The sequence below is a fragment of the Ensifer sp. Root142 genome (assembly GCF_001426785.1).
In the GTDB taxonomy this organism is placed as follows: Bacteria; Pseudomonadota; Alphaproteobacteria; order Rhizobiales; family Rhizobiaceae; genus Ensifer; species Ensifer canadensis.
In genome coordinates this window covers 1-54,507 of record NZ_LMFK01000018.1, presented here as the reverse complement: position 1 = coordinate 54,507, position 54,507 = coordinate 1, and the positions used below count along the sequence as shown (strand labels likewise).

63 protein-coding genes and 2 pseudogenes (1 of these 65 only partly in view) are annotated in these 54,507 nt (G+C 60.8%); 29 read left to right on the top strand and 36 right to left on the bottom strand.

The features are described from left to right. Positions 1-29, top strand: partial view of a glutathione S-transferase gene (locus ASD52_RS19460; protein WP_057225293.1) — the 3' portion only. Its footprint begins 697 nt before the window's first position; only the last 29 of its 726 coding nucleotides appear in the window; its start codon lies off the left edge, out of view; the stop codon is at positions 27-29. 40 nt (positions 30-69) lie between these two features. Here ASD52_RS19460 and ASD52_RS19455 read toward each other — a convergent pair whose 3' ends face one another. From ASD52_RS19455 to ASD52_RS19420, 7 genes are all read right to left on the bottom strand, one after another. Next, positions 70-957 carry an aldo/keto reductase gene (locus ASD52_RS19455; RefSeq protein WP_057207991.1) on the bottom strand — a complete coding sequence of 296 codons (888 nt, stop codon included), beginning with the start codon at positions 955-957 and terminating at the stop codon, positions 70-72. Between the two features lie 135 nt (positions 958-1,092). Continuing rightward, the gene (locus tag ASD52_RS19450; protein ID WP_057207993.1) at positions 1,093-1,347 is read right to left on the bottom strand and encodes a helix-turn-helix domain-containing protein; all 255 of its coding nucleotides are present in this window, start codon (positions 1,345-1,347) and stop codon (positions 1,093-1,095) included. An 84-nt stretch (positions 1,348-1,431) separates the two neighbouring features. After that, positions 1,432-2,298 (bottom strand): glycine betaine ABC transporter substrate-binding protein, encoded by an 867-nt coding sequence (locus tag ASD52_RS19445; RefSeq protein WP_057207995.1) that lies wholly within the window; start codon positions 2,296-2,298, stop codon positions 1,432-1,434. 65 nt (positions 2,299-2,363) lie between these two features. Continuing rightward, positions 2,364-3,242 (bottom strand): proline/glycine betaine ABC transporter permease, encoded by an 879-nt coding sequence (locus tag ASD52_RS19440; RefSeq protein WP_057207997.1) that lies wholly within the window; start codon positions 3,240-3,242, stop codon positions 2,364-2,366. A gap of 26 nt (positions 3,243-3,268) precedes the next feature. Beyond that, positions 3,269-4,501, bottom strand: a complete 1,233-nt coding sequence (gene proV, locus ASD52_RS19435; RefSeq protein ID WP_057225250.1) for a glycine betaine/L-proline ABC transporter ATP-binding protein ProV — start codon at positions 4,499-4,501, stop codon at positions 3,269-3,271. A gap of 441 nt (positions 4,502-4,942) precedes the next feature. Then, positions 4,943-5,278, bottom strand: a complete 336-nt coding sequence (locus tag ASD52_RS19425) for an SH3 domain-containing protein (RefSeq protein ID WP_082523633.1) — start codon at positions 5,276-5,278, stop codon at positions 4,943-4,945. 37 nt (positions 5,279-5,315) lie between these two features. Beyond that, positions 5,316-5,816 carry an invasion associated locus B family protein gene (locus ASD52_RS19420; protein WP_057225246.1) on the bottom strand — a complete coding sequence of 167 codons (501 nt, stop codon included), beginning with the start codon at positions 5,814-5,816 and terminating at the stop codon, positions 5,316-5,318. Positions 5,817-6,088: 272 nt separating this feature from the next. Between ASD52_RS19420 and ASD52_RS19415 the strand changes: the two genes are divergently transcribed. Further along, entirely contained in the window at positions 6,089-6,379 is a 291-nt protein-coding gene (locus ASD52_RS19415) for a BON domain-containing protein (RefSeq protein ID WP_057208004.1), read from the top strand. Between the two features lie 180 nt (positions 6,380-6,559). Continuing rightward, a complete protein-coding gene (locus ASD52_RS19410) occupies positions 6,560-7,339 on the top strand; it encodes an FkbM family methyltransferase (RefSeq protein ID WP_057208006.1) in 780 nt (259 codons plus the stop codon). Between the two features lie 57 nt (positions 7,340-7,396). Here ASD52_RS19410 and ASD52_RS19405 read toward each other — a convergent pair whose 3' ends face one another. Continuing rightward, a complete protein-coding gene (locus ASD52_RS19405) occupies positions 7,397-8,608 on the bottom strand; it encodes a cytochrome P450 (RefSeq protein WP_057208008.1) in 1,212 nt (403 codons plus the stop codon). Positions 8,609-8,713: 105 nt separating this feature from the next. Here ASD52_RS19405 and ASD52_RS19400 point away from each other — a divergent pair, with 105 nt between their 5' ends. Beyond that, positions 8,714-9,667 carry a LysR family transcriptional regulator gene (locus ASD52_RS19400; RefSeq protein WP_057208010.1) on the top strand — a complete coding sequence of 318 codons (954 nt, stop codon included), beginning with the start codon at positions 8,714-8,716 and terminating at the stop codon, positions 9,665-9,667. 122 nt (positions 9,668-9,789) lie between these two features. Then, positions 9,790-10,205 (top strand): annotated as a pseudogene (locus ASD52_RS37545) (SDR family oxidoreductase); the annotation flags it as partial. A 228-nt stretch (positions 10,206-10,433) separates the two neighbouring features. On the opposite strand, the gene ASD52_RS19390 reads toward ASD52_RS37545, so the two are convergent. Together ASD52_RS19390 and ASD52_RS19385 are read right to left on the bottom strand one after the other, a co-directional pair. Continuing rightward, positions 10,434-10,856: a DUF4168 domain-containing protein gene (locus ASD52_RS19390; protein WP_057208079.1), complete on the bottom strand. Its 423-nt coding sequence runs from the start codon at positions 10,854-10,856 to the stop codon at positions 10,434-10,436. Between the two features lie 336 nt (positions 10,857-11,192). Then, positions 11,193-11,765 carry an Lrp/AsnC family transcriptional regulator gene (locus ASD52_RS19385; protein ID WP_057208013.1) on the bottom strand — a complete coding sequence of 191 codons (573 nt, stop codon included), beginning with the start codon at positions 11,763-11,765 and terminating at the stop codon, positions 11,193-11,195. A gap of 48 nt (positions 11,766-11,813) precedes the next feature. Here ASD52_RS19385 and ASD52_RS19380 point away from each other — a divergent pair, with 48 nt between their 5' ends. Then, positions 11,814-12,986: an MFS transporter gene (locus tag ASD52_RS19380; protein ID WP_057208015.1), complete on the top strand. Its 1,173-nt coding sequence runs from the start codon at positions 11,814-11,816 to the stop codon at positions 12,984-12,986. 175 nt (positions 12,987-13,161) lie between these two features. Here ASD52_RS19380 and ASD52_RS19375 read toward each other — a convergent pair whose 3' ends face one another. Beyond that, on the bottom strand, positions 13,162-13,863 hold the full coding sequence (locus ASD52_RS19375; RefSeq protein WP_244497491.1) for an SDR family oxidoreductase: 702 nt from the start codon (positions 13,861-13,863) through the stop codon (positions 13,162-13,164). On the opposite strand from ASD52_RS19375, the gene ASD52_RS40155 reads away from it, so the two are divergent. The 8 genes from ASD52_RS40155 to ASD52_RS19340 all read left to right on the top strand — a co-directional run bounded on the left by ASD52_RS40155 (position 13,783) and on the right by ASD52_RS19340 (position 19,369). Further along, positions 13,783-14,145 carry a hypothetical protein gene (locus ASD52_RS40155; protein ID WP_244494256.1) on the top strand — a complete coding sequence of 121 codons (363 nt, stop codon included), beginning with the start codon at positions 13,783-13,785 and terminating at the stop codon, positions 14,143-14,145. The genes ASD52_RS19375 and ASD52_RS40155 overlap by 81 nt on opposite strands. A gap of 6 nt (positions 14,146-14,151) precedes the next feature. Next, positions 14,152-14,742: a L,D-transpeptidase gene (locus ASD52_RS19370; RefSeq protein WP_025428760.1), complete on the top strand. Its 591-nt coding sequence runs from the start codon at positions 14,152-14,154 to the stop codon at positions 14,740-14,742. A gap of 122 nt (positions 14,743-14,864) precedes the next feature. Next, positions 14,865-14,999, top strand: coding sequence for a hypothetical protein (locus tag ASD52_RS19365; RefSeq protein ID WP_025428759.1), 135 nt, complete (start codon positions 14,865-14,867; stop codon positions 14,997-14,999). 126 nt (positions 15,000-15,125) lie between these two features. Continuing rightward, positions 15,126-15,710: a hypothetical protein gene (locus ASD52_RS19360; protein WP_057208019.1), complete on the top strand. Its 585-nt coding sequence runs from the start codon at positions 15,126-15,128 to the stop codon at positions 15,708-15,710. Positions 15,711-15,782: 72 nt separating this feature from the next. Next, complete coding sequence (locus tag ASD52_RS19355; RefSeq protein ID WP_057208081.1) at positions 15,783-16,370, top strand: protein-S-isoprenylcysteine O-methyltransferase; 588 nt, start codon at positions 15,783-15,785, stop codon at positions 16,368-16,370. 10 nt (positions 16,371-16,380) lie between these two features. Beyond that, entirely contained in the window at positions 16,381-17,166 is a 786-nt protein-coding gene (locus ASD52_RS19350) for a hypothetical protein (RefSeq protein ID WP_057225291.1), read from the top strand. Continuing rightward, complete coding sequence (locus ASD52_RS19345; RefSeq protein ID WP_057225244.1) at positions 17,163-18,056, top strand: SDR family NAD(P)-dependent oxidoreductase; 894 nt, start codon at positions 17,163-17,165, stop codon at positions 18,054-18,056. Before ASD52_RS19350 ends, ASD52_RS19345 begins: the two co-directional genes overlap by 4 nt. 326 nt (positions 18,057-18,382) lie before the next feature. Further along, complete coding sequence (locus ASD52_RS19340) at positions 18,383-19,369, top strand: TerC family protein (RefSeq protein ID WP_057225242.1); 987 nt, start codon at positions 18,383-18,385, stop codon at positions 19,367-19,369. Between the two features lie 127 nt (positions 19,370-19,496). Here the strand turns inward: ASD52_RS19340 and ASD52_RS19335 are convergent, their stop codons facing one another. Beyond that, positions 19,497-19,733, bottom strand: a complete 237-nt coding sequence (locus ASD52_RS19335) for a DUF6500 family protein (protein ID WP_025428753.1) — start codon at positions 19,731-19,733, stop codon at positions 19,497-19,499. 239 nt (positions 19,734-19,972) lie between these two features. Here ASD52_RS19335 and ASD52_RS19330 point away from each other — a divergent pair, with 239 nt between their 5' ends. Together ASD52_RS19330 and ASD52_RS19325 are read left to right on the top strand one after the other, a co-directional pair. Beyond that, complete coding sequence (locus ASD52_RS19330; protein WP_025428752.1) at positions 19,973-20,368, top strand: MarR family winged helix-turn-helix transcriptional regulator; 396 nt, start codon at positions 19,973-19,975, stop codon at positions 20,366-20,368. A 38-nt stretch (positions 20,369-20,406) separates the two neighbouring features. Further along, the gene (locus ASD52_RS19325) at positions 20,407-21,702 is read left to right on the top strand and encodes an MFS transporter (protein WP_025428751.1); all 1,296 of its coding nucleotides are present in this window, start codon (positions 20,407-20,409) and stop codon (positions 21,700-21,702) included. A gap of 48 nt (positions 21,703-21,750) precedes the next feature. Here the strand turns inward: ASD52_RS19325 and ASD52_RS19320 are convergent, their stop codons facing one another. The 14 genes from ASD52_RS19320 to ASD52_RS19255 all read right to left on the bottom strand — a co-directional run bounded on the left by ASD52_RS19320 (position 21,751) and on the right by ASD52_RS19255 (position 35,194). After that, positions 21,751-23,064: a TRAP transporter large permease gene (locus ASD52_RS19320; RefSeq protein WP_025428750.1), complete on the bottom strand. Its 1,314-nt coding sequence runs from the start codon at positions 23,062-23,064 to the stop codon at positions 21,751-21,753. Further along, entirely contained in the window at positions 23,061-23,573 is a 513-nt protein-coding gene (locus ASD52_RS19315; RefSeq protein WP_057225288.1) for a TRAP transporter small permease, read from the bottom strand. Before ASD52_RS19315 ends, ASD52_RS19320 begins: the two co-directional genes overlap by 4 nt. 159 nt (positions 23,574-23,732) lie before the next feature. Continuing rightward, entirely contained in the window at positions 23,733-24,710 is a 978-nt protein-coding gene (locus tag ASD52_RS19310) for a C4-dicarboxylate TRAP transporter substrate-binding protein (RefSeq protein WP_025428748.1), read from the bottom strand. Between the two features lie 247 nt (positions 24,711-24,957). Beyond that, positions 24,958-26,235, bottom strand: a complete 1,278-nt coding sequence (locus ASD52_RS19305) for an L-fuconate dehydratase (RefSeq protein WP_025428747.1) — start codon at positions 26,233-26,235, stop codon at positions 24,958-24,960. A 21-nt stretch (positions 26,236-26,256) separates the two neighbouring features. Then, positions 26,257-27,102: a fumarylacetoacetate hydrolase family protein gene (locus ASD52_RS19300; RefSeq protein WP_025428746.1), complete on the bottom strand. Its 846-nt coding sequence runs from the start codon at positions 27,100-27,102 to the stop codon at positions 26,257-26,259. A gap of 25 nt (positions 27,103-27,127) precedes the next feature. Beyond that, a complete protein-coding gene (locus tag ASD52_RS19295) occupies positions 27,128-27,862 on the bottom strand; it encodes an SDR family oxidoreductase (protein WP_057225240.1) in 735 nt (244 codons plus the stop codon). Positions 27,863-27,872: 10 nt separating this feature from the next. Continuing rightward, entirely contained in the window at positions 27,873-28,319 is a 447-nt protein-coding gene (locus ASD52_RS19290; RefSeq protein WP_025428744.1) for a MaoC/PaaZ C-terminal domain-containing protein, read from the bottom strand. Positions 28,320-28,321: 2 nt separating this feature from the next. Then, positions 28,322-29,401, bottom strand: a complete 1,080-nt coding sequence (locus ASD52_RS19285) for a Gfo/Idh/MocA family oxidoreductase (RefSeq protein WP_057208028.1) — start codon at positions 29,399-29,401, stop codon at positions 28,322-28,324. Next, positions 29,394-29,744 carry an L-rhamnose mutarotase gene (locus ASD52_RS19280; protein WP_057225238.1) on the bottom strand — a complete coding sequence of 117 codons (351 nt, stop codon included), beginning with the start codon at positions 29,742-29,744 and terminating at the stop codon, positions 29,394-29,396. Before ASD52_RS19280 ends, ASD52_RS19285 begins: the two co-directional genes overlap by 8 nt. Before the next feature lie 10 nt (positions 29,745-29,754). Next, entirely contained in the window at positions 29,755-30,867 is a 1,113-nt protein-coding gene (locus tag ASD52_RS19275) for a mandelate racemase/muconate lactonizing enzyme family protein (RefSeq protein ID WP_025428741.1), read from the bottom strand. Position 30,868: 1 nt separating this feature from the next. Next, entirely contained in the window at positions 30,869-31,966 is a 1,098-nt protein-coding gene (ugpC, locus tag ASD52_RS19270) for a sn-glycerol-3-phosphate ABC transporter ATP-binding protein UgpC (RefSeq protein ID WP_025428740.1), read from the bottom strand. 5 nt (positions 31,967-31,971) lie between these two features. Then, entirely contained in the window at positions 31,972-32,838 is an 867-nt protein-coding gene (locus tag ASD52_RS19265; protein ID WP_025428739.1) for a carbohydrate ABC transporter permease, read from the bottom strand. Continuing rightward, a complete protein-coding gene (locus ASD52_RS19260) occupies positions 32,838-33,734 on the bottom strand; it encodes a sugar ABC transporter permease (protein ID WP_025428738.1) in 897 nt (298 codons plus the stop codon). The genes ASD52_RS19265 and ASD52_RS19260 overlap by 1 nt, the downstream gene beginning before the upstream one ends. Positions 33,735-33,913: 179 nt before the next feature. Continuing rightward, a complete protein-coding gene (locus tag ASD52_RS19255; RefSeq protein ID WP_244497490.1) occupies positions 33,914-35,194 on the bottom strand; it encodes a sugar ABC transporter substrate-binding protein in 1,281 nt (426 codons plus the stop codon). Between the two features lie 206 nt (positions 35,195-35,400). On the opposite strand from ASD52_RS19255, the gene ASD52_RS19250 reads away from it, so the two are divergent. Both ASD52_RS19250 and ASD52_RS19245 read left to right on the top strand, forming a co-directional pair. Continuing rightward, entirely contained in the window at positions 35,401-36,189 is a 789-nt protein-coding gene (locus ASD52_RS19250) for an IclR family transcriptional regulator (RefSeq protein WP_057208037.1), read from the top strand. A gap of 117 nt (positions 36,190-36,306) precedes the next feature. After that, entirely contained in the window at positions 36,307-37,143 is an 837-nt protein-coding gene (locus ASD52_RS19245; protein WP_057225234.1) for an amidohydrolase, read from the top strand. A gap of 118 nt (positions 37,144-37,261) precedes the next feature. Here ASD52_RS19245 and ASD52_RS19240 read toward each other — a convergent pair whose 3' ends face one another. The 5 genes from ASD52_RS19240 to ASD52_RS19220 form a co-directional block, all read right to left on the bottom strand. Beyond that, positions 37,262-38,398 carry an ABC transporter substrate-binding protein gene (locus tag ASD52_RS19240; RefSeq protein ID WP_057225232.1) on the bottom strand — a complete coding sequence of 379 codons (1,137 nt, stop codon included), beginning with the start codon at positions 38,396-38,398 and terminating at the stop codon, positions 37,262-37,264. Continuing rightward, positions 38,395-39,555, bottom strand: coding sequence for a CaiB/BaiF CoA-transferase family protein (locus ASD52_RS19235; RefSeq protein ID WP_025428733.1), 1,161 nt, complete (start codon positions 39,553-39,555; stop codon positions 38,395-38,397). The genes ASD52_RS19240 and ASD52_RS19235 overlap by 4 nt, the downstream gene beginning before the upstream one ends. Before the next feature lie 8 nt (positions 39,556-39,563). Beyond that, positions 39,564-40,115, bottom strand: coding sequence for a MaoC family dehydratase (locus ASD52_RS19230; protein ID WP_057225230.1), 552 nt, complete (start codon positions 40,113-40,115; stop codon positions 39,564-39,566). A gap of 272 nt (positions 40,116-40,387) precedes the next feature. Next, a complete protein-coding gene (locus ASD52_RS19225; protein ID WP_025428731.1) occupies positions 40,388-40,939 on the bottom strand; it encodes an MgtC/SapB family protein in 552 nt (183 codons plus the stop codon). 115 nt (positions 40,940-41,054) lie between these two features. Beyond that, positions 41,055-41,465 carry a pseudoazurin gene (locus ASD52_RS19220; RefSeq protein WP_107027273.1) on the bottom strand — a complete coding sequence of 137 codons (411 nt, stop codon included), beginning with the start codon at positions 41,463-41,465 and terminating at the stop codon, positions 41,055-41,057. A 264-nt stretch (positions 41,466-41,729) separates the two neighbouring features. Here ASD52_RS19220 and ASD52_RS19215 point away from each other — a divergent pair, with 264 nt between their 5' ends. The 7 genes and pseudogenes from ASD52_RS19215 (at position 41,730) to ASD52_RS19195 (ending at position 45,131) form a co-directional block, all read left to right on the top strand. Next, the gene (locus ASD52_RS19215; RefSeq protein WP_234907940.1) at positions 41,730-42,311 is read left to right on the top strand and encodes a MarR family winged helix-turn-helix transcriptional regulator; all 582 of its coding nucleotides are present in this window, start codon (positions 41,730-41,732) and stop codon (positions 42,309-42,311) included. Positions 42,312-42,326: 15 nt separating this feature from the next. Further along, positions 42,327-42,563 (top strand): hypothetical protein, encoded by a 237-nt coding sequence (locus ASD52_RS38585; RefSeq protein ID WP_156407982.1) that lies wholly within the window; start codon positions 42,327-42,329, stop codon positions 42,561-42,563. Continuing rightward, positions 42,550-42,837: a carboxymuconolactone decarboxylase family protein gene (locus tag ASD52_RS40150; protein WP_244497488.1), complete on the top strand. Its 288-nt coding sequence runs from the start codon at positions 42,550-42,552 to the stop codon at positions 42,835-42,837. The genes ASD52_RS38585 and ASD52_RS40150 overlap by 14 nt, the downstream gene beginning before the upstream one ends. A 3-nt stretch (positions 42,838-42,840) precedes the next feature. Further along, on the top strand, positions 42,841-43,098 hold the full coding sequence (locus ASD52_RS40145) for a hypothetical protein (protein WP_244497487.1): 258 nt from the start codon (positions 42,841-42,843) through the stop codon (positions 43,096-43,098). Between the two features lie 53 nt (positions 43,099-43,151). Beyond that, positions 43,152-43,625 (top strand): annotated as a pseudogene (locus ASD52_RS19205) (redoxin domain-containing protein); the annotation flags it as partial. Between the two features lie 98 nt (positions 43,626-43,723). Then, positions 43,724-44,431, top strand: coding sequence for a glutamine amidotransferase (locus ASD52_RS19200; RefSeq protein ID WP_198956849.1), 708 nt, complete (start codon positions 43,724-43,726; stop codon positions 44,429-44,431). Further along, positions 44,421-45,131, top strand: coding sequence for an MOSC domain-containing protein (locus tag ASD52_RS19195; RefSeq protein WP_057225229.1), 711 nt, complete (start codon positions 44,421-44,423; stop codon positions 45,129-45,131). The genes ASD52_RS19200 and ASD52_RS19195 overlap by 11 nt, the downstream gene beginning before the upstream one ends. A gap of 49 nt (positions 45,132-45,180) precedes the next feature. On the opposite strand, the gene ASD52_RS19190 is transcribed toward ASD52_RS19195, so the two are convergent. Continuing rightward, positions 45,181-46,614 (bottom strand): FAD/NAD(P)-binding protein, encoded by a 1,434-nt coding sequence (locus ASD52_RS19190; protein WP_244494254.1) that lies wholly within the window; start codon positions 46,612-46,614, stop codon positions 45,181-45,183. Next, positions 46,611-47,780: an FMNH2-dependent alkanesulfonate monooxygenase gene (gene ssuD, locus ASD52_RS19185; protein WP_057225227.1), complete on the bottom strand. Its 1,170-nt coding sequence runs from the start codon at positions 47,778-47,780 to the stop codon at positions 46,611-46,613. The genes ASD52_RS19190 and ssuD overlap by 4 nt, the downstream gene beginning before the upstream one ends. A 185-nt stretch (positions 47,781-47,965) precedes the next feature. Between ssuD and ASD52_RS19175 the strand changes: the two genes are divergently transcribed. From ASD52_RS19175 to ASD52_RS19160, 4 genes are all read left to right on the top strand, one after another. Beyond that, complete coding sequence (locus tag ASD52_RS19175; RefSeq protein ID WP_057225225.1) at positions 47,966-48,514, top strand: flavin reductase family protein; 549 nt, start codon at positions 47,966-47,968, stop codon at positions 48,512-48,514. Positions 48,515-48,691: 177 nt separating this feature from the next. Next, positions 48,692-49,699: a taurine ABC transporter substrate-binding protein gene (tauA, locus tag ASD52_RS19170; RefSeq protein ID WP_057208062.1), complete on the top strand. Its 1,008-nt coding sequence runs from the start codon at positions 48,692-48,694 to the stop codon at positions 49,697-49,699. 99 nt (positions 49,700-49,798) lie between these two features. Then, positions 49,799-50,596 carry an ATP-binding cassette domain-containing protein gene (locus tag ASD52_RS19165; protein ID WP_057208107.1) on the top strand — a complete coding sequence of 266 codons (798 nt, stop codon included), beginning with the start codon at positions 49,799-49,801 and terminating at the stop codon, positions 50,594-50,596. Next, a complete protein-coding gene (locus tag ASD52_RS19160; protein ID WP_057225223.1) occupies positions 50,593-51,429 on the top strand; it encodes an ABC transporter permease subunit in 837 nt (278 codons plus the stop codon). The genes ASD52_RS19165 and ASD52_RS19160 overlap by 4 nt, the downstream gene beginning before the upstream one ends. Positions 51,430-51,448: 19 nt before the next feature. Here the strand turns inward: ASD52_RS19160 and ASD52_RS19155 are convergent, their stop codons facing one another. The 3 genes from ASD52_RS19155 to ASD52_RS38580 all read right to left on the bottom strand — a co-directional run bounded on the left by ASD52_RS19155 (position 51,449) and on the right by ASD52_RS38580 (position 54,313). Beyond that, on the bottom strand, positions 51,449-52,855 hold the full coding sequence (locus ASD52_RS19155) for an FAD/NAD(P)-binding protein (protein WP_057225221.1): 1,407 nt from the start codon (positions 52,853-52,855) through the stop codon (positions 51,449-51,451). Positions 52,856-53,198: 343 nt separating this feature from the next. Then, entirely contained in the window at positions 53,199-53,807 is a 609-nt protein-coding gene (locus tag ASD52_RS19150; RefSeq protein ID WP_057208068.1) for an alpha/beta hydrolase, read from the bottom strand. Between the two features lie 74 nt (positions 53,808-53,881). Further along, positions 53,882-54,313 carry a hypothetical protein gene (locus tag ASD52_RS38580; protein ID WP_156612999.1) on the bottom strand — a complete coding sequence of 144 codons (432 nt, stop codon included), beginning with the start codon at positions 54,311-54,313 and terminating at the stop codon, positions 53,882-53,884. Positions 54,314-54,507: the final 194 nt, after the last annotated feature.

Here is a 54,507-nt window from a genome sequence, read left to right as displayed (position 1 = left end):
GATATCCCGCGCTCGATATCGATCCGTGATCACTGCGATCCTTCAACACTGCGGTCGCGTGCAGAGCGACTATGGGACGTCATTTCCGGTCGCCGCAGAGTAGAGGTCGAACCAGGTTTGCCTGTCGATGCGAACCGCAAGCGCCTCTGAAAAACGGCGGATCCGATCGATGCTGTTTGTGCCAAGCACAGGCAGAATTCGGGCTGGGTGGGCAAGCAGCCAAGCAATCGCGACGGCGGCCCGGTCGACGCCAGCCTCGGCGCCGAGACGGTCGAGCTTCTCGGCGAGCACACCGCTCTCCGTCATCAACCGACCCCCTGCAAGCGGGGACCAGGCCATCGGCGGGGTCGACATTTGCTGAAGATGAGCAAGATCCCCGTTGGTGAAGGGCGCCGTTGCCAACAGACTGAGTTCAATCTGGTTGGTCGCGAGCCTTGTACTCATCGCCGACTGTAAAAGGCTTTGATCCCATGGGCGAAAATTCGAGACGCCGACCGATCGTACCTTTCCATCCTTGACCAGCGCGTCGAGCGCAGCACCCGTTTCGACGTGATCCATGAACGGGTCAGGCCGGTGAATGAGAAGAAGATCGATGTAGTCCGTGGCCATCAGTCGGAGCGATTCGTCGACCGAGGCAGTGATATGGCGGGCGCTTGTGTCGTAATGCTTGACCTTCGCGGCGCTGTGCCTGCCGGCAGGGTAGACGATGCCGCATTTGGTGACGATCTCGATGCGCTGACGAAGTCCGCTGCCACGCAACGCTTTGCCGAAGAGTTCTTCGACCATATAGCCGCCGTAGATGTCGGCGTGATCCATCGTGGTCACGCCCTGATCGAGACACGCTTCAATCTTTGAGCGGATGTGAGCGATCGACGTGTCCTGATCGTCTGCCAGCCGCCACATGCCGTAGACAATCCGCGAAAGCTCCACGTCTCCCGCAATTCCAATCCGCTCCATCGTTACTCTCCATGTCGGCTCACTGTGTCGCGAAGCTATAATCTGTTGCTGATTTCAGCAACTTGGCAGCGGCGGTAAATGTCGACGATCCGCATTTCCTCCGTGCAGCGCCAGTGAGCGCGCTAAATTTTGTTTTCAGCGCGGCCCCTGCCCCCGTCCCGTCAACAGCCACGAGAGGCTTACGCTCAAGACGCCGGCGATCATCGCCAGGCGATTGGCACGTGGGGCATCTCGATCGTTTTCCCAGTTGAACCACGTGCTCGTCTCGACGCCGACGATCCTGGCGGCCTTTTGTGCCGAAACGTCAAGCGCATCGCGCGCAAGCGACATACGTCCGCCGATTGTGTCATCCTGGGTGCAGAACGTGTTTTCATAATTGTTGAAGTTCATCGGTATCCCTTTCCATTCTGATGTGAGCGGTCGCCCGGCGGCATTTGGCTGACGCCGCGCTCTTTCTCCCGTGGGTGGACCGGCTTACCTTCCGGTCCAGGCCTTCACCTGATCGGGGTGATCAGCGATGTATTTCTCGACTGCAGCTTCATAGGAAGTCTCCTGCGCCTGGAACATCGCAGCCTCCAGATCGCCGATCGGCAGTTTCATGCGGGAGAGGAAGGCGGCGACATCAGGATTGTCCTGCTTGAACCCCTGGCGCGCCAGCACGTCGACATGCTCGGCCTCACCGAGCGAGCCCTTCGGATCGGCGATGTAGCGAAGCTCGTATTTGCCGAACATCCAATGCGGGCTCCAGGACGTAGCGACGAACCACTTTTCAGTTCTGATTGCGCGATCCAACGCCGTCAGCATCCCGGCTTCGCTGGAGATCTGAAGCTTGTAGCCGTCGAGGCCATAATCCTTGAGCGCCTTTTCCGAGAGACGCGTCAGCCCGGCGCCCGGATCGATACCCTGAACCGTCGAAGTAAGCTTTTCCTTGATCTCGGGCTTCTGCAGATCCTCGATCGAGTTGAGTTCGCTTTCGGGAATGTAGGCCGGGACGACCCAGCCGAGTTTGGCGCCCTCATAGACAGTGCCGAGGGTCTCGACCTTGTCCTTCACCTTGCCGTAGTAATCGGCATGGGTTTGCGGCAGCCATGCCATCATCATCGCATCGAGATCGCCACGGCTGACCCCTTGATAGAGCGGAGCGACGTCTGTCTGGACAAGCTCGACCTCGTGGCCGAGTTCATCCTTGATGATTTTCGCCGCGAGCTTGGTGACGAATTCCGCATCCGACCATGCTGCCCAGCCGATTTTCACAGGCTTTGTCTCCTGCGCGAAGCTTGCGCCTGCCGGCCCGCCAATAAACATGGCCGCAAGGCCGATGGTTGCGATTGTCTTGAACATATCCAATCCTTCCTATGCATTTCGAATGACAGCGGGCGGAACGCCCGCCGATGAAGACGCTGCGCTCAGGCCGTCTTGGCCTCGGGCTCGCGCTGTGCGAACTTCACAAACGGCAGGCGCCAGGAAGCGCCTTTCTTTCCAAGGCTCTGGGTAAGGCGATCGAGAATGACGGCGAGGATGACCACGGCCAGGCCGCCTTCGAAGCCGGTGCCGACATCGAGCCGCTGGATGCCCGTCAGCACCGTGTTACCGAGGCCGCCCGCGCCGATCATCGAGGCGATGACCACCATCGACAGCGACAGCATGATCGTCTGGTTGATGCCCGCCATGATCGACGGCATTGCGTTGGGTAGCTGGACCTTGAGGAGAAGCTGGGTCGGCGTGCAGCCAAAGGCATTGCCTGCCTCGACGAACTCCACATGCACCTGCCGGATGCCGAGATTGGTCAGACGCACGACCGGGGGCATGGAAAAGATGACGGTCGCAATGGTGCCAGGAACCGCGCCGAGCCCAAAGAACATCGCCGCCGGGATGAGGTAGACGAAGGCCGGCATCGTCTGCATCAGATCGAGCCCCGGGCGGATGACCGCGGCGACGGAATCCCGTCGCGCCATGGCGACGCCGAGCGGCAAGCCGATGATCATCGCGATGACAGTCGAAGCAATGACAAGAGACAACGTCTCCATCATCGCTGCCCACAGTCCCATTTGCCCGACCAGCGAAAGCGACAATCCGGCAAAGACCGCAAAGCCGAATGAGACGCGCCACAGGGCGAGAAGAGCGAAGATCGCTATACCAACCGGCGCGGGAATGCTGAGCAGACCGTTCTGCAATCCGTTCGTCACGAACCCGATCGACGCAGCGATGAAGTCGAGCGCGGGCGAAAAATTGTCGAGGATGTAATTGACGGCCGAATCGATGCCGTCTCCGATGTCGAAGCTCATAATTTTATCCGATTGGCTGGTGAGGTTCAGTTGGCGCGGTCGAGCGTCTCAAGCAGCGCCGACTTGCTGATGGCGCCGATGTAACGGTCTTGGTCGTCGACAACAGGAACCGGCCATGCGCTTGCAGCCACTTGCCCAAGGACACTCGAGAGCTGTTCGCTGGCAAGGATCGGCGCTGCGTCGGCAAGGAAAGCCTTGCGATATGGATCTTCCGCCTTGGAGCGGATCTTCTCCATCAATGACGCCTGGCTGACCATGCCATGGTATTTCATGTCGCGGCCGACGATGATCGCGAACTCCCTGTCGCGGCTCTTCATCTGCTCCAGCGCGGCAGCGGCGGAAACACCCTGACGCTCTATGATGGTGATCTGGGTCTTTCGCGCGACGTCGCCGGCCTTGAAAACCTGCGAGACGTCGACATTGCGGAAGAACGACCGAACATAGTCGTTGGCGGGATTGCCGACGATTTCGTCAGGTGTGCCGACCTGGACGACGTTTCCGTTCTGCATGATGCAGATACGGTCACCGATGCGCATCGCCTCGTCGAGATCATGGCTGACGAAGACGATCGTTCGGCTGTGTTCGGACTGCAGCCGAACCAGTTCGTCCTGCATTTCCGTGCGGATGAGCGGATCAAGCGCCGAAAACGCTTCGTCCATAAGCAGGATCGACGGTTCGCTTGCCAATGCCCGGGCAAGGCCGACGCGCTGCTTCATGCCGCCGGAGAGTTCGTCAGTGCGGCTTTCGCTATAACCGTCAAGCCCGACGGCTTTCAGCGCCACCATGGCCTTCGCCTTGCGCTCGGCTTCGCCGACGCCTGCCACTTCCAGCCCGAAGGCGGCGTTGTTTAGAACATTGCGGTTTGGGAGAAGCGCGAAGGACTGGAACACCATGCTGATGTCTCGGCGACGGAGCTCGATCAGCGCCTTGCGCGACATCTTCGTGATGTCTTGGCCGTCGATCTCGATGGAACCGGATGTCGGCTCGATGAGCCGGTTGAGCAGGCGCAGAAGCGTGGATTTGCCGGAACCGGACAGGCCCATGATCACGAAGATCTCGCCTGCCTTGATATCGAAGCTGGCGTCGTTGACGCCAATGGAGCAACCGGTTGCTCGGTGAATGTCTGCCTTGCTCTTGGCGGAGCGAATGAGCTCCAGAGCATCTTCCGGGTATTCCCCGAAAATCTTGTAGACGTCCTTCAATCTTATCTTGGTCGAACTCTCGGACGTGCCGTTCTCATGTTCCGTCGTAAAAGCCATAAAAAATTGCCGCCTGCTCAATAGCTGACGCACTCTCCTTGTTTGTGATCTTCAGCATTCCTCAAGCAAATACCGCTCAAGGAAACGATTTCTTTAGGCACCAATTCCATCGCGCGGAATATGGTGAAGTTAATCCTCGGCAATCGTCAGATGAGCATTATTATAATAATACATGCTGCGTTGATGAGCGCGGAGAAACTGTCGTTTCTACAATGGCGAATGATGGCCGAGGCGCAAAGGATTGCCTTTATTACGACACAGAGTTCCGGATGTCCATTGAAAATTCTATTTTTTTGGCAATCTGGGTGCGCCTGAGAAACTCAACGAGGTCCCGTGGACGCCCGAACACCCTGCAAAAGCGCGCATGCGCGTGCTCGGTTTGACGCCGGTTGAAAGGGTTTTCCGGAGTGATATGCGACATCGAGAAGGAACCGCTGACGGCTAGCCGACAACCTCATTGCGGTAGACGCACCATAGATCCACCCGCCTGACATATCCAATGAGACCGTGTCGCCTGACCATCACTTCGCACCAGGTTCCATCACAACGATCAAGCCTGAGCAGCACGCCGCCTTGCAAGCTGGCGCGCTCCGTGGCTGTCGCTGCAGGCGCGCTTCTCAGTGCTGCGTTCGAATCCAGCCAGTTTCCGACGGTGGCCATCCGTTGACCGGAGAGCAGCGCTGCCGACATCCAGCCGATAGCGCCGTCCGCGTCGCGAATCATTCGCCAGTTGCCGGACTCTTCCACAACCCTCGAGCGGCAAACCGGGCGTGACATAAAGCCAGATGATCAGCGAGGCCATCTGGCGCTGGACTCATCGTGTGCAGCGGGCAGCACCTTTGAGGGCTGCCGTCATGCCTTTCAGTGAAAACGAATAGGTCGTTTCCGTGCCGCGGCGTGAGCGCGCATTCAGCGTCATTGTGGCGCCCGCCTTCATGGCGGCTACGAGCTCGGCATCACGGGCCTCGCGTCGCGTCCATGCGGCCCTGCCCTGCGGTGCCAGCGTGAAAGCCTTGTCGCCCACCGCGGCAGTCAGGGTGGAACCGGCCTCGAGATCATAGCCCATGATGGCTTGTGGCACATATCCGGTGGCCGGCCGCGGCGACGGCGCGACAAGGAAGAAGTTGTCGCCGTGGTCGACGTGATCAGGTTTCATCGTCGTTGGGATCGAGAGAATGTAGCAGGTGTCGCGCCCGTTATTTTCGTAGGAATACACGCCCCAGGCGCCGAAGGAGTTGAGCTTTACGGGTTGCGCCTGCGCTGAAGCGTACGTGGTAAGGACGATAGCGCAAGCAGCAATAACTCTGGATTTCATCTTGTTTCCTTTGGCATGGAGGGATCAGGCAGTGCGTTTCGACCGCACACAAGATGCGCCATTCGCGGTCGCAATCGTTGTCAAAGTGTTAACGAAAAGCACCCGAAAAAATGCCCATTGCCGCCGACCAGGCGCAAGTCCCGCGCAATGCACTGCTTGTGCCTCGCCTGACTGAACGTGCGACCTCGATAAAAATATCGTGACCGGATTGTGTTCACTTGAGGGGTCGACATGTGGTCGGTTAGTCGCGAACATGAACGGGAGATGAACAGATGTTTGATCAAAGTTTGGAACGGGCGCCCATGTTCGGCCTAACGTTCGCTTCACAATTCTCTTTGCAACCCATTGACATTGCTGGGGTCGTGGCGGTCAGGACTGCCATCGCCTACTCTGACGTGTTGACGGACGTCGACATTTCGGTAACGCACGAACACGGTGTCATCTACCTGGATGGGGTGGTGTCATCCGTCCGGATGCGCGATGCAGCCCAGAAGATAGCTGCTGAAGTTACCGGTTCACCCATCAGAAACCGGCTTGCGTGGCACATTGACCGTTACCTTTGAAAACGTGACCGTCGGGATCGGTCACGGCATCTTTGCGCCCGACGATTAGCGCTGATCACGACACCCGGCAGGTTCATTCCGCAGCAAGGGTGCGGCCATACATGGCCGTCAAACGCCTGGAATTAACGCGATCGAAAGCCGGTGATGTTAGCACTCCTGGGTTGAAAAGGGAGAGCTGTCATGCTGCCTGCACCATGGAAGCCGATTGAATCCGGTGGCCTGATCCGGCTGGGATCCGCACGCGACGGCGGTTATGTCGTTCCGAAGCGCGCCGTGCTTGCCTCAAAGCGCTTGATCAGCATGGGACTGAACGACGATTGGCAGTTCGAGAAGGAGTTTCGGCAGCTCGCAGGCGTTGGCATCGTCTGCTTCGACCATTCCGTCACTTGGAAGTTCTGGCTGCGGTATTATGTCGAGCAGGTTCTGCGGCTTCGCTGGGGCAGACTGGCGCGATATCTGGATTATCGATGGTTCTTCAGCCGGCCAGGCGTCGAGCACCAGCCCATCAGAATCGGCTATGATCAACCGGGGGAAGTTAGCGTCAAGGGGCTGCTCAAAGAGTTCTCCGAAGACAATATTTTCCTCAAGATCGATATTGAGGGATCCGAGTACCGGATACTGGACGATATCGTGAAATATTCGAACCGCTTTACCAGCGTCGTCATCGAACTCCACGATATCGACATACACGAAGATCGAATCCGCAGGTTTGTGGAGGGAATGTCGAATTTCTCGATCGTTTTCCTTCACCCGAACAATTTTGGCGGCACGGACGATCAGGGCGATCCATTGGTTATCGAAATGTGCCTTGTGAGGAATGATCTGCTGGACCCGGCAGCACCAGGCGAGACACGCCCCGAACTGCCGGCAAACACGTCACGCCTCCCCGATATCGAATTGCGCTTCGCTCCGGTCGGCATCAGTTCGACGGTCGGGCCGCGCCGCGATCTCACGGCTTAAGCTGACATCCACAGCATCCCAGGAGCAGCGGTCCTCATTGGTACCGCCACTCCGTACTCAGCGTTTGAACAAGGGTGTGCGAACGTGCCCCGAAGCAGCGTATGTGAGCGAGGATTCGAGTTGCTCGAACGGCAAGCCGCGACGGAGCAGATGAGCGACAGCGACCTCGACGATCAGCGGTGCGAATTTCTCTGCGGGACAGGCATGCACGCCGGCACCGAACTCAAGAAACTTTCTGTCCGCCCGTGTGATATCGAAACGATCCGGATCCGGATTTAACGCCGGGTCCCGGTTGGCCGCCGCCAGCAATACGATGATCATCTCGCCCTGCCGCACCCTATGGCCTGCGATCTTCCCGTCACGCGCCATGAAGCGAAAAGTGCTGTTGGTGACGGGATCACACCGCAAAACCTCCTGAATGAGCGGTCGCAGCAATGTCGGATCCGCGACGACCTGCGTGCGCAGCGCCGGTTGGCGCGCCAGCGCCAGGAGCGTCGATCCGATCAGAGACGCCATCGCCACATAGCCCTGAACCAGGTAGCCGATGGCGTTGACGACGACATCAGTTTCATCATCGCACCCGACCCGCCTTGCCTCGTTTGCCAGGGCGTGAAGCAACGGACCGCACTGTTGACTGTCGCGCCTGATCTTCATGACTAGCTCGAACAGAGCCTGGGCGCCGTGGTGGCCCCGTGCGAGCAGTTCTGCAGTCAATGCGGGGATCCCGGTTGCCGCGGCCGCAGCGGCGGCGCCATAATCGCCGAGCCACGCCATCACATCGCCGAAGCTGGCCTTGGGGATGCCAAGCAGTTGCGCGACAACCTGCACCGGCAACGCAAACATGAACGTCATCGTTCTATCCACGCTGAACATCTCTTGTGCGTCACTGTCGAGTTCCATGGCACGCCGGTGCGCAACGACAGCGAGCTGCCCGAGATCGACGCCACGCAAGACGCTTGCGACCGCCCCCCTCAACGTGTCGCCGACGTCGTCATCGCGCAGACGCACCAAGCGCCCGAATATCTGGCCGGCCGCACCACCCAGCAAGGTCTCGGGGATCGGTTCGCTCAAGGGGCGCGTGAGACAGATCTTACTGGTCAGAACCTCCTTGACTGCAGCCGCGCTCGCAGCCACCCACCAGCCATTTGCCTCGTCATGAAAGAAAGGCTGCTCTTGTGCCAGACGGCTATAATAGGCGGAAGGGTCGCGATGAGATGGCGCAGCACGAACATGCGCGGGTTCGTCGGGGGAAAGTATGATTGTGTTCATGGCAATACTCCTGCGTTCGGGCCATTGAGCCGCCTTGTCCCTTAATGTCCCTTGCCTTTGCATTTGTCCAAGTTATAGTATTTCTGATGCCGATCAGCTTTATGCATGGCCATGGACAGCGAAGCACTGCTCACATTCGTGACCATCCACCAGGCCAACGGGTTCTCGCGCGCCGCTGACATTCTCGGCCGCTCCCAGCCCGCCATCAGCCGGCGCATTGCCCTGCTCGAAGAGGAACTGGGCGTGCCGGTTTTCGAGCGTGCCGCCGGTGGCATTGTGTTGAGTGAAGCGGGCCGCACCCTGCTCCCACATGCAGAGCGCGTACTTGCTGCGCTCGGCGATGCCTCGAGTGCAATCAAAGCCATGCAAACGAACGTTGTGGGGCGTGTCGCGATCGTCGCTGTTGGCACACTCGCCGGCACGAACCTGACCGTGGTTCTCAAACACTTCACGGCCGAGCATCCCGGGATCGAACTTGCGATCAGCACCGCAACCAGCGCCGAAGTCAGCGAGCTGGTTCGGCGGGGTGAAGCGGCCATTGGTCTGCGCTATCTCCTCGACATCGCACCGGATCTCATCTGCGAGCATGTCGCCTCGGAACCCATGGCCGTCATCTGTCACGCCGACCATCCCCTGGCGGGCAAGGAAATCAAATCTCTGACTGAGCTGCGCCATGAGACCTGGTTCGCTTTCCGCAATTCTTACGATCAGCGCGAAACGTTCGCCGACAACATCTTTGCCCAGTTTCAGGCGCGCGGCGTCGGCGAAATCCGCTGGTCGGCCATAGACAGCCTCAATGCGATGAAACGCCTGGTCGAGGCCGGGCTCGGCATTGCGTTACTGCCGGAAAGTGCGATCGATGAGGAAAGGCGCGCAGGTTCACTCGCCACGGTCGGGGTTGCAGACCTGATCGTCGCAAACCCAATTTACACGGTCACGCGTCGTGGCGGTTATCTCAGCCCCGCCACGCTTCGTCTGCTGGAACTTCTGCGAACATCTCCCAGTTTCACGGGCAAGGCTGACCTGCAACCACAGAGCGGGAGACTTGAGTCTTCGTAAGACACAATCCGGTTGGGCAGGTCCTATACAAGGACGTGAGGCTGTAGACGGTCCAGCTTAGCATTGCGGAAAAAGCTGGTGACAGCACAAGACACCTTCGCAGCGGGCGGCCACTTCCTGATGCATTCAATGTGGTTTCGCTATTCCGGCTCGCGCAGATCGCAACGCCGGAGATGGAAAAGGCCGGTGGTGGCGCCATACTCGCTATCGCATCGATGGCGGGTAACGACAAGAACAAGCGCATGGCGTCCTACGGATCGTCGAAGGCAGCCGCAAATCACCTGATCCGCAATATCGCCTTCGACCTCGGCTCCAAAAACATCCGCGTCAACGGCATCGCACCGGGCGCCACGCGGACGGATGCACTTGGATCCATGCTGAATGATGACATCGAGGAAAGGATGCCGGCGCACACGCCCATCCGCCGACCGGGCGAACCCCAGGACATGGCAAACGCCGCCTCGTTCTTGTGTTCACCAGCCGGATCAGTGGTCAGATTGTTACCGTCTCGGGTGATGGCGTGCAGGAACTGGATTGAGACAACAGGATTGAGACCGGGCTCTCCGTACGGTCAATCGCATCGAGCTGCCGTGGCCTTGGGGCCATGGCGACGTGTTCGTTGCCAATCGCCGCTTGCCGAATCGACGGACGGCAGTCCCCGCCGACCGGCGGGCACTGACATCTTTTGCCCATAGGCCGCAAGACCGGATTTCGACGATTAGCAGCAGCGCTAATCTCACACGACCTTGCGCCCGGCGCGCTCAGCTTACTGTTGGGCTGGGGGCGTGGTTTGAATTTTTTCCTGAACCTTCTTGGCCAGAGCCGGGTCGTTTTGGGCGGCTGTCAGGATAGAAGAGTATTCCTCCACCGAAATAGCGGACGAGGATTCCACAGCCTCCACCATCTGCTTGCTGGCTTCAGTCTGCAGCTTCTCCTTTGCCGCTGCGTCCGTTGTTGCTTCTATCTTCGCGGAATACGCCTGCCGGACCTTGTCAACCTGAAGGTAAGCGACTGCAAATGCCTGGATCTTCTGATCGCTGATGGTGGCATCCGTGCCCTTGCCGGCCTGACCCTGGGTCGGCTGCGTCTCTTGTGCCTGGGCCATTTCCAAGGCGGACGCCGGACTGAAGGCCGTGAAACTGACGAGTGTGGCGGTCAGCGATGCAATGAGTGCGTAACGATTGATCATGTCCATTCCTCTATAACGTGCCAGGCAGCAATACAGCGCCTTGCTCATTCGCCCCCAAACCGGATGAATGCGGGGCGTGGTCTGGACAATGAAACCCTCGAAAGGGCCAGGTGGGGCAGCGACAGGGCAATTTGCTGACCATTGAACGGCAGCTTTGTGGCTTTCACCGAGCGCCGAAAACGCCACCTCGGCCCTGTCGCCCTGCGGAAACCTTGCTGCGCGACTGGCTCTTAACTGCAATGCGATCGTCGGCCACCACCTTTGTTGGCGAGCCGGTACGCTACGGATATCGAATGTCCAAAGCGCACCGTTTGCGGGCGCCAAGGTCGAATAGCCTCATCTGCCGCGTCCGCGATGGTCGTTGAACGCAGCGGTACCAAACTCGACGTTCTTGGCAAGTGCCGGCCATTCGCTCGTCACGCCCGGCTGCACCGGCCGCTCCAGATAGGTCGAAAGAACGACATAGCTCCGGGTCGCCTTGACGCCAGGCGTGTCATACAGGCGCGCCAGCAGTCCTTCCAGCGCATGCGTGCTCTCCGTGCGCACCTTAAGGAGCATGCAGGTGTCCCCCGCCACCGAATGCACCTCCTCCACTTCGGGGTGTTCTTCAATAGCAAGCAATGCTGGGGTCTTGCCCCAGCCGGTGGTGTCGACATGAACGAAGGCAAGCAGGGTCTTGCCAACGGCCTCGGGATCGATGAGCGCCGCCACGCGACGAATTGCGCCAGAGCGCCTCAGGCGCTTTACGCGCTCGTGCGCGGCCGGCGGTGATAGTCCGACACGGTCCCCGAGTTCGGCGTAGCTCAGGGTCGCGTCCTCGACCAAGGCGCCTAATAGCTTTCGGTCCATCGCATCCAGATCACGTTCGGGACGAGGCTTGCGCCGAACCTCTTCTGTATTTTGGTCCATTCTGATGTTTCCTCTTGTGGCAGAATAACATTCTGCAATCATCGCTCCATGACGAATGTAGATCAACATATTTCCACTAAATCTGTCGAGCGCTCCCGCATCCCTCCGTTTGCCTTCGTGTTAACGACCTGCATCGGCGTCATCGGGTCGAACTCGCTGGCGCTGGGGCCGATTGCGCCAGAAGTTGCACGCAGTCTTGACGTGGGCGCTCCGGCCGTCATGACGGCATCGGCGGTTTTTGGTCTCGGTACGGCGGCGAGCGCCATCTTCCTTGGACGTTTCATTGATCGCTACGGCCCGAGCCGAATGCTTGTGATCGCATTGCTTCTGCTTGCGATCGGACTTGGCGCCAGCGCGGCCGCACCGGCGCTCCCCTTCCTTGTGACAGCACAACTGCTGGTCGGGATTGCCGCCGGCATCGCGCTGCCGGCCATCTACACGCTGGCAGCCATTGTCGCGCCGGCGGGACGCGAGAGCGAGACCATCGGCCTGGTGTTGACGGGCTGGACGCTGAGCATGGTCGCAGGTGTACCGTTGTCGGCGGCTATTGCCGATTTCGCCGGCTGGCGCGTGACCTTCCTTGTCGTCGCCGCGGCCGCCCTTATCGTATGTGCTGCGGTGCGGATGGCTGTCGTCCGGGACGCGCCTCAAGCGGCGGCTTCGTCGCCGTTGACGGCGCTCGGCGTTCGTGGGGCCGTGCCACTTCTTTCCGCCTGCGCCGCTTTCATGGCCGCCTTCTATGGCGTCTATGCCTATATCGGCGATCATCTCCATGCCGCCTTGGAACTGCCCCTCAGCGCCAACGGCTTCATCGCGGCCTTCTATGGAGTCGGTTTTGGAAGTGCCGCCTTCCTCGACCGTCTGATCGATCGCCTCGGTGCCGCAAAATTACTGCCGCTCATTTTTCTCGTTGTCGCCGCAGTCTACGTTGCGATGGCAGCAGCCAGCGGTTCCTACAAAGCCATGCTGGCGGTCGTCTTCTTCTGGGGACTTGCCAACCACCTCGGACTCAATGTGCTCATCATGCGGCTGACGGCGCTCAGCCCCACCCGGCGCGGCGCCATCATGGGACTGAACAGTGGCGTCACCTATCTTGCCCTGTTTGCCGGCACACTTGCCTTTGGCAACCTCTATTCTGCGGCGAGCTTCTTTGCTCTCCCTGTTGCCGCCGGCGGTCTGATGCTTGCGGCAGCGCTTTGCGCGGCTCTTGCACCGCGCTAGAGCATGTCGCGCAAAAGCGTACAGCGGTTTTGCGATGACGACATGCGCAAAAACAAGAGCTTAGAGCGCAGCAAGCGAATCCGAGAGATCGCGACGCGCTTTAGCGGCCATCGTCGTTCGACCAGTTGGAACGCCGATCAGCGTATAGGCGGGATGGGTTGCCTAGGCGCCTTATCTAATGCGCGGTGTAGGCGCCATCCACCAGATGGTAGCTACCGGAGATGAAGCTCGCTCGTTCGGACAGGAGAAAACACACAAGAGCTGCAACTTCGTCCGGCGTGCCGCGTCGGCCCATGGGCTGAAGCGCGTCCAAGCGTCGGTTGCTTGTCAACTCGGACTGCTCGGATAGCAGTGGCGTTTCGATCATGCCAGGCCCGACCGCATTGATCCGTACGCCCCTTTTTGCATACTCGATCGCGGCGACCTTCGTCAGGCCGACAACCCCGTGCTTGGCTGCGGTGTATGCCGATGCGGTCGGCAGGCCAACGGAGCCCAGAATCGACGACATGTTGACGATGGATCCACCACCCTGCGCCGCCATGGCGGCGATCTCGTACTTCATGCAATAGAACACGCCGTTGAGATTGACGCTGATCAACCTTTCCCACTCGTCTACCGGGTAATCAGCCGTCGCCCTTCGAATGCCGTCGACTCCGGCATTGTTGACCGCCAGATGCAGCCCCCCGTGTGTCTGGACAACGGTTTCGACCAGCTTCGCAACGTCGCCGGCTTTGGCGACATCGACTTCCACGGGGAAGGCCGTCCCGCCAGAGGAACAGATCTCGTTGGCGACCGCTTGCGCCGCATCGGGATTGATATCCGCTACGACGACTTTCGCCCTTTCTGCGCCAAGCTGGCGGGCAACCGCGGCACCTATCCCAGACCCTGCGCCGGTTACAAGCGCGACTTTGCCGGCGAAGCCAAGCTCCATTCTGTGTATCCTTATTCAAGAGCCCAATCGACCAGGGACGGACGCAAGCTGCAAGCAGTTTCATCAATTGTGGCGTGCTTTGTCAGCCTGCACCTGCGAAACGCGAAGTGCAATGGTCTTTACTCTTCCTGCACTACTAGTTTTCTCCTCGGAAAAGCGAAGAATAGCGACTTGGCCAACGAACGCTTGAGTGTTAAAGACGAAACAGTGCTCACCGATTACTCGTAGGTGGATATGAACAGTAACCGCGTTACCCGGCGGGCGATCCTGCTCGGCAGTTTGGCTTTAACGGCATCTGGATGCACATCAACGGCACAACGATTGGGCGAGCCCATCTTTTCTGCCTTCGGAGGTGGCCCGTCTTCCCGCTATCGGCGTCGAGATGTGGCTTATGACGGAGGTGAGCCCCCTGGGACGATCGTCGTCGACACCACGGAACGCTACCTATACCTGGTTGAAGGCGGTGGTCGGGCCATCCGCTACGGCGTCGCTGTCGGCGAAGATGGACGCACGCTCAAGGGCCCGGCGTCAATCGGGCGCAAGGCCGAATGGCCGTCCTGGACGCCGACCGAAAGCATGATGGAGCGCAAGCCGCATTTACGGCAATATGCCGGAGGCGTCAGCGGTGGGAACCATAATCCACTTGGCGCAGCCGCTCTTTATCTCTATCGCGGTGGGCAGGATACCATGTTCCGGCTGCATGGAACAAACGAGCCCTGGACGATTGGCCAGGCAGTATCGAGCGGATGCGTCCGCTTGACCAATGAGGATATCGTCGATCTGTACAACCGAACTCCCGTTGGGGCCAAGGTTCTGGTCATCTGATCAAGCTTTTATGCTCAGCGATGCAAATTGTGTTCTTTTTGCACTAGGCGAGAGCGAAGAACGCCCTATTAATATAAGCGTTGCCTTTGATTCCCATTCCGCATAGAGGAGAGGACTTCTTGATGAGCAGAAATCTAATCATGATTGTTACCTTGCTTTCCGTCGTCGGCCTGAGTGGCTGCGATACTATCGGTAAAGGCAAGGGTAAAGCCCCGCCGCCGGTCGAGTCCGCCGAACCGGCACCGGTCTATAAATAACTTGAACTTCTGATGGGTGGGGAGGGCAAGTGCCCTCCCCACGTCATCCCAACCGGTCGGGCCGGCCGTAAGGCTGCAATGTCTGCCGGGCTGTGCTCATCGGAGTTCAGGAGATATTCCACAGTGATGCCGCATATGATTGGCCGACTAACACTCGTGGCAATGCTCGCGTTTGCGACGGCTGCCTGCGAATCAACTGATAAAAAACCCGAACCGCGTTTTGTCTCGAGTACCAGTGGCGCACCTGCCGTGAGCGCAGGCGTAGCCCGGGAAGCCGGTTACTTTATCGAATTCAGATCCCGATACGCCCTAAGCTACGGCCATACCTATGTGATTTTCGGGCGCACGGATCAGGCTGGTGCGATGATTGATCCCGAAGTCGCGGGTCTTGCACCGGCCAGTACCAGCGCAACTCCCTATGTCCTCGGTCACTTTTTGCCCGTACCGGCCGAAACCGGTGCCAGCGACGGCGACCTTGAGGAGGCATACAGGTCGGCAAGCTGGCGCGTGATGCTGACCGAAGCGGAGTACAACAAGACCGTTGCCAATATCAGGAAACTTAAAGCCAAATCGCGATTCTGGCAGGCGTCGGTGTACAACTGCAATGCGTTCGTCGCAGATATCGCACGTTCCATGGGATATCAGACGCCCAGCATCTGGCTAAGGCCGCAGCAGTTCGTTACAAAACTCCGGCAGATGAACGCGGGCTAAAGGCGATCGGTCCGGCGTTTCGCGCCCAATCGATCGTATATCGCAGAAAGGCTTCGGTGACTTGAAGTGATCATATCGATCGCCGCTCTGGGCAAAATCGTGTGGGTAGTCGGCATCATCGCCTGGTACTTTATTCGTGTGCCGTTCGAACGCCGGGCAAAGCGCGTGCAGGTCGTCAGCACCCGCCGCTCGCCGGTTGACATGTTCGGGCTTGCGTCCGGCCTCCTTGGCCTGGCGATCATCCCAGCTTTCTACGTTGCCACCGGAATGCCGGGGGCCGCCGACTATTCGGCCCGTGCGTGGGCCATCGTGCTAGGCGCAGTCATTTTTTTCTTTGCCCTGTGGGTTTTTCGCCGGACACATAAGGAGCTAGGTCGGAACTGGTCGATCACGTTGGAGATTCGTGACAAGCACGAGCTGATCTCCGGCGGACCGTACGCCTTTGTTCGCCACCCGATGTATACGTCCTTCATGCTGATGGGTCTCGGTCAGGCCTTTCTGCTTTCCAATTGGGTGGCAGGGCTGGCGGGCCTGCTCGGGTTCGCGGTGCTTTTTTTTCTAAGGGTGGACAAGGAAGAGCGTATGATGCTGGAGATTTTCGGGCCGCAGTACCGTGACTACATGCAGCGGACCAAGCGAATCGTCCCGTATCTCTATTAAAGGTGACATGATGCGAGGCCGAGCCATCAAGCTTTCGGTGCCACGGCGCCTTGTCTGCGACCTGATGCGGTTTTCGATCGGGGTGCCGCGCGTTACCGTTCAGCGGCAAATGAACCTCGACCCGCTGCAAAGGGCGAGAATCGCCCAGACCAGCAGGCCGTCTTGGACCGTGCTGTTCTTGAAGGGATACGCGCTTCTTTGTCGGGAGACGCCCGAGTTCCGGCGTGCATACGTCAAGCTCCCCCGACCTCAGCTTTATGAATACCCGGAAAGCGTAGCGTCCATTGCGCATGAACGCGAGCATGACGGCGAGCGGGTGGTCCTGCTCAGTAAGATCAAGTCTCCGGAGCGCCTCCCTATCCCTGAACTAGCGGCCCTGATCGATGCGGTGCGGTCGCGCCCGGTGGCGGAGATAAAGGAGTTTCGGCGCGCGCTGAAGATTGCCCGCATGCCGGGCCCAATCCGTTGGCTGCTCATGTGGCTGGGGCTCAATCTCGGCTCGCGGCGCGCCCACTACTTCGGCACCTTCCAACTGTCGGTCTATTCGGGCCTCGGGGCGGAATCGCTCAATCCCCTGACCCCCCTCACCACCCTCTTCAATTACGGCCCCATCGCCGCGGACGGCACGGTCACCGTACGCATCCACTACGATCACAGGGTCATGGATGGTGCCAACGTCGCGCGCGCGCTGGAGCGCTTCGAAGCGATCCTGAACGGTGATGTTGCCCAGGAAGTGTTGGGTCTTTCTCAAGACGAAGCCGTTCACACGCCCTTGCTGTCGCGGAAGACCACATGATGGTACAGGCCGAATTGCGACCGGCGGTCGTGGTCATTGGAGCCTCGCGCGGTATCGGTCGGGCGATCGCCAAAGTTGCCGCGCGAGAAAAAGCACCCGTCGTACTTGTCGCGAGATCCCACGACGATCTGGTCGCAGTGGCGAGCGAGATTGGGGAGGCCGGCGGCGAAGCATTCGTGCTGCACCTCGACCTGTTTTCGGCCGATGCGGCGGCGCGCCTGGGGGATTTCCTCACGGCAAACAACCTTTGCTGCGACGTCCTGGTCAACAGTGCCGGCTACGGTTTGCGGGGGGCGGCAACGACACTCCCCGTCCAGGATCAGTTGGGGATCATCGACCTCAACATCCGCGCGCTTACCGACTTGTCTCTTCATTTCCTGCCGGGGATGGTGGCGCGCGGTCGCGGCGGCGTCCTCAACCTCGGCTCCATTGCCGGCTTCATGCCCGGCCCTAACATGGCGCTTTACTACGCAAGCAAGAGCTACGTGCGCTCATTTTCCGAGGCCCTTCACCAGGAATTACGCCGTACCGGCGTCACGGTGACATGCGTTGCTCCCGGTCCGGTATCGACCGAATTCCTCCAGCGATCCGGCGCCGATCGAGTGCCGCTTTTCAAGGTCCTGCCGAAGCTTGATGCCGACTATGTCGCCGAGCGCGCTTGGCGCGGGTTCAAGTCGGGGCGGCGTCTCGTCGTGCCGGGAATCTCCGCCAAACTTGCGGCGTTTGCCGCAGCATGGCTGCCATCCGCAGTCATGTTGCCATTGATCGGCCGATTGCAACGTCGCAGCAATGATCCCTGCCCTTGCGGCTCCGGCATAAAATTCAAGGATTGCTGTGGCGCCCGTTCGCGTCGGGATGGCTTGCGGCAAAACACCCCTCTAAACCGCTGATCGGTTTGACACCGTCGAAAAATGCGCCTTCGGATCGCCTCCGGATACCGCAACCAATGTGAGGGGTGCCGTTTGCGAATGCGCTCCATGGCACCTGCGTCAAACGCCTCAAAAATTGGATGTGGTCGATGATGGCAGAGTGACTGGCGATGTCGGAGGATGCCGTCGACGCGTGTACCAAAAAAGCGGTGTCAGACACTTGAAGGCCGGCCAGCGCCCTCCCATCTACCGGACAACCCGCTGGTCCGGGCCCCTCTGGCGAGAGCTTCCGGCGCTCTTGCGATGTCGGACCTTATCCGACATCTGCGCCGGCGGAGCTCTATTCCGTGGATACTTCCCTTTTGTTTATCGATTGGCTGGGTAAGCCAATCTGGATGTGGCTCAGCTTCATCACGCTGGTCATCGCTATCCTCTCCTTCGACCTTGGCGTGCTGCACAAGGAAAACAAGGAAATCGAGGTCGGCGAGAGCATCAGGCTCTCAGCGCTCTACATCTCGCTTGGCCTCGCTTTCGGCGGCTGGGTCTGGTGGTATCTGGGCGCCGACGCCGGCCTTGCCTACATGACCGGCTTCGTCGTCGAAAAGACGCTCGCGCTCGACAACGTGTTCGTCATCGCCCTCATTTTCTCATTCTTTGCCGTCCCGCGTCTCTACCAGCATCGGGTGCTTTTTTGGGGCATCCTCGGCGTCATCGTCCTGCGCGCCATCATGATCGGCGTCGGTGCGACGCTTGTCGCTGAATTCTCGTGGCTACTCTACATCTTCGCCGCCTTCCTCGTCGTTACCGGCTTGAAGATGCTGTTCATGAAAGAAGCCGAGCCCGACATCTCCAACAACGCGTTGGTGCGCTTCATGCGGAACCGTTTCAATGTAACGGAGACCCATCACGGCGAACATTTCTTCGTCAAGCAGGCTGATCCGAAGAGCGGCAAGCTGATCTGGTTCATCACGCCGCTGTTCATGGCCCTCGTGCTTATCGAGGTGGCTGACGTTATCTTCGCCGTCGATTCGGTACCGGCGATCTTCGCCATCACCACCGACCCGTTCCTAGTGTATACGTCCAACATCTTCGCCATTCTCGGCCTGCGGGCGCTCTACTTCGCACTGGCTGCGATGATCCACCGTTTCCGCTATCTGAAGCCGGCTCTGGCCGTGGTTCTGATCTTCATCGGTTCGAAGATCTTCGTTGCCGATCTGCTGGGCCTGGAGAAATTCCCGGCGGCGCTGTCGCTTGGCATGACCTTTGCGATCATCGCAAGCGGCGTGATCTGGAGCCTGGTCAAGACGCGCGGGGAACCGATACCGGCCGAGTAAGTCTCGGCAAAGCGACCTCCGTCAAGACGAGGCGATACGCCCGGAGGCTGCCCAAGAGGGCAGCCAATCCATTTCAGTGACAATCAGCTAAGCCGCGGGTGCTCGAAAGAACGCCCGCGGTTCGCGTTTATCGGATCGGCGTCTGCTCGCCCAAAGCGGCGACCATCGCGCGGATCTTCACGGCTTTCTCGAAATGGTCGAGCCGATGGGTCCTGATCCACCATTCGGCCGCCTCCATCAAAAGCTCTGGGTCATCGTTTCTGTTGGCAAAGAAGGCATAGAACGAGAGGCCCACCCCGGGTCCCTTTTCAGCGATCTTCCGATCGCAAACTTCCAATATCTTCCGTTGCAAGGCGGTTCTCATGATCCGGCTCCAATGCGTTTGCTGATTGTCTCTGGTGAAGGGGTCGGCTTCGCCCTGCCCGCTCAATGGGCTCTTTTCAAGACGAGGTCTTAGCCGCAGCCGGTCGGGCTGCGCAATCCTTGACAGGGCGGTCACGATTCATCGGGTGATTGTCTGATTGACCGGCCGTTGCCGCACCCTTGGATGTGCCATCGCACGCAGGGCTTGACGCCAGAATATTGCGTGTATATACACGCAATATGTCCTATTGTTATTGCATCCTCCTGCGCAAAGCCTCGAGACGAGTGACGTCGCTCTATGACGACGCGCTTGCGCCTATTGGCGTCAATCTCGCGCAGTTCAGTCTGCTGCGAAATATCCAGCGGGCGGAGCCCATCTCTCTGACGGATCTCGGCCAGCGCACGGAACTCGACCGTTCGACGGTCAGCCGGAACGTCAAGGTCCTTGAAAAAATGGCGCTGGTCGTAATGGTGAGCGGGCAGGATCAAAGGGAGTCGGCTGTCGAATTGTCCGAGAAGGGGCGGCAAGTCCTGCGTGACGGGGCTCCTCTCTGGGACGGCGTGCAGACGGCAATCGAGGCCAAGCTCGGGGATGAAGCGTCGGCCCAACTGACGGCCCTGCTGCAGGCTCTCTAGTCAAATCAACACAATCGATCGATGGAAGGAAATGGCCGATGTTCGGACCGGTGCTTGCGCGATATCTCGCCAAACGTGACATCCATTATGGCTGGGCTGTCGCGGCCGTTACATTCCTCGTCATGCTGGCGACGGCCGGTGCAATGGGGTCCGCGGGCGTTCTGATCAAGCCACTCGAAACAGAGTTCGGATGGTCGACTGCCGAGATATCGTTTGCGCTCGCCATTCGCCTCGTGCTCTTCGGTCTGCTTGGGCCGTTCGCGGCAGCCTTCATGAACCACTTCGGCGTCAGGAAGGTCGTTTCCGCGGCGCTGGTTCTCATCGTTACCGGCATCATTGCGTCGTTCTTCATGACGCAGTTGTGGCAGATGGTAGCGCTTTGGGGTGTCGTTCTCGGCGTCGGCACGGGCATGACCGCGCTAGTGCTCGGCGCCACCGTCGCCACGCGCTGGTTCGACAAAAGGCGCGGCCTCGTTGTCGGCCTGATGACGGCCAGCAATGCCACCGGGCAGTTGGTGTTCCTGCCCCTCCTCGCCTCTCTCACCGAGGCGATCGGCTGGCGCACCGCCCTCACCGTCGTCATCGCGGTCCTGTCCTTTGCCTTCCTCCTCGTGCTCCTGTTCATGCAGGACCGGCCTGCTGACGTCGGCTTGGCGCCCTATGGCGGCCGGGCGATCGTGCCGGCTCCAGCACAGAAGCATAATCTGCGCACCCTGTTGCTTTCGCCATTGAAGGCGCTGCAGGAAGCGTCCCGTTCAAACACGTTCTGGGTGCTGTTTGCGACCTTCTTCGTCTGTGGCTTCAGTACCAATGGCCTGATCCAGATGCATTGGGTGTCGATCTGCGGCGATGTCGGCATCGCTGCCGTCGGTGCGGCCGGTTTCCTGGCGCTGATCGGCGTATTCGACCTCGTCGGTACGGTCTTTTCCGGCTGGCTCTCCGACCGCTATGACAATCGTTGGCTGCTCTTCTGGTTCTACGGCCTTCGCGGCCTGTCGCTGCTGTTCCTTCCCTTCAGCGGCTTCAACATCTACACGCTGTCGATCTTCGCCATCTTCTATGGCCTCGACTGGGTCGCGACCGTCCCGCCGACCGTGAAGCTTTCGGCGGAACGCTTTGGTGCAGAGCGGGCGGCGCTGGTCTTCGGCTGGGTGTTTACCGGACACCAGCTCGGCGCGGCGAGCGCTGCATTCCTCGCCGGCGCGAGCAGGACGTCGCTCGAGACCTATACGCCAGCGCTTATTGCCGCCGGCTTGCTGTGCATCGTCGCCGCACTGTTGGTCCTGACCATCGGTCAGCGCGCACCGGCAAACCTGGTGCCGCAGGCGGGGTGAAATGCTAGCAGTTGCCGGCCGCAGTTCTTCATTGCGGCCGGCAATCGACTATTGAACTGCCGTGGTCCCGTAAACGAGGTTCGGCAGCCAGAGCGAAAGCTGCGGGAACATGCTGAGCATCAGCAACAGCACCATCATCATCGCGAGATAGGGCAGCACTTCGCGTGCATAGGCCATCATCGGAACCTTCAGCACCATCGACGAGATGTACATCAGACCACCGACCGGCGGCGTAATGCCGGCAATGGTCAGGTTGGTGATGAAGACGACGCCGAAATGCACGCGATCGATACCGACGCCGTCGATGATCGGGATCAGCATCGGCGTGAGGATGATCAGCGCTGCCGACCCCTCGATCGCCGTACCGATGACGATCAGAAGCACGTTGATCAGCAACAGCATCAACAGCGGGTTGTCGGTTGCTGCACCCAGCCAGCCGGACATCGCCTGCGGCACCTGTTCCCAGGCGAGATAGAAACCGAAGGCCGCGGCCGCGCAGATCATGATCATGACCACGGCCGAATCGCGCACCGACTCGGCAAGCACTTCCGGGATCTGGCGGATGGTGAACTCACGGTAACCGAAGACCGCCACGAACAGCACGTAGACGACGACGACTGCACCAGCCTCCGTGGTGGTGAACAGCCCATAGCGAGTTCCGGCGAAGATGACGATCGGGATCGACAGCGCCCAGAGACCGTCGACCAGCGCCTTCATCGCTTCGGCACGGCTCGCCCGCTCCTTGCGCAGCGGCTTGTAGCCACGCTTCTTGGCGATGAAGTAGGTGGTGATCATCAGGCCGCCGGCAAGCACAAGGCCGGGCACGACGCCAGCCGCAAACAGCCGGCCGATCGAGGTTTCGGCAAGGAAGCCATAGACGATAAGACCGATCGACGGCGGGATCAGGCTGGTGATAATGGCGGCCGATGAGGTGATAACCGCAGCGAAGGCACGGCTGTATCCCCGCTCCGACATTTCGACGCCCAGCGTCTTGGCAAGCATCGCCGCATCGGCGTTGGCGGATGCAGTCAAGCCGCCAAGCAGCGTGCCGAGAACCGTGCACATCTGGGCGAGTGCCCCGGTCATATGGCCGACGAGGACGTCTGCGAGGTTGAGCAGCCGGCGGGTGATGCCCGAGGCGTTCATGATGCAGCCGGCGAGTACGAACAGCGGCAGCGCCAGCAGCGACACGGACTGGCTACCTTCGGCCATTTCTTGGGCGAAGTTGGCAAGTGGAATCATGTCCATGTTGATGAGGAAGAACGCCAGCGCGCCGATCGCCATCGCCCAGGTGATCGGGGTGGACAAAAGGAAGAGAACGACGACCAGCAGCGACGGGCCGGCAAGATGAAAGAAGGTCATATCAGCGATTCCACATTGCGATGCACCCGCGCAGTCCACGGTCTCTCGACGATCAGGTGCTGAACGAACATGCCGGCGGATGCCAGGGCGAGCGGGCCATAGGAGAGGCTGCGCGACAGGTCGAGCGCGATGGTGTGGACCTGGCGCGACGTCCATGCCTGCCAGGCAAACAGCACCGTCATCACCAGGAAGAAGACGGCGAGCAACAGGTAATTGAACCAGGCAATCGCCTTCTGCCAGCCTGCGGGGAAGGCCGTGACCAGCACATCGATCGCCGCATGCGTCCCCAACCGAACACCGGCAACGGCGCCGAAAAACACGAGATAGGCAAAGGCCATGATCGCCAGTTCGTAGGTCCATGCAGCCGGCTGCGGGAAAATATAGCGACTGACGACACCCCAGAGAATCGAAATGACGATGACGATGAGCGCGACAACGCCAATCGCCTCGTCGGCGCGGCGAAAACTGAGAAGAGGAATTGTCTCTTCCTGAAGGTGTGAGGTTTCCATGGCGGCCTCGGTCATGTGAAGAGAAGGATATGGGTGGCCGATAGCGCCACCCATTTGCGGTCGGCTGTACCAGTCTCACATTCCCTGTGAGCTGATCTGCCAACCCGGCGTCGACCGTCGAGCCGACGCCGGGTTGGCGGCGGGAGCGAGCGTGTCCGCCTACTCGGCCATCGCCTTCTGGACGCGGTCGTAGATGCCGGGAGTAATGTTCGGCACCTTGTCATAGGCGATGCGCGACGCCTCGACGAAGGCTGGAACGTCGACGTCTGTAACGATCTCGACACCGGAGTCGGCGAGCTGTTTGGCATAGGCGTCGTCGGTTTCGAGCGTCATCTCAGTCAGTTCCTTGGCGATCGTCTGCCCCTCCTCCAGAAGGATCTTCTGCAGATCTTCCGGCAGGCCGTTGAAGAACTGGCTCGATGCGACCCAGGCGGTGAACATGATCTGGTGGCCGGTCTTGGAGACGACCTTGCGGGTCTCGTTCAGCTTCGCACCGGCGATCGAACCGAATGGCCCTTCAGCGGCATCGACGACGCCGGTCTGCAGCGCGTTGTAGACATCGCCCCAGGGAAGTTCCGTCGGGCGTGCGCCGTAGCTGCCGAAGGTCGCCATCATGATCGGCGAGGACGGCACGCGGATCGTCACGCCGGCAAGATCGGCCGGGGTGCGGACGGGCTTGTTCGAGATGATGTGGCGGTAGCCGAAGAGGCCGTTGGGCATGATGATCTTGATGCCCTGCGCCTCGAGCTTGCCCGACAGTTCCTTGTAGAGGTCCGATGCAAACAGGCGGTCCGTGGCCTCAAGACTCGGATAGACGTAGGGGCCGGCCAGGATCGACATATCGGGCACGAACTGACCGAGCTGGCCGTAGTCGGTGGCGCTGAGCAGGCTGGCGCCGCTCATCACCATCTCATTGACCTTCTTCTGCGCGCCGAGCTGGTCGCCGGTCATCACGGTAATCGCGATTCGGCCGTCAGAACGCTTCTCGACGCGCTCGGAGAAGGTCTTCATCGCCTTGACGATCGGCTCGTTGGGATTCACCTGCGAGGTCGAAAAACGCAGGCTGTATTCCTGCGCATTGGCGCTACCGCAATAGGACAGAGCGGCGATGGCAGCCGCGAGCACGAACTTCTTCATTGGATCCTCCTGTTCCGGACTCCCCTCCGGAATTCATTCATAAGCGAATGAATAAGTTATTTACGAATGAGTCACAAGCGTCAAGTGGAATGTCTCGGTGCCGCGGCTGTTCGAAGGTGAGAGCGCCATTTCGCGTCCCGTTGGCGGAAAAAGCAAAAGCCGCCGCAGAGATCCTGCAGCGGCTTCAAGCAACACGTTTGAATTCACAACTTATATATGAATACCCTCTCAGGGATAATCGGCGCTACTAGCCCTTGAACGTGTAATCCTTGATGGACTGCGGCTTCATCTCGATCGAAAAGCCTGGACGTTCCGGCGGCATGTAGGCGGCGTTGTGGATGATGCACGGCTCGAGGAAGTGCTCGTGCAAATGGTCGACATACTCGATCACCCGGCCATCCTTGGTCCCAGACACGGCGATGTAGTCGATCATCGACAGATGCTGGACGTATTCGCAGAGCCCTACCCCGCCGGCATGCGGCCAGACTGGAAGCTCATACTTCGCCGCCACCAGCAGAACCGCCAGCACTTCGTTCAGGCCGCCCATGCGGCAGGAATCGATCTGCACCACGTCGATCGCGCCCTCGGCGATGAACTGCTTGAACATGATCCGGTTCTGGCACATCTCACCGGTTGCGACTTTCACCGGGCCGATCGCCTCACGGATCTTACGGTGGCCGGCGACATCATCGGGACTTGTCGGTTCCTCAATGAAGAACGGCTTGGCAAAGGCCAGTTGTTTGACCCAGTCGATCGCTTCACCGACCTCCCAGACCTGGTTAGCATCGATCATCAGGTAGCGGTCCGGGCCGATGACTTCGCGTGCAATGGTCAGGCGCCTGATGTCGTCGGCGAGATCACGCCCGACCTTCATCTTGACGTGATTGAAGCCCTGGTCGATTGCCTCCTGCGCCAGCCGGCGAAGCTTGTCGTCGTCATAGCCGAGCCAACCGGCAGACGTCGTATAGCAGGCGTAACCTTCGCTCTTCAGCGTCGCGATACGCTCCGCCTTGCCGGCTTCGGCACGCTTCAGGATCGCCACGGCTTCGTCGCGGGTCAGCACATCGGTCATATAGCGGTAGTCGACAATGTCGGCGATCTCTTCCGGCGACATGTCGGCGACGAGTTGCCAGACGGGCTTGCCGGCTTCCTTGGCGAGCAGATCCCAGATCGCGTTGACGATGGCACCGGTGGCCAGATGAATGGCCCCCTTCTCCGGGCCGATCCAGCGCAGCTGGCTGTCGCTGGTCAGATGTCGCCAAAAGCGGCCTGGATTGGCGAGTATCTCCGCCGTATCGCTGCCGACGACGAGATGCTGCATGGCTTTGATCGCCATGCAGCAGATGTCGTTGCCCCGCCCGATCGTGAACGTCAGGCCATGGCCCGCCAATCCGGGGCTATCGGTGTCGAGGATGACATAGGCCGCGGAATAGTCAGGGTCCGGGTTCATGGCATCGGAACCGTCGAGGCTCTGCGATGTGGGAAAGCGCAGATCGAAGACGCGCAGATCGGTGATGCGGGTCATGTTTGCTCCAATGAGAATAGATCAGTCGTCCGCGCGTACGGACTGCTTCTGGGTGCCGAGACCTTCGATGCCGAGTTCGACGACATCGCCGGCCTTGAGGTAACGCGGCGGCTTCATGCCCATGCCGACGCCCGGCGGCGTACCGGTCGAAATGATGTCGCCCGGCTGCAGCGACATGAACTGCGACAGGTAGGAGACGAGATATGCGACACCATAGACCATGGTCTTGGATGAGCCGTTCTGCATCGTCTCGCCGTTGACCTTGAGCCACATCGGCAGGTTCTGCGGATCCGGGATTTCCTCCTTCGTCACCAGCCATGGGCCGGTCGGGCCGAAGGTGTCGCAGGACTTGCCCTTGGTCCACTGTCCCTGGCGCTCGATCTGGAACGCGCGCTCAGACACGTCGTGGACCGTGCAATAGCCGGCGACATAGTCGAGGGCTTCGGCTTCGCTGACATACTTCGCCTTGCGGCCGATGACGACGCCGAGTTCGACTTCCCAGTCGGTCTTCTCGGAGCCGCGCGGAATGACGAGGTCATCGTTCGGACCGACGATGGCCGACGTCGCCTTCATGAATATGATCGGCTCGGAGGGAACGGTCGCACCCGTTTCGGCGGCATGGTCGGAATAGTTGAGGCCGATGCAGATGAACTTGCCGGTGCCAGCGACGCAAGGGCCGAGGCGCGGGCTGCCGGCCACAGCCGGAAGGCCGGCAAGATCGAGCTTGGCCAGCTCCGCCAACTTGGCAGGATCCAGCGCTGCTCCCGAGAAGTCGGCGACATGGTCGGAAAGATCGCGAAGCGTGCCGCTCGCGTCGATGATTGCAGGCTTTTCCTGCCCCGGTTCGCCATAACGAAGAAGTTTCATGGTGTCATATCCCTGATTTGAGTGCTCAGATGGTCCAGCCGCCATCGATGGCATAGGCCTGCCCGGAGGTATAGGTCGCGCCGGCGAAGTAGAGGGCGAGATCGGCGATCTCTTCCGGCGTGCCGATCCGGCCCATCGGCTGACGGGCGATGAAGGCGGCCCTCGCCGCGTCGTAATCGCCCTGTGCCCGCATGCGATCCTGCAGCGATGGGCTTTCGACCGTACCAGGGCAGATGGCATTGCAGCGGATGCCGTCGGCGACATAGTCGGCGGCAACGGATTTGGTCAGGCCGATGACGGCCGCCTTGGTCACGCCATAGGCAAAGCGGTTCGGCACGCCCTTGATGCTGGACGCAACCGAAGCCATGTTGATGATCGAGCCGTCCTTGCGCGAAAGCATGCCCGGCAACACGGCCCGGATGGTGCGGATCATCGCCTTGACGTTGAGGTCGAAGGCGAATTCAAGGTCGGCATCCTTCATGTCGAGGATCGAGCCGGCATGCACGAAACCGGCGCAATTGAAGAGCACGTCGACCTGACCGATCTTGGCAACCAGCGCCTCGACAGCGCCTGGGTCGAGAACGTCGAGCCGATGGGTTTCAACAGAGGCTTCTGCGGCCAGCGCTGCGAGTGCCTCGGTGTTGATGTCGGTGGCATGCACCTTGGCGCCGGCCTTGGCAAAGGCAAGCGCGGTGGCGCGGCCGATGCCCTGGGCTGCGGCGGTGATAAGGACGACCTTACCCGAAAGACCCGTTGTCATTGTTGACCCCTCATGCTTTGCGTTCGACGACCAGGATATGATCGGCGGCGAGGACGACCTCGCCACGCTGGTTGATAACTTCGCACCGTTCGACGACACGTCCCGCCTTCGGCCGCTTCGGATCGTCCTCCTTGGCGGAGATCGTCACGCGGGTGCGGATGGTGTCGCCGATATGAACCGGACGCACGAACCGTAACCGATCATAGCCATAAGAAAAGGCGACGGGATTGATCAGCGACGCCGTCAGGCCGACGCCGATGGAAAAGATCATGGTGCCATGGGCGATCCGCTGGCCGCCGGGCAAGGTTTTGGCGAATTCCGCGTCCATGTGGTGCGGGAAGAAGTCGCCCGTATGCCCGGCATGGACCACGAAGTCGGTCTCGGTGATCGTACGGCCTGTGCTCAACCTGACATGGCCGAGTTCATAGTCTTCGAAATGGATTGTCTGTTCCAACATCGTCAACGTCCGGGAAGTGGCGCGATCGCGGTTGCAGGCCGCGCGCTGGATTGGTAGGCGGCCTCGACCAGCGCCATCGTCTGCCAGGCGTCGTCGACTGCGCCGATCAGCTGCTCGTCCTCGCCACTAACGAAGCGTTGCAGGTTGGCCATGCGATTGGCAAAAGCGTCTGGGAACCAGGCGCCGTTGAGCGGCACCTCCACCCATTCCGTGCCACCGGCTGGCCGGATCCACAGTTCGTCGGGCTCGCCGCGCGGATAGTCGAGATTGACGCCCAGCTTGACGTATGCCGCCCCCTCGGTTCCCGAGATACGGAACTCGCAGGCCTGGAACTTGCGGCCGAAATCATGGTCGTGATTGACCGAAAGCACGCAGCGCACCTGGTCGCCGTAGTCGAGAATGGCGGCCGTGCGGGTCTGCGCCACCTCATGATTGGGATGGCCGATCGTCTTGGCGTGCACACCGTCGGGATTGCCGAGCAGTCCGCGGATCAGGTCGAGATAATGGATCGAGTGCATGGCGATCTCGATCCGCGGCAACCCTTTGAGGAACGGCCAGAGACCCCAGGGCGTGGCAAGTGCAAGCCACGCATCGAAGTCGACGATCTGGCCGAGATAGCCTTTTTCGATCGCGTCGCGCAGCGCCAGCATCATCGGGGCAAAGCGAAGCTGGAAATTGACTGCCGCCTGCAATTGCCGGTCACGGCAGATGTTGAGGATCTCCGTGGCTGCTGCCAGATCTGCGCCCATCGGCTTCTGGATCAGGGCGCCCGATCCTACTGGCAGTTTCGACAGGATTGCAGCATGCGCTGCCGGCGGCGTCGCCAGATCGAAGATCGCATCTGGGATTGCCAGCGCCTCGGTCTCGGTCGCAAACGCTCGGATGCCCCATTCGGCAGCAAGCGACGCCGCCTTCTTGACATCGGGATCGAAGATGCCGGCGACGGGAAGGCCTGCCTTGCGATAGGCCGGAAGATGCGCATCACCGACAATGCTGCCGGCGCCGAAGATGACGATCGGGCGCGGTTTTTCGGGTGTCGGCCAGGATTGCTGCAGCGACGTCGGATCGAACTGGTCAGTCACGATGCAAGACCTTTCCGTCGTGGTGGAAGACTTCCTCCATCATCGCCCACCACTCTCCATCCCCGCGCGTTTCGAGCGGCTTCTGGCATGGCATGCACACCGACCACCATTCCTGGTTCTTCGGGTGCGCGGCCATCCTGGCCATGTCGGCTGCGAAATCCTCGCCGATATATTCCCAGTAGCCGAACAGCAGGTTTTCCGGCTCCTTGAGGAAGATCGAGTAATTCGTGATGTTGCACTCGGAGATCAGCGCGAGGATCTCCGGCCAGACGGCAGCGTGCAGCGTCTTGTATTCGGCGATCTTGTCGGGCTGAAGACCGATCACCATTCCCATTCGTTGCATGGCGGCCTCCCTACTTCACGAATTCCCGGGTGAACTCGTTGATCGAGCGCGCCTTCACGGCATCCCAGTCCCAAGCAATGCCGATGCCGGCTTCAGATGGCGCGATGGCGCGTCCGTTACGGATCTCCATGCCCTTGGTCGTCAGTTCATCGAGTTGCGGAATGTATTCGACATATTTGCCGTTCGGCACGGCGCAGACAAGGCTGACATGCAGTTCCATCAGGAAATGCGGGCAGACCGGAATATCGAAAGCCTCAGCAGCGTGCGCGACCTTCAACCAAGGCGTGATGCCGCCGATGCGGGCGACGTCGACCTGGACGATCGAGCAGGCCCCCTTCTGCATGTACTCACGGAAATGCCGGATCGAATACATGGATTCGCCGACGGCGATCGGGGTCGGGGTCGAGCGTGTCAGGCGGATGTGGCCGTCGAGATCGTCGGCCGGCAGCGGCTCCTCGATCCAGGCGAGATCCAGCTCCTTCAGCCGAGCGGCCCGGCGGATCGCCTCGTCAACGGTAAAACCCTGGTTACAGTCGGTCATGATCTCGAAGCCATCGCCGAGCGCTTTGCGCATCGCCGAGAGGCGATCATAGTCCTCGGAGCCGTGCGGCTTGCCGATCTTGACCTTGGAGCCGGAAAAACCCTTGGCCTTGGCCTGAAGCGCATCCTCGACGAGGGCTTCCTTTTCGATATGCAGCCAACCGCCTTCGGTGGTGTAGAGCGGGCAACTGTCCTTGGCGCCACCGGCAAGCTTCCAGAGCGGCAGCTTCTGTTTCCGTGCGCGCAGGTCCCAAAGGGCGGTGTCGACGGCAGCGAGTGCCAGCGCCGTTATCGGGCCGATCGTCGTCGCATGGGTGGCAAATTCCATCTTGTGCCAGATGGCTTCGATGCAATCGGCGTCCTCGCCGATCAGGATCGGAACGAGGTGGTCGGACAGCAGGCGCATGACGGAGGATCCGCCCGTGCCGATCGTGTAGCTGTAGCCCGTCCCGGTCGCGCCGTCGGAATCCGTGATCGTGACGATCGGCGTTTCCTGGCTGACGAAGCTCTGGATCGCGTCGGTCCGCTTCACCTTCGGCTGCAGATCGACCATACGCAGTTCAATTTTCTCGATCCTTGCCATGTCAGCCTTCCAGAGCCTTTCCTGTCTCGATGTCGAAGAGATGGGCGCGCGAGAGATCGAAGCTCATGCGCACGCTTTCGCCTGAGCGAAGCGGACGCGGATTGAGCATGCGCGAAACCCAGTCGCGGCCATTGAATTGGATGAACACCAGCGTCTCGTTGCCGAGCGGCTCGGTGATGGTGACGGGCAGCTCAACCTCGTGCACGGCAGCGGCATCGCCGGCATGGAGGCCGTGGCCCGTGGGGTAGATATCATCGGGGCGCAGGCCGAATGTGACCTTCTGGCCGGCGCGGAGCGCGCCGACAAACCGCGGCGGGATGGGCAGACGGACGCCGGTCGCAAACACCAACTGGCCATGGTCGACCACGGCCTCGTCCATGTTCATCGGCGGCGAGCCGATGAAGCCGGCAACAAACTTCGTCGCGGGCTTCTGGAACACTTCCTCCGGCGTCCCGACCTGCTCGATATGGCCATCGCGCATGATGACGATACGATCGGAAAGCGTCATCGCCTCGACCTGGTCATGCGTCACATAGATCATCGTCGCCTGCATGCGGGCATGCAGCTTCTTGATTTCGGTGCGCACCTGGGTGCGCAGCTTGGCGTCGAGGTTGGACAGCGGCTCGTCGAACAGGAAGACGTCGGGCTGGCGCACGATCGCGCGGCCCATCGCCACGCGCTGGCGCTGACCGCCGGAAAGTTGCGACGGGCGACGCTCCAGCAGATGGCCGAGATCGAGAATGGTCGCAGCCTCATCGACGCGCGCCTTGATGTCGTCAGTGGAGCGGCCGGCGATCTTCAGCGAGAAACCCATGTTCTCGGCGACCGTCATATGCGGATAGAGCGCGTAGGACTGGAAGACCATCGAGATGTTGCGGGCGCGCGGCGGCAGGTCGTTGACCTTGCGGCCACCGATCTCGATGGCTCCGCCGCTGACATCTTCGAGGCCGGCGATCATGCGCAGCGTCGTCGATTTGCCGCAACCGGACGGGCCGACCAGGGCGATGAACTCGCGGTCCTTCACCTCGAGATCGATGCCGTGAACGACTTCGAGCGCGCCATAGCGTTTGACCAGTTTCCTGAGGGTGACAGGAGCCATGAATGTTATCCTTTCACCGCGCCGAAGGTGAGGCCCGAAACGAGGTGCTTTTGAATGATGAAGGTGAGCGTGAGCGCCGGGACGATCATGACCACGGCGAGCGCGCACATACCGCGCCAGTCGATCGTGAACTCGGCGGTGTAGTCGAGCAGGCCGACGGGCAGAGTTTTCGAGTTGACCGAGCGGGTGATCTGCGAGGCCAGAGCATATTCATTCCAGGACGTGAGGAAGGCGAAGATGCCCGCGGAGGCAATGCCGGGGCCAGCAAGCGGAAACTCCACCTGCCAGAATGCCTGCCAGGGTGTGCAGCCGTCGATCTGGGCGGCTTCCGCCAGATCCTTCGGTACCTGACGGAAGAAGCCGTCGATCAGCCAGATAGTGAAGGGCACGTTCAGCGCGACATAGGTCAGGATCAGCGAGAAATGCGTGTCGATGATGCCGGTGCGGGCATAGATCATGAAGAGCGGGAGGGACAACGCGATGCCGGGAACGGCGCGCGTCAGCATGAAGCCGAGGAAAATCGCCGACTTTGCCTTGAAGCGGTAACGGGCAAAGGCATAACCACCGGCCATGCCGATCGCCAGAGCGATCACCGTCGACGTGACGGAGATGATGAGAGAGTTGCGGAAGTAGTCCCAGACGGGAACCCCGCCCTGCCCGGCGCCGGCGAACATGGCGCGGTAGGCATCCAGCGAAATGCTTTCCGGGATCCAGACCGGCGGCTTTGCCATGATCTCGACGGTCGGGCGCAACGACGACAGCACGATCCAGAGGCCCGGCAGGCAGATCACGGCCATTGCGAGAAACAGCCCGATCAGATGCGCCGTCTTCAGGAGGCGCCGGCGCAGGCGATGTGACGAATTGATATCCATTACCACTCGGCTCCGATCTGCTGGCGCGCGGCGGCGAGCTTGCGGAAGAAATAGACGGTGAAGACGATCGACAGCAGGATGGCGACATAGGCCATGGCGTTGGCCATCCCCATGCGGGCGTCGGCGTAGGCCGTGCGGCCGATCAGGGTCCACAGAAGCTCGGTGCGCTTGGCCGGGCCGCCATCGGTCATGATCTTCACGATGTCATAGGCGCGGGCGACGTCGAGCGAGCGGATCGTCATGGCGATGAAGGCAAAAGGCATGAGATAGGGCCAGGTGACGTAGCGGAATGTCTGCCATGGCGTGCAGCCATCGACATGCGCCGCCTCGACCGGGTCCTTCGGCATCGCCAGAAGACCGGCAAGAATGAGGATCGCGAAGACCGCGGTCGACGACCAGACCTCGGCAATGATGATCGAGATCAGCGCGAGGTTGCCGTCAATCAGCCAGGGGATGGCGCGGTCCGTCAGCCCGAGCGACTGCAGCGCATTGTTCACGAAACCGATGTTGTCGTTGAACATGAATTTGAACTGGAAGCCGACGAGCACCGGTGAAAACATCATCGGGAACATCATGATGGTGCGCAGCAGCCGCTGGCCGTGGGTGGCCTTGTTGACAAGGAGCGCGAGGCCGAGGCCAAGCAGCATCTCCGTGTTCAGTGCGACGGTGAGCAGAAGGACGGTGCGGCCGAAAGCGACCCAGAAATCCCAGTTGCTCAGCACGGTGATGTAGTTGCGCAGACCGACGAAGATCCAGAGCGATTCAGGCTTGGTCAGCCGGAACGGCGTGAAGCTCGAATAGAAGGAGAAGAGCAACGGCACCACGATGACCGCTGCCAGCACGACAAAGGCCGGTAGCAGCAGAAGGACCGGTGCGGACAGTTTCTTGAGCTTCATCAGGCATTCCTGAGGGTGACATCACAGTGCCGCGCGTCAGATATGACGCGAAAAAGACGCTGCAAGGCATTAAACTTGCTGCATAATCCTTCCTGACCATTTCCGATCCAGGGAGTTACGCAGTAAATGACGAAGGCGGCGCCGACACCTTGGTATCGGCGCCGCCTTCCTGTCTCTACTCAGAGCTTTCCTGCGTCTTCCAGGATGCCGGTCGCCTTTTCGGCGGCAGTGTCGAGCGCTTCCTTCGACGTCTTGTCGCCGAGGATGGCGGCCTGGAGTTCAGGATAGACGGCGTTGGAGATTTCGATCCATTCTGCAGTCTGCGGAACCGGGAATGCATGCTTTGCCGCTTCCTGGAAAGCCTGCAACACCTCGGTCTTGTAGGCATCGCCCTCGGCGGCCTTGATGTTGTATTCCCAGACGGCGGTGCGCGTCGGCAGCGGACCGGTCGCCGATTCCAGCTTCTGGCTATCCTCGTTGGTCAGCCACCAGACGAGCGAAGCTGCCGCTTCCTTGTTGGCGCAGTCCTCGGTGACCGAGAAGCCGTGGTGCCCGGACCAGCCCGTGCGCTTGCCCGAGGAACCTGCCGGCTGAACCTTGACGCCGACATTGCCGGCAACCTTCGACGACTTCGGATCGTTGAAGAAGCTCGCCCAGCCAGGCCAATCGAGATTGACGGCGATCGAGCCGGAAGCAAAGCCCTGGCCGAGATCGTCCCAGAGGTAGTTGGTCGTGCCCGGAGGAACGGCCTTGTCCTTGTAGAGCTTGACGAACCAGTCGAGCGCCCGGATGCCGGCTTCGGAATTGAAGGCCGGACGTCCATCCTTGTCGAGGTATTCGCCACCTTCGGCGACCAGCATTTCATAGAAGCGGCCATTGATGGCCTCTTCCTTGCCGGCAAACTGCGTACCGTAGAAGTTCGGCGGGGCCGCGAAGAATTCTGCCTGGTCGCTGACCTGCGCCCAGGTATCCGGCGGCGTGAGGTCGTAGCCGTATTTTTCCTTGAAGGCGGCCTTCTTGGCATCGTCCTGATAGAGGCTCTTTTGATAGTAGAGCGCCGACACGTCGAACTGCGCGCGTGGAAGCATGACGAGCTTGCCGCCGAGCGTCGAGGCGTCGATGACAGCCGGCACGAACTTTGCGATTTCTTCCGGCGGAAGCAGTGCCAGGAGATCGGTATAGATGTCGGGGTATTGCGGGGCGAAGGAAGAGTGGTTGGAACCGACGCACCAGCTGATACCGCCCGTGGCGATATCCGACTTGATCTCCTTGTCGAGTTCGAAGTGATTCTTCTTCGACAGGATATTGACCTTGGCGCCGGTCGCCTTCTCCCATTCGGCGATGCGCTCATAGAGCCTTTCGTATTGCTGTCCGCCGATCAGCTTGGCGTCGATGGTGACACCTTCGAACTTGCCGGGCAGTTCCGCGGCGCTGGCCGCTCCCACTGCGCAGGCAAGCATGATGACTCCGGCCGAGACGCCGGAAAGCAGCCTGTTCATAACCTCTCCTCCACTGTAGCGCGCCCTCATCCCGGCCCGCATTTCTCATTTGTGAGAAACTAATTCATATACAAACAACAATTTTATCACTCGTCAAGGGTGAACTTTCTTTTGTCGGCGGCTTTCTCTGCGTATATGGATATCGATATTCACTAAGGAGGACGCCCATGGACACCGAAGAGTCCGATCGCTACCGCGCCCCCGCGCTGGACAAGGGACTTGATATTCTCGAACTGCTGGCGAGCGTCGATGGAGGCCTGACGCAGGCGGAAATATCGAAAAGGCTCAATCGGAGCCCGAACGAATTCTACCGGATGCTCGACCGGCTCGTGCGCCGCGGCTACGTCACGCGAATCGATGGCGATCGCTATTCCCTGACGTTGAAGCTTTTCGGCCTGGCCCAGCTTCACGCACCAGTGCGGCGGCTGGCCTCCTATGCGACGCCACTGATGCGCGATCTTGCCCAGCGGTCGAAGCAGGCCAACCAGTTGGCCGTGTTCGATCGCGGCTCGGCCGTGGTCATCGCCCAGCAGGAAGCGCCTGATTACTGGGGTATCTCAATCAGGGTCGGCTCGCACATCAGCCTGTTCGATACTGGCTCCGGTCACATCCTGCTCGCCTTCCGCACGCCGGAGGAGCGGGAAATGATGATCGCCGAGCACGCGCGCAGCAAGGACGAGATCTTGCTTGGTCCGGAATTCTATGCCCGGCTCGACCAGATCCGCGAGCGTGGCTACGAAATGATGGCAAGCGCCCAGACGGCCGGCGTCTACAACCTCTCGGCGCCCATTCTCGGGCCTGACGGCCGTGGCATCGCGGCATTGACCATTCCCTATATTGCGCTGGTCAATGCGCCATCTGCGCCTGATATCACCGAGACGATCTCGCTCCTGCGCAGCGCGGCAACACAGCTTTCGGTGCTCGCGGGATCGGATGTGGCGCAATCGTCGGAATGAGCAGGTGCCGGATCTACGGTCGGCACACGACGTCCGCGATCGCTGCATACTGTCAATTTCTTATTTGAATGATCTCTTCTCGTGTGAGAGTGTGAGGCGTACGGAGGAGACAGCATCGTGATCGTCGACACCCATCTGCATCTCATCAACAAGTCCGCGTTGACCTATCCCTGGCTGACGGGCGTCCCGGCGCTGGATCGCGATTTCCTCTATTCGACCTATGAGGCGGAGGCTCGGCGTGTCGGCATCGAGACGGCGTTGCACATGGAGGTCGATGTCGACCCAGGCGAAATGGAATTGGAGACGTCAGAAGTTCGGCAACTCTCGCAAAGAGCGGGCAGTCTGCTCAAGGGGGCAATTGTCGCATGCCGCCCGGAAGAGGACGGCTTTGCCGCCTATCTCGAACGGCAGCAGGGCGACCCCCTCGTCAAGGGGTTTCGCCGTGTCCTGCATGTGGTCCCGGACGATCTGTCGGAAGGTTCCCTCTTCCGCGAGAACATCAAGCGGCTTGGCGGTAGCCGGTTTACCTTCGATCTCTGCGTCCTGCCGCACCAGATCCCCAAAGCGATTGCCCTTGCCGATCTCGTGCCCGATCTGCAGTTCGTGCTCGACCATTGCGGCGTTCCCGATATCCGCAACGGCGCCGAACATCCCTGGCGTGACCATATGCGCGAGATCGCAAAGCGGCCGAACGTGGTTGCCAAGATATCCGGCGTCGTCGCCTATGCGGATGAAAGCTGGAATGTCGAGACGCTACGACCTTACGTCGAGCATGCGATCGCTACTCTCGGCTGGGACCGCGTCGTCTGGGGCAGCGATTGGCCCGTCTGCACGCTCGGCGCCAACCTTTCAACCTGGGTTGCGACCACTCACGCGTTGCTGGAGCACTGCAGTCCGGACGAGCGGACAAAGCTGCTGTCGGCAAACGCACGTCGAATCTGGAATCTCGCGTAAGGAAGCAACGCGGCCCATTGTGGCCACCCACCCTCACGACAAAGCCTGAAACCGCTAGGTCGGCCTTTTTTTGCTGAACACCGGAGATGAGCCGATCGCTTATCTCCGGTGTTTCTCTTTACGCCGCCGCGAAGCTTTCGGTGAAAAGCCGGTTGAGATCGTCAACGACCTGTCGCGCCTTCTCCTTGCGCAATAGCCCGTCATTGATGCGATCCGAGGCCGCCTGCTGGAACGGCATGTAACCATCGTGTCGGGGACGCACCCAGGCGGTTTCGAGCGTCGCACGGGTCGCGCGATAAAAGTTTGATGTCGCCGCGTTCACCGCATCGTCGTCCCAGGCGTCGCCGTGTCCCGGCTGTCCGCCGCCAAAGGCGTAGGCCTGGCGCTGGACCGCACCGCTTGCAACCCAATAGGCAAAGTCGGTCGCGGCGTCGATGGACGACGAGAAGCCGGAGACGGCAATGCCCGTTCCGCCAAGCGCCGAACCGCTTGGGCCATGCTGGCCGGCGACCGGAATGTCGCCAAACCGGATGAGCGACGGCCGGAAACCGGCAACCGAGTAGCTGACGTAGCCGTAGATTAACGGCGCGCAGGCGGCTTTTGCCTCCGGGGCCGACATCGCCTCCAGCACCGCGATCGGATCCATCGCGAAGCAGGCGGGGTCGATCAGCGATACAAGCTCGGAGAGCATCTCGAAGGCGGCAACGCCTCCGTCACGGTCCACCAGGTCCGCTTGTCCGCTCACTGCGCAGGGGTGACCGAGATTGCCGCAGAGCGTGTAGAAGCTCATCAGCGAATGCGGCGGTCGCAGCGGCAGCAGCACCGCACCCTTGCGCGCGAGGTCCAACATGCCGGACCAGCTCGAAACACGCTCTCCGAGATCAGGGCGCCAGGCCTGGACCTGTGCCGCGGCATCGATCGGAAAGGCCCATTGGCGCCCGTTCCAGCTGTAACTCGGATAGGATTGCCCGACCGACCCGGCTGCAAGCACGGAACGTTCCGCTTCTCGACCGGCCACATCAAGAGGCGCAAGGCACCCTTCATTGGTGATCTGCCCGACATGCGGGTGATCGATAACGATCAGATCGTATGCCTTGGCGAGCTCCTCGACCGGATAGGTCTCGAAATCCTGCAGCGAGCGCTTCTCCCAATGGATGGCAACCCCGGTCTTTTCCTGCCAGAGTCTCGAACACGCCACCATGGGGTCGTAACCGCGTGGATGGCTCCACGTCATGCCCTTGAGGGTGACGGTCATAGGCCGAACTCCTTGCGGATCGATGCACTGTGTTCGCCGATTCTCGGGGCAGCGCGATCGACCTGGGCGCGCCGACCGTTGACCCGCAGCGGCGAACGCGTGGTCAGGATTGACACGTCGTCTTCGCGGTTGACCGTCTGCAGCATGTCAAGGGTGCGGAAGCCGTCGCTTTCCAGCAGTTCGTTCCAGTTGAGCACGCGAGCGCACCAGATGTCGGCCGGCTCGAGCACGGCCAGCCAATGGTCCACCGTGTTTTCGCCGATGCGCTCGGCGATCAGGGCCTTGATCTCGTCTCTTGCGGAAAACCACGAAGACGGGTCGTCGCAATAGGGTGCGAGCTGCGGCATCTCCAGGAGGTCGGCAAGTTTCGAGATCGGCGTCATCGCGATGGCGAGGTAGCCGTCCTTGGCGGGGTAGACCCCGTAGGGCGCCGACAGATAGGCGTGTGCGCTGCGGAAATCCGAGCGCTTCGGCAGCCGCCTGCCGTCGTTGAGATGGGTCGTCAGCACCTCGAACTGGAAGTCGACCAGTGCTTCGAGCAGGCTGGTTTCAATCAGGCTGCCCTTGCCGGAGATGCCGCGGCGGACGAGGCCGGCAAGAATGCCCTGGGCGGCTGCAGCGCCGGCAAGCATATCGCCAATGGCAAGACCGAAGGGGACCGGCCCTTGTGCTTCGTCGCCATTCAGCCACATGACGCCGGAACGTGCCTGCGCCAGCAGGTCCTGACCGGGCCGCTTGACCCAGGGACCCTCCTCCCCATAACCGCTGATCGAAGCGTAGACGATGCGCGGGTTGATCGCCCGAACGGCCTCGTAGTCGAGGCCCAGCCGTTGAATGACGCCGGGTCGGAAGTTCTGGATCAGGACGTCGGCCTTGGCGAGCAGCGCCTTCAGCGCCGCCACATCGGATTCGTCCTTGAGGTCGATTGCCAGACTTTCCTTGGCGCGATTGATCGCGTGGAAGATGGTGGAATCGCCACCGATCTCGGTGTCGCTGAGATAGAGGCGGCGCGATAGATCGCCGCCATCCGGGCGCTCGATCTTGATGACGCGCGCGCCCAGGTCCATCAGCCGTAGAGAGCAATAGGGACCGGAGAGAAACTGGCTCATGTCGACGACGACAAGGCCGGCCAAAGGCAGTTCGTTTTCCTCGTGCATCGCTGTTCTTATTTCTCTGTCTTGCCGACGAAGTCAGCCGGATTGTTGTACTTCACCGTCTGCAGATGCTCGCAGTAGAGCACCAGCTCACCCTCGTTCTTGAAGACCTGATAACTGGCTCGGATCAGGCCCAGCTCCTTGTAGCGCGGTGTTTTGTCCATGTTGGTGCGGATCGTGTAGATCGTGTCGCCCAGAAAGACCGGCTTGATGAAGCGCAGCTTGTCATAGCCGTAGGAAAAAGCGTTGACGCAGTTGGTGGCGACGAGGCCGAGGCCGGCCGAAAAAACGAAGGCGCCAGCCACCAGTCGGCGGCCGAAGATGCCTTCCCGTTCCGCGAACATCTGATCCTGGACATAAGGGTGGATGTCGACGACCAGCGTGTTGAACAGGTGGCTGTCGCTCTCGGAGATCGTCCGGCGCAACGAGCGGATGCGCTGGCCGACCGGCCAATTCTCGTAAAACCAGTTTTCGGCATTCCACACCGGAAGGGCAGCGTGATCCTCCGGCATGTCGGTGGGGCGTGTCGTAGACACGCCAACGGTTGGCGAGAATTCATTCATGAGAAAACCCTGCGCTGGCTCGTATCCGCATTGGCAGCTGGCAGCGAGTGGTCGCGCTTATCATATGGGCGCGGCTGTGCTGGTTGGGCATTATCTCCTCCATGAATTTTCTTATGTAAAGATACTGTTCACATATGGAGGCTTTTTGCAAGATGCAAATGACCATTGCGCCCGGCCTGATCTGCCGGCCAAGAAAGCCATGGATCGAAAGAAACGCTGCAGAGCCGGTGAGTGAAAAATGGTGCCGTCCCAAGCGGCGCAGGATGCGAAATCTATCGGGTGGTCTTGCGGATGCGGCTCACCTTCTCGTCGCGAGGCTTGGATGCCTGAGGTTGAGGGCCGGGTTGCTCTTCCTCCTCAACTACCGCTTCGAGCCTGCCGACGACGGAAAGAACAAGAAAGGCGGATCCTGTCGCAAAGGCAGCGATGATCCAGTGGCCGAAGCCGAGAGCGAGGCCAATGGCGCCCGCCAACCACAGACTACCGCCGGTCGTCAGGCCCTGGACCTGTCCGCGCGACAGTACGATGGTGCCCGCCGCAAGAAAGGCGACGCCCGCGGTGACCGCTTCAACGACGCGCAAGGGATCGATCCGGACCCGCTCGTCTATGAAGCCCTTCATATAGACGCTTTCAAGCGAGATGACTGCAAAGGTGCAGGCGGCGAGGCAGACGAGCATGTGCGTCTTGAGACCGGCCGGGCGGGCTTTGGCTTCACGCTCGAAGCCAATGATCGAGCCCATCAGCAGGGCCCCGAGAATGCGCGCGAAGATGACCGGATAGGGAATCTGCGACGGCGGAAACATGTCTGCTACGATTTGCTCCATGCGGAACCAACGCGAGTGCTTCGCATTGGTTCCGCATGATGGCGCCGCCTTCCGCCCGGTGGGCGGCGCCGTCGAGCGGCCCGTCCCCGCCCGCTCGTTTCAGTGTGGCTTTGCTTTAGTTGCCGAGTGCTGTGAATGCGGCGTCCAGCCGTTCCTGCGCCTTCTTCGGGTTCTTGGCGCCCTTCGCCGCTGCGAGGTTGGCCGGGCTGTCGCCGACCTGAACCACGCCGACCATGCCCATGCCGTAGTGCGGCGTGCATTTCACGCCGTAGATGCCGGGTGCAGTGAAGGTCACCTTGTAGTTTTCGTTGATTTTGCTCTTGAATGCCTCTGCGCCATCCGGGATCATGCCCTTGATCGTTTCGACGTTGTGGCCCTTGTCGGTCGGGATGAACGTCACCGTGTCGCCGGCCGCAACCTTCAGCGACGCAGGTTCAAACACCATCGCGCCTTCCTTGCCCTTGTTGAGCATGTGCACTTCGAAATCCGCGGCGGTTGCGGGCGCAGCGATAAGCATGACCGCCATTGCGAGGCCCAATCCGCTCTTGATTGCTTTCAACATCGTCTTCTCCGTTTGACCGAGCAGCCCGTGCTTGGGTTGTTCGCCGCAGTATTAGTCCGAAGGCCGTGCACCTAATTTGATGCGCGTCAAATTGGATGCGGATTCCCGGCGACGGTGAATTGACACTAAATAGGACTCCTATATATATCAGGAATGGCAAAGAACACGACGACACCGCCTGCAATTATCGACCGCATAGGCGACGGGTTCGCACGGATAGCGACGGCGATGCGGACCGAAGCATGGACGGCCGCCGACGTGATCGGGTTGAACCCGACACAACTGCAGATCCTGATCTTTCTGGTGGGCCGTGGCAAAGCTGGCATGCGCGTCAAACAGATCGCAGCCCATCTCGGCGTCAGCCAACCGACTGCGACGGATTCGATCAATGCACTGACGCGCAAGGGTTTTGTCGAGAAGCTGGCGGACCCTTCGGATGCGCGGGCCGTAGCGGTGGCCGCGACGGCCGAAGGCGAGGCCGCCGTGCGCCGCGCCGGCATGATTGCCTCGGCGACAGACGCTGCCTTTGCGTCGCTATCGACGCTCGAACAGGAAGATCTGCTGCTTCATCTGGTCAAGATCATCCGCACGCTGCAGGCGTCCGGCGCCATCCCGGAACAACGCATGTGTGTGAACTGCCGATACTTCCAGCCCAATGCCTATCCGGGTTCGAAAGAGCCGCACCATTGCGCCTTCGTCAACGCACCGTTTGGCCAAGCGGATTTGCGCATCGATTGCGGCGAATACGAAACGGCAGACGCCTCAAGCCAGGCCGCCGCCTGGAAGATATTCAACCGTGGCGCGGCCTGAGGTGGGGCAGATGCAATGAAGTACACCACCGACCCATCATTTGTTTCGACCAATGGACCGGCGCTGCCACGCCCCAGCGTGCTGACGTCGGCACCAGGACAAACCGCTTCACCCTCGGGACCAAAGGATTTCACCGCATTCAAGCGCGCTTTCGGCCCCGATGATGTCGGCGCCGGCCCGTCGACTGCCATCGGCGGACCGGCATTTTCTCCCTCCACGCAAATAGAAAGAGAAAACCATGAGCAGAATTAATCTAGTTGACCCCAAGACGGCAACCGGTGCCAGTGCAGAACTGCTGGGCAGCATCCACGCGGCCTTCGGCGCGACACCGAACATGTTCAAGGCGGTGGCCAATTCCCCGGCGGCACTTGCCAGCATGTGGGGTTCGTTCGGCGCGCTTGGCAATGGCCGGCTCGGCGCCAAACTCGGCGAGCAGATTGCCGTCGCCGTCGCTGACCGCAATGATTGCCACTATTGCCTGGCGGCGCATACGGCTCTCGGCCGCAAGGCCGGCGCGACAGCGTAGGACATGGCTGACGCCCAACGCGGCCACTCCGCTGATCCGAAGACCGCGGCGGTGCTTTCATTCGTCCGCATCCTGGTCGACGAACGCGGTCAGGTCTCGGATGCTGACGTCAAGGCGTTGCGCAATGCCGGCTTCGACGATCAGGACATTGTCGAGATCATCGCGCACGTGGCGCTCAATCTCTTCACCAACTACATCAACGTGGCCCTCGCCGTGCCGGTCGATTTCCCCGGCGTCAAGCTCGTGCGCGAAGCGGCCTGACATCCCGCCGGGCAGGTCCTGCCTGCCCGGCCCCTCCCAAAAGGAATGGCCTCATGATCGCTGATCTCTCAAATCAGGCGCCGGAACTGGACGTGAGCAACTGGTTCAACACCGCAACGCCGCTGAGCCTCGGCATGCTGCGCGGACGCGTCGTCTTCATCCACGCCTTTCAGATGCTTTGCCCCGCCTGCGTATCGTACGGATTGCCGCAGACCCAGCGCGTGCAGCGGCTGTTTCGCGACACCGATCTCCAAGTGATCGGCCTGCACACGGTTTTCGAACATCATACGGCGATGGGTCCGGAGGCCCTCAAGGCGTTCATCCACGAATACCGTCTAAGCTTTCCGATCGGCGTCGACGCGGCATCACCCGATACGCCGATACCGCGCACGATGCAGGGCTACGGCATGCGTGGCACGCCCACGACCATCATCATTGGCCGCGACGGCAAGGTCCGCCACCATCGATTCGGGATCGAGGACGATCTGCTCGTCGGAGCTTGGCTGGCGACAGCACTTGCAGAACCGCTGCCGGCAACGACTGTGCCGGTGGACATCGCCGGCTGCACGACTGACGGCTGCGCAATTCCCGATGAGATTTCACGTCGAATAGAGACAGGAAAGCGATGACACTGAAATCGGCCCTGGTGATCAGGCATGTTCATTTCGAGGATCTCGGCACCTTTGCCGCTCCCCTTCGCGCTGACTACGGGATAGAATACCGCGATGTCGGAACCGCCGATTTTCTGGATTTCGCGCCGGACGCCCCCGACCTTGTCGTTGTACTCGGCGGACCGATCGGCGCCTACGAGGACCGGACCTACCCGTTTCTGCAGCGGGAGGTCGAGGTGCTGGCAGCACGACTGAAGACCGGTCGGCCGACCCTCGGCATCTGCCTTGGCGCGCAACTGATTGCGCGCGCAAGCGGCGCGCGGGTCTTTCCATTGGGGATCAAGGAGATCGGTTTCGACCCGATCAGCCTTAGCGAGGCCGGCCGTGCTTCTCCGCTTCGTCATCTGGATGGCGTGCCGATGCTGCATTGGCACGGCGATACCTACGATCTTCCCGCCGGCGCCACTTTGCTGGCGTCGACCCCAAAGACCGTGCAGCAGGCGTTTTCCATCGGCAACAATATTCTCGGGCTTCAGTTTCACCCCGAGGCGGATGCGGGAGTGGCGTTTGAGCGGTGGCTGGTCGGTCACGCCTGCGAGCTGGTGGCGGCAAAGATCGACATCGGAAAACTTCGCGACGATGCGACGCAATACGGGGCCACACTAGCGACGGCCGCCGACTCGATGATGACGGCATGGTTGGAGCAGTTGCATGCGGCCTGAGCAAATAAAGCCGATTGCCCTCAATGCATTGCTGGTGGGTTCACTGACCGCCATCGATGAACGCGGGACGCAAAGCGGTATCGACAAGAAGCCGGTCGCCGGGGCGTTGCACCTGTCGCCGACCGGCTTCGTTGGCGATCACCAGGGCGACCTTAAACGACACGGCGGCATCGAGAAGGCTGTGCACCACTACCCCGGCGATCATTACCGGCTCTGGCGGTCGGAGATCGGCCCGGCAGCGGTTCTCGATCACCCTGGAGCGTTCGGCGAAAACCTGTCGACATCCGGACTGACGGAAGATGATGTGGCCGTCGGAGATCGGTTTCGCCTGGGCCGTGCCCTGCTCGAAGTCAGCCAGGGCCGGCAGCCGTGCTGGAAACTGAACAAGCGCTTCAGTCAAAGCGACATGGCCCGCCGTGTCCAGCAATCCGGTCGCACCGGATGGTACTACCGCGTGATCGAGGAAGGGCGCGTTTGCGCGGAAGACGCCCTCGCTCTGGTCGAGCGCCGATACCCGACTTGGACCATCAGGCGACTCTGGCATTACCTCTACGTCGACACGATGAACCGGGACGCCCTTCAGGAGATTGCCAACCTCGATATCTTGCCGACGAACTGGCGCGACTACGCGATCAAGCGGCTGGCGACCCGCAAGGTCGAGGACTGGACGCGGCGTCTTGAGGGCCAGCACGAAGGGTAGATGTGGCCCCGGCTTGCTTGCCCGGCAAACGTAGAAAGCCTGCTCTGTGTCAGGCGATTTGCACCGCAGGCCTCGACCGGGACTGGCTTGCGAGACGCTGCGCGACCTGATGAGCGACGAAGATCGCATGATCATTCACCTGCGGCAGCCCCATCAACTCGCCGAATGTGCCGCGGGCAAGCGGGCCGGCGATGAAAAGCGCGTCGTCGCTTTTTCCGTCGCGGTCGGCTGCGCGGCTTTGTTCATCGCAGGCAAGGCCGAGGCCCACCCCATCCAGTTGCAAATGGCCAGCATCGGCCATATCGGCCAGCCAACCCTGGCTCCTGAGGATAGCCGTGTGCGCCGGGCCGGTGGTCACGACGCAGGCGTCAAATGTCATCTGCTCGCACTTGCCGGTATGACGGTGTCTAACCTCGGCGGTGATGGTCTCGCCGGCCCGGGCTATCTCTTTCACCGATCCGCCAAGAACCCTCACATCGCCGTGGTCAAGCCCTTGGCCGATGACCGCATCTATCTGTGGTGCGACCCGGAAGCGATGCACATCCCAATAGGGCCTCAGGTGGCGAACAAGTCGTTTTCGCTCCGGGATAGGTAGGGCTCCCCAGATTTCGCCGCCCTGGGCGCGCAACGCGTCGAAAACCGCGTGCCAGCTATGACCCGCCGTCGGCGCCTCCTGAACTGCCTGGCGTATCCTACGCAACAGCGAACGAGCGGTTCGCGAAGGATCGGTGACGAAATCGCCAAATGGCTCCTGCGCCGTTGTCGCGTGTCCCCTCGACCGAAGCCCCCGGCGGGAAAGGGCGGTGATCGGCCCTCGGTGGCCGTTTCGTCTGAGCGAGGCGATGACATCGGCCGAAGTCAGTCCGTTGCCGATCAGGAGGACGCGATCCTCCCCGCGGATTACGGATAGGGCGCCTGACAATGTCGAGTCGGCGACGAAACGTGGATGGCTGGCGAGCGCCTTGGCAATGTGCCGGGGTGCACACGGTGCCGGGTGGGTCGTGGCAACGATGGCGATGTCGGCCAGGATATCAGTTCCTCCATCGGCCGCGATCCGCCATTGCTCGCCCGTCCTGACGATCTGGGCCACCCGTTCGTGACAGTGCTGGACCTGACCGCTCCGAAGAAAAGGTGCGATGAAGTCGCCGACATAGCGGCCGAAGACCGCGCGCCGAGGGTAGAGATTCCCGTCTTCGGTCAGCGCATCCTGGTCGTCGCGCGGCTCACCTTCAGCGGCCAGCCAGTGCAGAAAATCGTCCGGCTCATCCGGTATCAGGCTCATGCGCGCCGCCGGTACGTTGATGCGATGCGCCGGATCGGAGGTGTCGTAGGCAAGACCGGCACCCAGGCGCCCCCGAGGCTCGAAGACGATGATATCGACCGCCTGACCGGTCGTGTTCTTGGCTAGGTTGGCGGCAACCGCCGCCCCGGTGAAGCCACCGCCGATGATTGCGACAACCGGTCGGCGGGGTCGACGCTTCACGATTGCGACACCTTTAGCTTGGGCCTGTGGTCGCCGGCAATGGTCTCGCCGAACGGACCGGTATTGATCGATGTTTCGCGCGCGGGAACCGCGTGACCCAGCGGCAGGTTTGGCAGCACGAGCTCGCCGAAGCGATAGGCCTCCTCCAGGTGCGGGTAGCCAGACATGATGAACGTATCGATGCCGATCTCGCGGTACTCTTCCATCCGCGCCTTGACCTGATCCGGATCACCGACAAGGGCGGTGCCCGCACCGCCGCGCACAAGCCCGACGCCGGCCCAGAGGTTGGGCGCCACCTCGAGCTTGTCGCGCCGGCCGCCATGCAACCGGCTCATACGACTTTGACCTACCGAATCCATACGCTCGAACACCTTTTGTGCCGCGGCGATCGTCTCGTCATCGACATATTGTATCAGGTCGTCGGTCGCCCGCCATGCTTCCTTTGCGGTCTCGCGCACGATCACATGCAGCCGGATGCCAAATGTAACTTCCCGGCCCTCGGCCTCGGCCAGTGCGCGCACTTCGGCAATCTTTCTGGCGACATCTTCCGGTGGCTCACCCCAGGTCAGATATTTGTCGATCGTTCTGGCCGCCACCTCCTGGCCCTTGCCCGAGGAACCGCCGAAATAGAGCGGCGGATGCGGCGTCTGCACCGACTGGAACAGCAGCTTGCCGCCTTCGATATCGAAATGTTTTCCCTTGAAAGTAACGTCTTCGCCGCGAAGGACTGATTTGTAGACGTTGAGAAACTCCTCGGTGACTTCGTAGCGCTCGCCATGCGACAGGTGGATGCCATCGCCCTTGTTTTCCGTCGGGTCGCCGCCCGTCACCACGTTGATCAGCAGCCGTCCCTCGGAAAGCCGGTCGAGCGTTGCCGTCATCCGGGCTGCCAGCATCGGTGAAAGCAGTCCAGGCCGCACCGCAATCAGGAAGCGCAGCTTCTCGGTCAAGGGTGCCAGGGCTGACGCCACCACCCAGCTGTCCTCGCAACTGCGGCCAGTGGGGATCAACACACCGTAGTAGCCCAGCGCATCGGCCGCCTGGGCGACCTGTTTCAGATAGTTGAGGTCGACATTGCGCCCTCCCCGTGATGTGCCGAGATAGCGGCTGTCGCCGTGAGTGGGCAGGAACCAGAGAACGTTGACTTTGTCAGGCGTGTTGCTCATGCGAATTCTCCTCGGACACGATCGACGGCAGGCGCCAGACAGGGCCGGCAGTCCAAAAAAGATAAACTCTATAAAATTTATTGACAATGAAAAATCCGGCGATCATTTTTGAGTAGAGGAAAAATTTTTTCCCGGATCGCGGCTTCACGACCGGGAAGCAGGTCAAATTTTTCGAGGATTTTGCCATGAACATCGCTCTCGCCGCTTCCAGTGCATTCACGACATCAAGTCATGCGATCGATCACCCTAACCCCATCACGCCATCGGAACTGAAATCCGCCATGCGCAACCTGTCGGGTGGCGTCTCGGTCATCACCGCCGGTATCGGCGACGATCGCACAGGCGCGACGGTAACGTCGGCAACGGCGCTTTCGGTCGATCCACCGACGATGATCGTCAACATCAACCGGACGTCATCCACCTGGCCGGTGATCGAGCGTTACCAGCATTTCTGCGTCAACATTCTCGCAAGCCAGCAGCAGCACGTGGCCGAGCGCTTCGCGGGCTTTGGTGGTCTCAAAGGCGCGGCACGCTACGGCGGCGCAGACTGGCGGACCCTCGTCAGCGGCGCTTCCGCCCTGAATGGGGCACTTGCCGCGATCGATTGCGAAGTCGAGGAGATCATCGAGCGTCATAGCCACGCCATCATCCTGGGACGGGTCCTGGCGATTGCGGCAGGCTCAGGCGAACCCGTCCTCTACCACAGCGGCCGTTACGGCAGTTTCCTGCCGTAACTGGAGGGGACCACGTTCGAGCGGGCAAAGATGATGCCCAATCGACCGAAGTTTGGAATGGCTTCATACCCCGTCGCACAAACGGGGTATTTTTTATCTCTATAAAATCCATGGGTTTTGAGATTATCAATACAGGCTCCACGACCGGGCCATCGGCAAACCGTTGAGGAGCAGGCAATGACAATAGCAAGACGTACCCTTCTGGTATCAACCGCAGCGCTGGTGTTGGCGACGCAGGGACTGCTTGCGGCTCAGGCCGCGGACACCACACTGACCATCGGTTATCAGCCGATCGTCGAGCCGTCGCGCGTGCCGCAGGCCGATGGCACCTATGAGAAGGTGACCGGCGCGAAAATCAACTGGCAGAAGTTCGACGGCGGCGCCGATGTCATCGCGGCGCTTGCATCCGGCTCGATCGATATCGGCTATGTCGGCTCGTCGCCGCTGGCGGCTGCGGCAAGCCGGGAACTGCCGTTCGAAACCATCTTCGTCGTCGGCCTGATCAGCGACGCGGAAGCCCTGGCCGTCAAGGGCGTAAGCAAGCCCGAAGAACTCGCCGGCAAGAAGATCGCAACACCCTTCGTGTCGACGGCTCACTACAGCCTGCTGACGGCGCTGAAGCACTGGAACATCGATCCTAAATCGGTGGAGATCCTCAACCTGCGCCCGCCGGAAATTGCGGCGGCCTGGCAGCGTGGCGACATCGACGGCGCCTATGTCTGGGATCCGGTGCTGTCCGAGATCAAGAAGACATCGACCGTCTTGGCCACCTCTGCCGACGTTGCCCAGTGGGGTGGCCCGACCTTCGATGCCTGGATCGTCAGCAAGAAATTCGCCGAAGAACATCCGGATATCGTCACCGGGTTCGTCAAGGTGACCGGTGATGCCTATGCCGACTACCGGGCCAAGCCGGAGACATGGAATGCCACATCGGAGCAGGCCGAAAAGATCGCCCGCCTGACCGGCGCCAAGCCGGAGGACGTGCCCGCCCTGCTCAAGGGATATTACTTCCCATCGTTGGAGGAGCAGGCAACATCCGATCTTCTCGGCGGCGCAACGGCCAAGGCCATTGCAGAAACGTCGGCCTTCCTGCTCGAGCAGCAAAAGATCCCGGCAGTTCTGACCGATTATGGCCCTTACGTTTCGGCGCGCTGGGCGCAGGAAGCCGCCAAGCTCTCGTTCTGAGCAAGGCGGGATTGCCGCGGGAACGGTTGGCGACACGACTGAGGGCGTGAAACGCTAGCCCATCCTTCGGCCCACTTCATGGATCATGGGGACGACAAAATGTCCGTGCTTGCGCTCGAGAATATCTCTTTACGATACGCGCCTGGCGAAGGGCGATCGCAAGCGCCGCTGGTTCTGGATCGGATCAATCTGGAGATTGCCGGCGACGATTTCGTCGTGGTCATCGGCAGATCCGGTTCGGGCAAGACGAGCCTGCTCAATCTGGCGGCCGGCTTCTTGACGCCAAGCAGCGGCCGGATCGCGCTTGATGGCCGGTCGCTGTCCGGCCCCGGTTCCGGCCGCGCCGTCGTCTTTCAGGATGATGCGCTTTACCCATGGCTGAGCGCGATCGACAATGTTGCATTCCCTTTGCGCCTGCGGGGTGTCGGCAAGGACCAACGATTGAAGGAAGCCCAGTCGCTGCTGGAGCGCGTCGGTTTGCCGGATGCGGCAGAGCGCAAGGTCTGGGAGCTTTCCGGCGGCATGCGCCAGCGTGTCGGCATTGCCAGAGCCCTGGCTTCGCAGCCACGGTTCCTACTGATGGACGAGCCGCTCGGCGCATTGGATGCGCTGACGCGTGTGCGCATGCAAGGCTTTCTCCTGGACATGTGGCGGGCCAGCCGGGCCGGTGCACTGCTCATCACACACAGCATCGATGAAGCCTTGATGCTAGCGACGCGCATCGTCGTCTTGACCGCGAACCCGGGCCGGATCGCCAAGATCATTCCGGTCAGCTTCGGTCGGGACTATCTCTCCGGAATACCTCAAAACGAGCTGCGCGCCGCTGCCGAATTCAAGCGGTTGCACGATGATTTGACCGGTCTCATTCATTCCGAAGACGAAGGTGTGGCAGCATGACCCTTTCCCTGGAAGCGACGTCCACCCGCCCCGATCCAAGCGGCGAAATCGAGGTCAAGCCGCCACGCACGCTGCCCGTTCTTTGGATTTCAGCAGCAACCGTCGCTGCGCTGGTCGGCCTTTGGAGCCTCGTTTCCTCCTATGGCCTGGTGCCGCCGCTGTTCCTGCCATCGCCGCTCGCGGTCCTTCGGGCGCTGAGCGGCCTGACGCTGACGGGCTTTGTCGACGCGACACTCGCCCAGCATATCGCCGCCAGCCTTTCACGTATCTTCGGTGCGCTTGGTGCCGCGCTCATCCTCGGCGTGCCCGCGGGCCTTGCGATCGGCACCAGCCGTTGGGGCAAGGGCATTCTCGATCCGATCGTCGAGTTTCTGCGTCCGCTGCCGCCGCTCGCCTATCTGCCCCTCGTCATCATCTGGCTTGGTATCGGCGAGGCATCGAAGATCGCCGTGATTGCGCTCGCAATGCTGCCGCCGATCATTCTCTCGACGGCTGCGGGCGTGAAATCCGCATCGCCCGACCACATTAATGCCGCGCGCGCTTTCGGCGCATCGCGACGGCAATTGCTGCTGCATGTGATCCTGCCGGGCGCGCTGCCATCCATTCTCACCGGCACACGCATTGCGCTCGGCGCCGGTTGGTCGACCCTGGTTGCCGCCGAGCTCGTGGCGGCGACACGCGGCCTTGGCTTCATGATCCAATCGGCGGCCCAGTTCCTGGTCACCGACATCGTCATAGCCGGCATCGTGGTGATCGCTGCCGTCGCCTTCCTGTTTGAAGTCGTTGCACGACGGATCGAGTGGCGGCTGGTGCCGTGGTCGCACCACCGCTGACGGGCAACCACGGCTCTTCCTATGCAGACTTCTGCGTCACCCGGCGGCGCGTGGCGATCAATCGGGCGGCAGCATAGGTTTGCGTGACGATCTCGGGCACCAGATCGATATCGGGCAGGCTACCGAGACCCAGGGGGCCGATCGCATAGAGGTTGGCCGTTGGGTGGCTGTCTGAAAGCACCTCGCCTGCCGGGCTGACGGCGAGGCCGAGCCCGAGCTCGTCCGGCTGCGCCAGACCGCCGGCAAAGAGGTTCTGAATGACCGGGGCCTTGAGGTCAGGCGCAGAGCAGCGACAGTCGATGACCTGATCTGCCACCAGCAGATCTTCCTGCGGCGCTCCTGCCCAGCGGACCATGAGCCCGTCCGGCCGCCGCCGCCCGGCCCAGCCCTTGCGCACGACGGTGCGGCCGTCGGCCAGTTCCTGCTGCAGTCGCAGGTGCATTGGCGCCGGCAGGCGGTTGCGATGGCTGTCGTAGATCGAGCGCAGATGACGGTTGAACTGACGCTTCTCCTGTTCTGGCAGAGCTTGCCACAGAGAACGCGCGCGGCGCCGGAGCCCGTTCATGGCGGCCTGCCAGCTCAGACCGTTGGCCTCCGCCTCGGCGCAGGCTTGCCTGACGAAGCGGACGATGTCGCGTAGCCTCGTCGGCATCGGATCCACCGGGAAAGTCGGCGCTGCTGAAAGCCGCGTGTGCGATTGCGGCAGGAACCCATGCCGCGAAATGATGGTGATCTCGCCGGCATAGCCGTTGTCGCGCATTTGCAGCAGGCGATCGACGACACGCACCCCGCTGCCGAGCAGCACCGCATGGCGCGGTACCACCAGACGCCGCGCTCTCACCAGGGGACGTTCATCGTCCGCAACCTCCATTTCAAGCGCGCGGATACCGAATCCGGTGGCGAGTACCGCAACGTCGCATTCGATCGAGCCTTCTTCCTGCAGGACCAGGAAGCGCCCGGATGGCAGCTTTCGCAGGCCCAGCACCGCCTGGCAGGAGAGCTGCATGGAGATATCCGGCCGCCGCGTCAACGCTTCGGAAAAGCGCTGGTAGACGTAGTCGCTGAAGATGCTCTTCGGTACGAAGATCTGCTGGAAGCCTGGAATGGCGGCTGAGACGGCGGAGCGAAAATCCTGGTTGGCACAGAGCCAATCGTTGAAATCCTCCGGCTGTCCGGCGGCCACCGACAGATCGCGCACGCGGCTATTGAGGATTTCGCCGCTCTGGGCGGCGGCCATGACCTGCCCGCCACTGATGGTCGGTTGCGGGTCAAAGAGATGAACATGAAATGCTGTTCGCACCGACTTCATCAGCGCGATCGCCATCATGATCCCCGAGAAGCCGCGGCCAATGATGGCAATGCGCGGCTTTTCCCGAGGGCTGTCACTGTCGGGCGAAATCTTGGCAAACAATCCGTGGACAGTCATGTGAGCTCCCTTGTGGCCCGACTGCGGTCAGTCGGCAAAGTTTGAAACGCATGGCTGTTCCGATCCCGAACACGGATCGGACCTTGGGGTATCGCCCAGCACCGAGATCGGCCGCTGACGGGGCTCAAATCTGCAGTGTCGGGGATGGTGCCGCCAGCCGCATGGGCCGGCGAGGAGGTATCCGTTGTTCTGGCTGGCCTGGCACCTCGGCACATGGTCATCCCTATACGGCATACTCTATAAAGTTTATGCGCTATTAAAACGCGATTTCCAGCGGACATCAAGCCCTTTGTGTCGCCCCTGCGTTTCGAGCCGCACGTAGAAGGTGAAACCGCGCCGGTATCTATCGGCCAGCGACGACGCGACCCTCCCGGTTTTCAGCGATTTGTGCAGCGCTCGCCGGGGGCTGTTCGCGCCGTGCGATGCCATTCAGGACTGTCAGCAGGTCGTAGCCGCGCGACCACCGGCCAAAACCGCTCGCGACATTGATGTGCCCGGCATGACCGAGATCGACGAGCCGGCTGCCCCAGCGGGTCGAGATGTGCCGCAATCGGTCGAACGACATATAGGGGTCGTTGAGGCTGCCGACGATCAGGCTCGGAAACGGCAACGGATGCTCGGGCATGGCGCCGAACGCGATCGAGCCGGGATGCAGCCGCCCCGTCACGTCTAGATCGCAGGGCGCCACCAGAAGCGCGCTTCTGATCTGCCGTGCCAGCGGTCGACGCGCCAGACTGGCAACGAGGATGCAGCCCAGGCTGTGGGCAACAACGTCCACGACACCGTGACGGAGAATGGTGCGCTCCAGCGCGTCACGCCACCGCTCGAGCACCGGATGGTCCCAGTCATCTTGCTCGACGAGCGTCGCCCGCGGCTGGTCGTCCAGCCAGTGACGCTGCCAGTGCCCCGCGCCCGAGCCGAAAAGACCGGGGATGATCAAGGTTTTTGCCATGGTATCAGCCTCTTGCGACACGGGCCAAGTGGCGGTGCGCCGATCGTCTTCCTATCAAACAATTCATGGGGCGATTATGCGAAGGCAACTGGCATGAGGTAAGCAAGGAATACCCAATATCCATAAAATCTATAGCATAACTTTCTGCGGCTTTGAATCAGTGCACTGAAATTGCCGTATCGGCTGTGGAACAATGCTTGAGGCAGAGTGTTTCCTTTGACGCGTTTCTCAGCGAAATCAGTTTCGTTTTGAGGCCCCCGGCAGTCAAAAATTGCGTTGTTGGTGCCTGCGAAATTGATAGTTTGACGCGAGGACTTCGGCGGCAAGCGCAATCGAAGTTTTGAGGAGTGGTGCTGTGTTCGGCCAACTCGACAAGCCGGCGAAAGAACAGCAAGGTTGGCGGCGGACCAGATAGGTTTTGCCCGACCGGCGGTGCTAAGGCGTCGGGTTTGTTTGAGCTTGATCGGAATGGCGATCGCCTGGTTGGAAACGGCCGGGTCGATCATTGAGGACCGCTTGGGTTTTTTGCCTTGGGCATGAGAGGTGAGTTGGATTTGAGAGAGCATGGCCACAACAGGCGCTGGCGGTTTCGTCAGCCGAGCGTGCTTCCGGGGTTTGGTCTGGCGCTCGGCGTCACGCTATTCTGGCTGGTTTTGATCATCCTCATTCCTTTGTCGGGCCTGATCTGGCGTTCGAGCGG

Bases quoted from the DNA above. Each gene is read 5' to 3' on its own strand.
- ASD52_RS19455 (WP_057207991.1), bottom strand. From the start codon at position 957: ATGGAGCGGATTGGAATTGCGGGAGACGTGGAGCTTTCGCGGATTGTC.
- ASD52_RS19450 (WP_057207993.1), bottom strand. From the start codon at position 1,347: ATGAACTTCAACAATTATGAAAACACGTTCTGCACCCAGGATGACACA.
- ASD52_RS19445 (WP_057207995.1), bottom strand. From the start codon at position 2,298: ATGTTCAAGACAATCGCAACCATCGGCCTTGCGGCCATGTTTATTGGC.
- ASD52_RS19440 (WP_057207997.1), bottom strand. From the start codon at position 3,242: ATGAGCTTCGACATCGGAGACGGCATCGATTCGGCCGTCAATTACATC.
- proV (WP_057225250.1), bottom strand. From the start codon at position 4,501: ATGGCTTTTACGACGGAACATGAGAACGGCACGTCCGAGAGTTCGACC.
- ASD52_RS19425 (WP_082523633.1), bottom strand. From the start codon at position 5,278: ATGTCACGCCCGGTTTGCCGCTCGAGGGTTGTGGAAGAGTCCGGCAAC.
- ASD52_RS19420 (WP_057225246.1), bottom strand. From the start codon at position 5,816: ATGAAATCCAGAGTTATTGCTGCTTGCGCTATCGTCCTTACCACGTAC.
- ASD52_RS19415 (WP_057208004.1), top strand. From the start codon at position 6,089: ATGTTTGATCAAAGTTTGGAACGGGCGCCCATGTTCGGCCTAACGTTC.
- ASD52_RS19410 (WP_057208006.1), top strand. From the start codon at position 6,560: ATGCTGCCTGCACCATGGAAGCCGATTGAATCCGGTGGCCTGATCCGG.
- ASD52_RS19405 (WP_057208008.1), bottom strand. From the start codon at position 8,608: ATGAACACAATCATACTTTCCCCCGACGAACCCGCGCATGTTCGTGCT.
- ASD52_RS19400 (WP_057208010.1), top strand. From the start codon at position 8,714: ATGGCCATGGACAGCGAAGCACTGCTCACATTCGTGACCATCCACCAG.
- ASD52_RS19390 (WP_057208079.1), bottom strand. From the start codon at position 10,856: ATGATCAATCGTTACGCACTCATTGCATCGCTGACCGCCACACTCGTC.
- ASD52_RS19385 (WP_057208013.1), bottom strand. From the start codon at position 11,765: ATGGACCAAAATACAGAAGAGGTTCGGCGCAAGCCTCGTCCCGAACGT.
- ASD52_RS19380 (WP_057208015.1), top strand. From the start codon at position 11,814: ATGACGAATGTAGATCAACATATTTCCACTAAATCTGTCGAGCGCTCC.
- ASD52_RS19370 (WP_025428760.1), top strand. From the start codon at position 14,152: ATGAACAGTAACCGCGTTACCCGGCGGGCGATCCTGCTCGGCAGTTTG.
- ASD52_RS19365 (WP_025428759.1), top strand. From the start codon at position 14,865: ATGAGCAGAAATCTAATCATGATTGTTACCTTGCTTTCCGTCGTCGGC.
- ASD52_RS19360 (WP_057208019.1), top strand. From the start codon at position 15,126: ATGCCGCATATGATTGGCCGACTAACACTCGTGGCAATGCTCGCGTTT.
- ASD52_RS19350 (WP_057225291.1), top strand. From the start codon at position 16,381: ATGCGAGGCCGAGCCATCAAGCTTTCGGTGCCACGGCGCCTTGTCTGC.
- ASD52_RS19345 (WP_057225244.1), top strand. From the start codon at position 17,163: ATGATGGTACAGGCCGAATTGCGACCGGCGGTCGTGGTCATTGGAGCC.
- ASD52_RS19335 (WP_025428753.1), bottom strand. From the start codon at position 19,733: ATGAGAACCGCCTTGCAACGGAAGATATTGGAAGTTTGCGATCGGAAG.
- ASD52_RS19330 (WP_025428752.1), top strand. From the start codon at position 19,973: ATGTCCTATTGTTATTGCATCCTCCTGCGCAAAGCCTCGAGACGAGTG.
- ASD52_RS19325 (WP_025428751.1), top strand. From the start codon at position 20,407: ATGTTCGGACCGGTGCTTGCGCGATATCTCGCCAAACGTGACATCCAT.
- ASD52_RS19320 (WP_025428750.1), bottom strand. From the start codon at position 23,064: ATGACCTTCTTTCATCTTGCCGGCCCGTCGCTGCTGGTCGTCGTTCTC.
- ASD52_RS19315 (WP_057225288.1), bottom strand. From the start codon at position 23,573: ATGGAAACCTCACACCTTCAGGAAGAGACAATTCCTCTTCTCAGTTTT.
- ASD52_RS19310 (WP_025428748.1), bottom strand. From the start codon at position 24,710: ATGAAGAAGTTCGTGCTCGCGGCTGCCATCGCCGCTCTGTCCTATTGC.
- ASD52_RS19305 (WP_025428747.1), bottom strand. From the start codon at position 26,235: ATGACCCGCATCACCGATCTGCGCGTCTTCGATCTGCGCTTTCCCACA.
- ASD52_RS19300 (WP_025428746.1), bottom strand. From the start codon at position 27,102: ATGAAACTTCTTCGTTATGGCGAACCGGGGCAGGAAAAGCCTGCAATC.
- ASD52_RS19295 (WP_057225240.1), bottom strand. From the start codon at position 27,862: ATGACAACGGGTCTTTCGGGTAAGGTCGTCCTTATCACCGCCGCAGCC.
- ASD52_RS19290 (WP_025428744.1), bottom strand. From the start codon at position 28,319: ATGTTGGAACAGACAATCCATTTCGAAGACTATGAACTCGGCCATGTC.
- ASD52_RS19280 (WP_057225238.1), bottom strand. From the start codon at position 29,744: ATGCAACGAATGGGAATGGTGATCGGTCTTCAGCCCGACAAGATCGCC.
- ASD52_RS19275 (WP_025428741.1), bottom strand. From the start codon at position 30,867: ATGGCAAGGATCGAGAAAATTGAACTGCGTATGGTCGATCTGCAGCCG.
- ugpC (WP_025428740.1), bottom strand. From the start codon at position 31,966: ATGGCTCCTGTCACCCTCAGGAAACTGGTCAAACGCTATGGCGCGCTC.
- ASD52_RS19265 (WP_025428739.1), bottom strand. From the start codon at position 32,838: ATGGATATCAATTCGTCACATCGCCTGCGCCGGCGCCTCCTGAAGACG.
- ASD52_RS19260 (WP_025428738.1), bottom strand. From the start codon at position 33,734: ATGAAGCTCAAGAAACTGTCCGCACCGGTCCTTCTGCTGCTACCGGCC.
- ASD52_RS19255 (WP_244497490.1), bottom strand. From the start codon at position 35,194: ATGCTTGCCTGCGCAGTGGGAGCGGCCAGCGCCGCGGAACTGCCCGGC.
- ASD52_RS19250 (WP_057208037.1), top strand. From the start codon at position 35,401: ATGGACACCGAAGAGTCCGATCGCTACCGCGCCCCCGCGCTGGACAAG.
- ASD52_RS19240 (WP_057225232.1), bottom strand. From the start codon at position 38,398: ATGACCGTCACCCTCAAGGGCATGACGTGGAGCCATCCACGCGGTTAC.
- ASD52_RS19235 (WP_025428733.1), bottom strand. From the start codon at position 39,555: ATGCACGAGGAAAACGAACTGCCTTTGGCCGGCCTTGTCGTCGTCGAC.
- ASD52_RS19230 (WP_057225230.1), bottom strand. From the start codon at position 40,115: ATGAATGAATTCTCGCCAACCGTTGGCGTGTCTACGACACGCCCCACC.
- ASD52_RS19225 (WP_025428731.1), bottom strand. From the start codon at position 40,939: ATGGAGCAAATCGTAGCAGACATGTTTCCGCCGTCGCAGATTCCCTAT.
- ASD52_RS19220 (WP_107027273.1), bottom strand. From the start codon at position 41,465: ATGGCGGTCATGCTTATCGCTGCGCCCGCAACCGCCGCGGATTTCGAA.
- ASD52_RS19215 (WP_234907940.1), top strand. From the start codon at position 41,730: ATGCGGACCGAAGCATGGACGGCCGCCGACGTGATCGGGTTGAACCCG.
- ASD52_RS38585 (WP_156407982.1), top strand. From the start codon at position 42,327: ATGAAGTACACCACCGACCCATCATTTGTTTCGACCAATGGACCGGCG.
- ASD52_RS40150 (WP_244497488.1), top strand. From the start codon at position 42,550: ATGAGCAGAATTAATCTAGTTGACCCCAAGACGGCAACCGGTGCCAGT.
- ASD52_RS40145 (WP_244497487.1), top strand. From the start codon at position 42,841: ATGGCTGACGCCCAACGCGGCCACTCCGCTGATCCGAAGACCGCGGCG.
- ASD52_RS19200 (WP_198956849.1), top strand. From the start codon at position 43,724: ATGACACTGAAATCGGCCCTGGTGATCAGGCATGTTCATTTCGAGGAT.
- ASD52_RS19195 (WP_057225229.1), top strand. From the start codon at position 44,421: ATGCGGCCTGAGCAAATAAAGCCGATTGCCCTCAATGCATTGCTGGTG.
- ssuD (WP_057225227.1), bottom strand. From the start codon at position 47,780: ATGAGCAACACGCCTGACAAAGTCAACGTTCTCTGGTTCCTGCCCACT.
- ASD52_RS19175 (WP_057225225.1), top strand. From the start codon at position 47,966: ATGAACATCGCTCTCGCCGCTTCCAGTGCATTCACGACATCAAGTCAT.
- tauA (WP_057208062.1), top strand. From the start codon at position 48,692: ATGACAATAGCAAGACGTACCCTTCTGGTATCAACCGCAGCGCTGGTG.
- ASD52_RS19165 (WP_057208107.1), top strand. From the start codon at position 49,799: ATGTCCGTGCTTGCGCTCGAGAATATCTCTTTACGATACGCGCCTGGC.
- ASD52_RS19160 (WP_057225223.1), top strand. From the start codon at position 50,593: ATGACCCTTTCCCTGGAAGCGACGTCCACCCGCCCCGATCCAAGCGGC.
- ASD52_RS19155 (WP_057225221.1), bottom strand. From the start codon at position 52,855: ATGACTGTCCACGGATTGTTTGCCAAGATTTCGCCCGACAGTGACAGC.
- ASD52_RS19150 (WP_057208068.1), bottom strand. From the start codon at position 53,807: ATGGCAAAAACCTTGATCATCCCCGGTCTTTTCGGCTCGGGCGCGGGG.
- ASD52_RS38580 (WP_156612999.1), bottom strand. From the start codon at position 54,313: ATGATCGACCCGGCCGTTTCCAACCAGGCGATCGCCATTCCGATCAAG.